Source organism: Lysinibacillus sp. FSL H8-0500 (assembly GCF_038051955.1).
GTDB classification, from domain to species: domain Bacteria; phylum Bacillota; class Bacilli; order Bacillales_A; family Planococcaceae; genus Lysinibacillus; species Lysinibacillus macroides.
The window spans coordinates 288,358-346,028 of record NZ_CP150292.1 but is presented as its reverse complement, the minus strand read 5'-3'; the positions used below and the strand labels follow the sequence as shown (position 1 = coordinate 346,028).

At 37.8% G+C, this 57,671-nt stretch carries 36 protein-coding genes, 1 pseudogene and 1 riboswitch (1 of these 38 running past the window's edge); of the genes and pseudogenes, 13 read left to right on the top strand and 24 right to left on the bottom strand.

Annotated features, from left to right (window positions below; genetic code table 11):
* The first annotated feature begins 199 nt into the window (after positions 1-199).
* Entirely contained in the window at positions 200-2,167 is a 1,968-nt protein-coding gene (locus MHB44_RS01525) for a methyl-accepting chemotaxis protein (RefSeq protein WP_341301306.1), read from the top strand.
* A gap of 269 nt (positions 2,168-2,436) precedes the next feature.
* On the opposite strand, the gene MHB44_RS01520 is transcribed toward MHB44_RS01525, so the two are convergent.
* The 13 genes from MHB44_RS01520 to hutH all read right to left on the bottom strand — a co-directional run bounded on the left by MHB44_RS01520 (position 2,437) and on the right by hutH (position 17,017).
* Positions 2,437-3,891 (bottom strand): nicotinate phosphoribosyltransferase, encoded by a 1,455-nt coding sequence (locus MHB44_RS01520; RefSeq protein ID WP_341301305.1) that lies wholly within the window; start codon positions 3,889-3,891, stop codon positions 2,437-2,439.
* Positions 3,892-3,912: 21 nt separating this feature from the next.
* Positions 3,913-4,464, bottom strand: coding sequence for an isochorismatase family cysteine hydrolase (locus MHB44_RS01515; RefSeq protein WP_341301304.1), 552 nt, complete (start codon positions 4,462-4,464; stop codon positions 3,913-3,915).
* Between the two features lie 84 nt (positions 4,465-4,548).
* Positions 4,549-5,349 (bottom strand): NUDIX hydrolase, encoded by an 801-nt coding sequence (locus tag MHB44_RS01510; RefSeq protein WP_341301303.1) that lies wholly within the window; start codon positions 5,347-5,349, stop codon positions 4,549-4,551.
* Positions 5,350-5,516: 167 nt separating this feature from the next.
* Positions 5,517-7,064 (bottom strand): L-glutamate gamma-semialdehyde dehydrogenase, encoded by a 1,548-nt coding sequence (pruA, locus tag MHB44_RS01505; protein ID WP_341301302.1) that lies wholly within the window; start codon positions 7,062-7,064, stop codon positions 5,517-5,519.
* 107 nt (positions 7,065-7,171) lie between these two features.
* A complete protein-coding gene (dapA, locus tag MHB44_RS01500) occupies positions 7,172-8,059 on the bottom strand; it encodes a 4-hydroxy-tetrahydrodipicolinate synthase (RefSeq protein ID WP_341301301.1) in 888 nt (295 codons plus the stop codon).
* Positions 8,060-8,075: 16 nt separating this feature from the next.
* Positions 8,076-9,077, bottom strand: a complete 1,002-nt coding sequence (locus MHB44_RS01495; protein WP_341301300.1) for a hydroxyacid dehydrogenase — start codon at positions 9,075-9,077, stop codon at positions 8,076-8,078.
* Positions 9,078-9,192: 115 nt separating this feature from the next.
* Entirely contained in the window at positions 9,193-9,915 is a 723-nt protein-coding gene (locus MHB44_RS01490) for an amino acid ABC transporter ATP-binding protein (protein WP_053993443.1), read from the bottom strand.
* Complete coding sequence (locus MHB44_RS01485; RefSeq protein ID WP_340803968.1) at positions 9,912-10,568, bottom strand: amino acid ABC transporter permease; 657 nt, start codon at positions 10,566-10,568, stop codon at positions 9,912-9,914. Before MHB44_RS01485 ends, MHB44_RS01490 begins: the two co-directional genes overlap by 4 nt.
* Before the next feature lie 36 nt (positions 10,569-10,604).
* Positions 10,605-11,378: a transporter substrate-binding domain-containing protein gene (locus MHB44_RS01480; RefSeq protein WP_341301299.1), complete on the bottom strand. Its 774-nt coding sequence runs from the start codon at positions 11,376-11,378 to the stop codon at positions 10,605-10,607.
* Positions 11,379-11,540: 162 nt separating this feature from the next.
* Positions 11,541-12,257: a GntR family transcriptional regulator gene (locus MHB44_RS01475; RefSeq protein WP_341301298.1), complete on the bottom strand. Its 717-nt coding sequence runs from the start codon at positions 12,255-12,257 to the stop codon at positions 11,541-11,543.
* A gap of 278 nt (positions 12,258-12,535) precedes the next feature.
* Positions 12,536-13,816, bottom strand: a complete 1,281-nt coding sequence (hutI, locus tag MHB44_RS01470; RefSeq protein WP_341301297.1) for an imidazolonepropionase — start codon at positions 13,814-13,816, stop codon at positions 12,536-12,538.
* Entirely contained in the window at positions 13,813-15,483 is a 1,671-nt protein-coding gene (gene hutU / locus MHB44_RS01465) for a urocanate hydratase (RefSeq protein ID WP_341301296.1), read from the bottom strand. The genes hutI and hutU overlap by 4 nt, the downstream gene beginning before the upstream one ends.
* 19 nt (positions 15,484-15,502) lie before the next feature.
* On the bottom strand, positions 15,503-17,017 hold the full coding sequence (gene hutH, locus MHB44_RS01460; protein WP_341301295.1) for a histidine ammonia-lyase: 1,515 nt from the start codon (positions 17,015-17,017) through the stop codon (positions 15,503-15,505).
* A gap of 228 nt (positions 17,018-17,245) precedes the next feature.
* Between hutH and MHB44_RS01455 the strand changes: the two genes are divergently transcribed.
* Together MHB44_RS01455 and MHB44_RS01450 are read left to right on the top strand one after the other, a co-directional pair.
* Entirely contained in the window at positions 17,246-18,706 is a 1,461-nt protein-coding gene (locus tag MHB44_RS01455; RefSeq protein WP_341301294.1) for a helix-turn-helix domain-containing protein, read from the top strand.
* Positions 18,707-19,008: 302 nt separating this feature from the next.
* Positions 19,009-20,514: a catalase gene (locus MHB44_RS01450; protein ID WP_341301293.1), complete on the top strand. Its 1,506-nt coding sequence runs from the start codon at positions 19,009-19,011 to the stop codon at positions 20,512-20,514.
* Positions 20,515-20,635: 121 nt separating this feature from the next.
* Here the strand turns inward: MHB44_RS01450 and thiC are convergent, their stop codons facing one another.
* The 3 genes from thiC to MHB44_RS01435 all read right to left on the bottom strand — a co-directional run bounded on the left by thiC (position 20,636) and on the right by MHB44_RS01435 (position 26,021).
* Complete coding sequence (thiC, locus tag MHB44_RS01445) at positions 20,636-22,414, bottom strand: phosphomethylpyrimidine synthase ThiC (protein ID WP_341301292.1); 1,779 nt, start codon at positions 22,412-22,414, stop codon at positions 20,636-20,638.
* Positions 22,415-22,558: 144 nt separating this feature from the next.
* Positions 22,559-22,673, bottom strand: a riboswitch (TPP riboswitch).
* A gap of 62 nt (positions 22,674-22,735) precedes the next feature.
* On the bottom strand, positions 22,736-23,665 hold the full coding sequence (locus MHB44_RS01440; protein WP_341301291.1) for an AEC family transporter: 930 nt from the start codon (positions 23,663-23,665) through the stop codon (positions 22,736-22,738).
* Between the two features lie 253 nt (positions 23,666-23,918).
* Complete coding sequence (locus tag MHB44_RS01435; protein ID WP_341301290.1) at positions 23,919-26,021, bottom strand: methyl-accepting chemotaxis protein; 2,103 nt, start codon at positions 26,019-26,021, stop codon at positions 23,919-23,921.
* Positions 26,022-26,278: 257 nt separating this feature from the next.
* Between MHB44_RS01435 and MHB44_RS01430 the strand changes: the two genes are divergently transcribed.
* Entirely contained in the window at positions 26,279-27,925 is a 1,647-nt protein-coding gene (locus tag MHB44_RS01430) for an S-layer protein (RefSeq protein ID WP_341301289.1), read from the top strand.
* 378 nt (positions 27,926-28,303) lie between these two features.
* On the opposite strand, the pseudogene MHB44_RS01425 reads toward MHB44_RS01430, so the two are convergent.
* Positions 28,304-29,058: pseudogene (locus tag MHB44_RS01425) on the bottom strand (reverse transcriptase domain-containing protein).
* A gap of 524 nt (positions 29,059-29,582) precedes the next feature.
* Entirely contained in the window at positions 29,583-30,743 is a 1,161-nt protein-coding gene (locus MHB44_RS01420; RefSeq protein WP_341301288.1) for a response regulator, read from the bottom strand.
* 209 nt (positions 30,744-30,952) lie between these two features.
* Here MHB44_RS01420 and MHB44_RS01415 point away from each other — a divergent pair, with 209 nt between their 5' ends.
* The gene (locus MHB44_RS01415) at positions 30,953-33,928 is read left to right on the top strand and encodes an ATP-binding protein (protein ID WP_341301287.1); all 2,976 of its coding nucleotides are present in this window, start codon (positions 30,953-30,955) and stop codon (positions 33,926-33,928) included.
* Between the two features lie 135 nt (positions 33,929-34,063).
* Here the strand turns inward: MHB44_RS01415 and MHB44_RS01410 are convergent, their stop codons facing one another.
* Both MHB44_RS01410 and MHB44_RS01405 read right to left on the bottom strand, forming a co-directional pair.
* Positions 34,064-34,810 carry an N-acetylmuramoyl-L-alanine amidase gene (locus MHB44_RS01410; RefSeq protein ID WP_341301286.1) on the bottom strand — a complete coding sequence of 249 codons (747 nt, stop codon included), beginning with the start codon at positions 34,808-34,810 and terminating at the stop codon, positions 34,064-34,066.
* Between the two features lie 537 nt (positions 34,811-35,347).
* Positions 35,348-40,612, bottom strand: a complete 5,265-nt coding sequence (locus tag MHB44_RS01405; RefSeq protein WP_341301285.1) for an S-layer homology domain-containing protein — start codon at positions 40,610-40,612, stop codon at positions 35,348-35,350.
* Positions 40,613-40,964: 352 nt separating this feature from the next.
* On the opposite strand from MHB44_RS01405, the gene MHB44_RS01400 reads away from it, so the two are divergent.
* Positions 40,965-42,251, top strand: a complete 1,287-nt coding sequence (locus MHB44_RS01400; RefSeq protein ID WP_341301284.1) for a hypothetical protein — start codon at positions 40,965-40,967, stop codon at positions 42,249-42,251.
* Positions 42,252-42,466: 215 nt separating this feature from the next.
* On the opposite strand, the gene MHB44_RS01395 is transcribed toward MHB44_RS01400, so the two are convergent.
* From MHB44_RS01395 to MHB44_RS01380, 4 genes are all read right to left on the bottom strand, one after another.
* Positions 42,467-44,389 (bottom strand): AraC family transcriptional regulator, encoded by a 1,923-nt coding sequence (locus MHB44_RS01395; RefSeq protein ID WP_341301283.1) that lies wholly within the window; start codon positions 44,387-44,389, stop codon positions 42,467-42,469.
* A gap of 136 nt (positions 44,390-44,525) precedes the next feature.
* Entirely contained in the window at positions 44,526-46,436 is a 1,911-nt protein-coding gene (locus tag MHB44_RS01390) for an AraC family transcriptional regulator (protein WP_341301282.1), read from the bottom strand.
* 145 nt (positions 46,437-46,581) lie between these two features.
* On the bottom strand, positions 46,582-47,526 hold the full coding sequence (locus MHB44_RS01385) for an ABC transporter substrate-binding protein (protein ID WP_341301281.1): 945 nt from the start codon (positions 47,524-47,526) through the stop codon (positions 46,582-46,584).
* A 102-nt stretch (positions 47,527-47,628) separates the two neighbouring features.
* Positions 47,629-49,191: an AraC family transcriptional regulator gene (locus MHB44_RS01380; RefSeq protein WP_341301280.1), complete on the bottom strand. Its 1,563-nt coding sequence runs from the start codon at positions 49,189-49,191 to the stop codon at positions 47,629-47,631.
* Positions 49,192-49,279: 88 nt separating this feature from the next.
* Here MHB44_RS01380 and MHB44_RS01375 point away from each other — a divergent pair, with 88 nt between their 5' ends.
* The 7 genes from MHB44_RS01375 to MHB44_RS01345 all read left to right on the top strand — a co-directional run.
* The gene (locus tag MHB44_RS01375) at positions 49,280-50,236 is read left to right on the top strand and encodes an ABC transporter substrate-binding protein (protein WP_341302902.1); all 957 of its coding nucleotides are present in this window, start codon (positions 49,280-49,282) and stop codon (positions 50,234-50,236) included.
* A gap of 916 nt (positions 50,237-51,152) precedes the next feature.
* A complete protein-coding gene (locus MHB44_RS01370) occupies positions 51,153-52,211 on the top strand; it encodes an AAA family ATPase (RefSeq protein ID WP_341301279.1) in 1,059 nt (352 codons plus the stop codon).
* Complete coding sequence (locus MHB44_RS01365) at positions 52,204-52,749, top strand: DUF6661 family protein (RefSeq protein WP_341301278.1); 546 nt, start codon at positions 52,204-52,206, stop codon at positions 52,747-52,749. The genes MHB44_RS01370 and MHB44_RS01365 overlap by 8 nt, the downstream gene beginning before the upstream one ends.
* Positions 52,750-53,303: 554 nt before the next feature.
* A complete protein-coding gene (locus MHB44_RS01360; RefSeq protein WP_341301277.1) occupies positions 53,304-54,260 on the top strand; it encodes an ABC transporter substrate-binding protein in 957 nt (318 codons plus the stop codon).
* Positions 54,261-54,357: 97 nt separating this feature from the next.
* Entirely contained in the window at positions 54,358-55,980 is a 1,623-nt protein-coding gene (locus tag MHB44_RS01355) for a helix-turn-helix domain-containing protein (protein WP_341301276.1), read from the top strand.
* 34 nt (positions 55,981-56,014) lie between these two features.
* A complete protein-coding gene (locus MHB44_RS01350) occupies positions 56,015-57,199 on the top strand; it encodes a helix-turn-helix domain-containing protein (RefSeq protein WP_053993470.1) in 1,185 nt (394 codons plus the stop codon).
* A gap of 45 nt (positions 57,200-57,244) precedes the next feature.
* Positions 57,245-57,671 carry the beginning of an ABC transporter substrate-binding protein gene (locus MHB44_RS01345; protein ID WP_053993471.1) on the top strand. Its footprint extends 572 nt past the window's final position, so the window shows 427 of its 999 coding nt (coding positions 1-427); its start codon is at positions 57,245-57,247; the stop codon falls past the right edge of the window.

The window sequence follows — 57,671 nt, the reverse complement described above, 5'->3', positions numbered from 1 at the left end:
CCCCAAGATATAAGCAGTATTCACACTAAACCATTTATATATTTTCTATACAATAATAAAATGAAAATCCTCTCACGTTGAGAAGTTAATTGTGAGATTAGATTGTTTCACCCTATTCACTATTAGTTACTTGCCCACCCTTTAATTACCTATACATTTTTACGCTTTATCAATTGATTTAAGAAAGGACGTACTATTTATGAAAATAACGGCAAAAGTATCAATCGTATCAGCTATTATCCTGATTCTAATCATTACAATTCTGACATTCAATTCAACCATAAATATACAAAAGGTTATTAGTCAGCTAGAATCCTCTGAAACAAAAAATATCTCTATTGGTTTAAACAATGAAATTAAAAACCAATTCGATTTGCTAAGCATTGGAAATACGCCTATCATAAACAACCAAGAAATCTTAAAAGCTTTTGCTAATCGTGATCGAGAAACATTAGCGAACTTAACTTTACCTCTAATGAAACAATTAGAAGAGCAAGGAGTTAAACAATTTCAGTTTCATTTACCCAATGCCACCTCATTTTTTCGGGTTCATAGCCCTGAGGAATTTGGGGATGATTTATCCTCCTTCCGTCATACGGTTGTCAAAGCCAACAATGAACAAACAATCGTTGAAGGGCTTGAAGGTGGCGTGGCGGGGGTAGGATTTCGCTATGTTGTTCCTCTCTCCTACAATGGTTCATCTATAGGTACAGTGGAGCTTGGCATGGGCATTACAGAAGGCTTGCTAGAAAAATTTCAAGAAAATTATAGTGGGAATTGGACCTTATATGCTATAGAAAATGAAAGCTCCCAATTTATGCTTAGCACCGGTAAAGAAAAAGAATCCTCTATTCCTAAAGAAAATATTAATAAATTATTGAATGGGGAAGAAATAGAGTATTTGGACAACACAACAAAAATATTAGCATTTCCGCTAACTGATTTTTCAGGTAAAGTGAAATGGTATTTAGAAAGTGAAATCGATTATACAGCTATGATTACACAGAAAAATTCATATTTATACACAATCTTACTGGCAGGCATTATTATTAGTATCATTGGTCTTGCTATTGTATTTTTATTCCTTCGTCAAATTTTAAAACCACTCTCTATTATCTCAAGTGATGTGGAGCAAATTGCTGATGGGAATCTTACAATCGAACCAAAAACATATACCACCAAAGATGAAATTGGTATTCTATCTTCCAGCTTTCATAAAATGACATCTAATTTAAAAGCACTTATTTTAGGCATTCAACAAAAAGCACAGGAGTTATCTCAAAACGCTACCTCCATAAGTCACAATGCTTTAGAATCTAAGGAGGAAACGAATGAAATCGTACGCTCAATAACATCGATTAATGATAATACACAACAAGTAAAAGTAGCCTGTGAAGAAACGGCTAAGGCAGTAACTGAAATCTCGCGGGGAATCGTTCGTGTAGCTGATAATACAGCCAATATTGCAGAGGCAACGAATACGATGAATGACGTTACTACACAAGGAAGTAGCTCTGTTCAATCCGCCATTGGACAAATGGAGGCCATTCAGCAACATTCTATACAATTTGCCAATATTATTGGCGAATTAAAGGTAGATTCCGATGAAATTGGACAGATTATGCAATTAATTACAGGTATTGCAGAGCAAACAAATTTACTGGCCTTAAATGCGGCTATTGAAGCGGCTCGGGCGGGAGAAGCCGGCAAAGGCTTTGCTGTAGTTGCTGATGAAATTCGTAAATTAGCCGATCAAACTTCAAACTCTGCCTCTAAGGTACGTACGCTAATCGATGAAATTCAAACAAAAACTGAAGTTGCTGTTCAATCAATGGAATCTAGTAGTACTGAAATACAGGAAGGAACTCAGCTTATCTATAAAGTTGGCACATTGTTCACGACTATTCAGCATGCTGTACAAAACCTCTCAACAGATATTGATGATTTATCAGCGTTATCTGAGCAGATGTCTGCTGGCAGTGAGGAGGTTACAGCTTCTATACAGGAAATTGCCTCTATGTCTGTGCATTCTGCGGACTCATCTAGTCATGTAACAGTAGCTTCAGATGCCCAGCTAGCAACAATTGCCGAAATAGCCTTGGCTACTAAAGCATTAACCAATATGTCTCAGGAGCTTGAGAATAATGTGAATATTTTCAAGGTGTAATAAAGTGAATATTTATTCAGAAGTTTTTCCGGTCTTTGCTGAATGTTATCTTCACTAAACAAATTTTCATTTATCAATTGAAATAGAAATCCCACTATTAAACAGTCCCCCTTCAAAATAACATGTAAGGGGGATTGTTGCACTCCTGTAGGGTCCATAGACTGCTCATACACTTGCTCTATCGTATCATTGGTACGTTCTGCAAATTCTTATGATTCCTATGGCTTCATCGCTACATATGATTACTGGTCTCTGCCTGCCCTTGTCTTTTATCTGCTCAAAACGTTTTCCTTTATCGCCTGAATGCTTGCCATTTTATTGTCCCAGCAAGCCTGACTTAAATCGACAGGATATTCTTCTGGATTGAGCGTTCGTTTATACTCACACCATAGCAATTGCAAATTTTCCTTTACATATGCCTGTGTTTCTTGCAACGTCGGCTCCTGATAAACAATCTTGCCGTTTTCTATAATGCTTTCATGCAATTCAATTGCTGTAAAGTTTGTGACAAACTTACTAATATACGTATGAATAGGATGGAACATTTTCAAGCGTTGTATTTGCTGAATATTTTCCTCATCCAATGCAATATAGTCCCCTTCAGCATGACCATTCTCATTATTAATAATACGATATACACGCTTACGCCCAGGAGTTGTGACCTTTTCAGGATTACCCGAAATTTTCATCGTATCAACCATTTCGCCATCCTCGTTTTCAATAGACACTAATTTATAGACGCCACCAAGAGCCGCTTGATCATATGCTGTAATCAGCTTTGTACCAATTCCCCAAGCATTAATTTGAGCTCCCTGTGACTTTAAATGCATAATTGTATATTCATCTAAATCATTTGAAGCCATGATTTTTGCTTGTGTAAAGCCTGCATCATCCAGCATTTTTCTTGCCATCTTCGAAAGATACGCTAAATCCCCACTATCTAAGCGAATACCAATAAAATTAATAGTATCGCCTAATTCCTTCGCTACACGTATAGCATTTGGCACACCTGAACGCAATGTATCATAGGTATCTACTAAAAACACACAATCCTTATGTGCCGCTGCATATTTTTTAAATGCTATATACTCATCGCGATAAGCCTGTATCATCGCATGTGCATGTGTTCCTGATACAGGAATGCCAAATAATTTTCCAGCCCGCACATTGCTTGTAGCAGAAAAGCCACCAATATAAGCAGCACGAGTTCCCCAAATAGCCGCATCAAATTCATGGGCACGTCGAGTACCAAACTCCATCACTATTTCCTCGCCTATTACTTGTTTAATACGTGAAGCCTTTGTGGCAATAAGCGTTTGGTAATTCACAATATTTAATAACGGCGTTTCAATTAATTGTGCCTGTGCCAATGGTGCTTCGATTCGTAAAATTGGCTCATTTGCAAAGACTAGCTCTCCTTCCTTCATTCCTACAATTGTGCCTGTAAACTTCATATCCTGTAAATATTGTAGAAATTCCTCTGGATAGCCCCCTTGTTCACGTAAATATTGAATATCACTAACGGAGAAGCCAAAGTTTTTCATAAACTCGATCACTTTTTTCAAGCCTGCAAAGATGGCATACCCATTGTCAAACGGAAGTTTTCTAAAATACAGCTCAAAAATAGCCTTGCGTTGATGAATGCCGTCCTGCCAATAGGCTTGAGCCATATTTATTTGATATAAATCTGTGTGTAGCATAAAGCTATCATCTGTGTATGTCATGCCTATCCCTCCATTTGTCAATCAAATAACTGTCGCACCTAATGTATGCTCAAAATGACCTAATGCCCATTCATGTCCTAGAGGGTTAAAGGATGCAACAGCATTTTTATGAATAACAATATTAAATCCTTTATTATAAGCATCTACTGCTGTATGAAGAACACAAATATCTGTACAAACACCAATTAAGTGCAGCTCAGTAATGCCTCTTTCACGCAATTTTAGCTCTAAGTCTGTTCCTGCAAAAGCAGAATATCTTGTTTTATCTATATAGTAAACATGATCCTGCTCTTGATTTTCTTCATATAGTGACTGTAGAGCCCCATACAGCTTTCTACCTTTTGTCTCCCGAATATTATGCGGTGGAAATAGCTTTGTTTCTGGATGGTAAATATCTCCTTGTTCGTGAACATCTATCGCAAATACCGTAAAGTCCCCATTCATAATAAATTCCTTTGTTAATGCTACATTTGCTTGCTCTAATTGCTGTCCTGGCTCTCCACAAGTTAAAGCTCCATCCGTTGCAACAAAATCCACTGTATAATCAATATTAATCAATGCACGCTTTGTCATTGCTTCATCACTCCAATTCATTAATTAGTAATATATAAATTTCAAATTACTTATTTTAAAATAATGAGGAAAGACAGCTCTTTCCTAGTGATAAATGGATTCCACAATTTCGCAGTCATTAAATGTATATAATTGTGAAGGTCTAAATGAATTTCGCTTTGTTTTCTTTGGCTTCCCTTCCTTATCCAATACCTTATCAATAAAAGGTAATTTAGGAGCCTTTACAAAAAATACAGAGTCATTTGCAATTCGTGGATCTTTCCCAACGGTTAGCAGCACCCGTTGTAATTCAGATAACGTAAACTCTGATGGTAAAAAGTTTTTCGCAACAGTTGTTTGAATCATATCTCTTTTAATAAATGCCAATGCATCGGCAATAATTTGACGATGATCAAAGGCAAGCTGGAGTGTAAATACCTCCTCGATACCAAATAGCTCCACCTCAGCGGCATCATCATTCGCCTGCCGTTGCTCAATAAACCTTTCCGGCACAATTGCATAAAAGGCATTCGATATCATCCATCCACGAGGATCGCGTTCAATTTTATCGTAAACGCCAAAATGCTGTATATGCAGGCCTTCTACATTTGTTTCTTCTTTTAGCTCTCTTTTCGCAGCAATATAGCCTGTTTCCTTTTGGCTCGCATCTACAAAGCCTCCAGGCAATGCCCATTTGCCGCCTTCAATATTTGGATTGCCTTCAGCATCCTTTGCTGCACGCTTGATTAGCATAATTTTTAGCGTCATATTGGGTGGTGCTTTTTCTTCTTTTTTCTCTGACACAATTGTAAAAATTGCAATATCTGCTGTATAGCCATCAGGTGTTTGATATTTAGAAGAATCATAGTTCGCAAGCACTTCTTCTTCATTACGGAATTTTGCCATTATCTTACTCCTTTATTAAAACGGCATGAAGTAATTTGTAATTATATAATTACTATTTAATACAATAATAATCCTTGATCCTCATTATTGCAAGCTTTTAATAACTGTATTCAAAATAAACCAACCAACTGTTAATAAAAATGCTGACAATTGGTTGGTTTTTATGATTAAAGCATCTCTGAAGATGTTTTTGCTTGCATATGCAGCAGTAAATAGTCTGGGCCACCAGCTTTAGAATCTGTACCTGACATATTGAATCCCCCAAATGGTTGATACCCAACGATAGCTCCTGTACAGCCACGGTTAAAGTAAAGATTTCCAACATGGAAGTCTTCACGAGCCTTTTCGATATGCTCACGGTTATTCGTAATAACTGCACCTGTTAAGCCATATTCTGTGTCGTTAGCAATTTCAATGGCATGATCAAAATCCTTTGCCTTTGTGAAGCCAACAACTGGGCCAAAAATTTCTTCCTTCATAATTCTTGAGTCTGGAGAAAGGTCAGCAAATACAGTAGGTTGAATAAAGTACCCGATTGAATCGTTCCCTTCTCCACCTGTTAATAGCTTGCCCTCCTGCTTACCAATCTCGATATAGCCCATAATTTTATTATATGCACTTTGGTCAATCACTGTTGCCATATAGTTTGCATAGTCAGTTGGATCGCCTTGTGTTAATTCATTTGTTAATGCTACCACACGTTCCAACACTTGGTCATAGACATCTTCTACAACAACTGCACGTGAACAGGCAGAACATTTTTGCCCTGAGAAACCAAATGCAGAAGTGACAATCGACTTCGCTGCTAGCTCAAGGTCTGCCTCTTTATCAACAACAATTGTATCTTTTCCACCCATTTCGGCAATAACACGTTTGATCCAAATTTGTCCGTTATTAACTTTTGAAGCACGCTCAAAAATACGAAGACCAACATCACGTGAACCTGTAAAGCTAATAAATCTTGTATCTTTATGGTCAACAAGGTAATCCCCTACCTCCGCACCGCTTCCTGGTACAAAGTTAAGAACACCTTTAGGAAGACCTGCTTCTTCCATGACCTCAACAAATTTAGCAGCAATAATTGGCGTCGTTGAAGCTGGCTTTAATAATACTGTGTTACCTGTCACAATCGCAGCTACAGTTGTGCCAGCCATAATCGCAAACGGGAAGTTCCAGGGTGAAATAATAATGCCAACACCTAGTGGAATATAATCATAACGGTTAAATTCATTTGGACGACTTTGGACAGGTGCGCCATCTTTTATAAGAAGCATCTGCCGTGCGTAATACTCTAAGAAATCAATCGCTTCTGCTGTATCCGCATCCGCCTCTCTCCACGGTTTACCTGCTTCTTTTGTTAGCAATGCTGAAAATTCATGCTTACGTCGACGAATAATAGCAGCAGCCTTGAGTAAAACATCCGCACGAAATTCAGGCTTTACCTTTTTCCATGTTTTAAATGCCTTGACAGCTGCTTGCATTGCTTTTTCAGCTAGCTCTTGGTCTGCCTTTGACACACGCCCGATTACTTCTTTTTTATTAGCAGGATTATGGGAAACAATTTTATCCTTTGTTGTAATTCGTTCCCCACCAATGACTACATCATAATCTTGCCCTAAATATCCCTCAACTGTTTGTAAAGCCTTTGTATATGCTAAATGATTCTCTTCCACACTAAAATCAGTAAAAGGCTCATGCTTATATGCTATTACCATAATGACCTCCAGTATTTTTATCCCGATTAATCAGGTAGTTTGATTTGCTCCACTAGCAATCAGGGGAGAAGAGAATCCTCCACTGATTGAATGTGTACTTTCTTCACTTATCTTACCGATACTTCTAATTCTGTTAACAGCTGTTTCAATTCCTCTTGAAGGTCAGTCGAAGCATCCACTAATGGCACTGAAACTGAGCCAACTGGTACATTAATCATGTCTAATGCTGCTTTTACAGGTCCTGGATTGCCTTCTTTATATAATGACTTCATTAGTGGGAAGAACTTTTGATGTAATGCTACTGCTTCATCATATTTTTTCTCTTGAACAAAGTCATAAATTTGTACCCATACATCTGGAAGAAGGTTTGAGCTAGCTGTTATAGCGCCAGGTGCTCCTGCGATAAATGAAGATACCGCTCTGAAGTCTTCTCCACAAAGAACTGCGATTTTATCCCCAACTGTTTGAAGTAACTCAAGAACATCCCCAATATTATCTGAGCAAACTTTCATTCCTACTACATTTGGTACTTTTTCAACTACTTCTTTTACGACATCGTTTGCTAAATGAATACCTGTTTTGTAAGGAATGTTGTAAAGGATAATTGGCATATCTACACGTCTATCAAGTTCTTGATAATATTCGATAAAGCCTTGTCGTGTTGGGTTTACATAGTATGGTGTCACGATCATCACAGCGTCAGCACCAGCTTGTTTAGCATAGTTTCCTAATTCTACATTGTCACCTATTCCTGGAGAAAGTAAGCCTACTACCACTGGCACACGACCAGCTGATGCTTTGATTGCTACATCAATTGCAACTTTTCGCTGCTCCATAGTAAGCGCAGCATACTCACCTGTTCCTCCTAATACAAGTAAAGTATGAATATTATTATTCAGTTGATCCTCAATTAATTTGGCAAAGTTTTTTTGATCTACTGTACCATCCTGATGTAAGGGTGTTACTAATGCTGTCATAATTCCATTGTATTTCATAATTAAAACGCTCCTTTTAAATGTTATTTAGTATTTTATAGGCCTTTGCAGAGCCTAATACTTGCGGGTTTACTACATTTCTTGAAATTTTTCCATGTAACACAACGCCAACCTCTTGTGTAATCGATTCAGAGCATCTATCCTTCGCCTCTAATGTATCGCCACCGAAATGTGGTGTAAGAATAACATTGTCCAAGGCAAAGAGCGGGTTATCACTAGCTGGAGGCTCTTGCTCTAAAACATCCAATGCTGCACCAGCGATTTGCTTATTCACCAATGCGTGATAGAGTGCTTCTTCATCAATCAATGGCCCTCTCCCCAAATTAATGACATATGCTGAATTCTTCATTAACTCAAATTGCTTTGTAGAAAATGAATGATATGTACCCTTCGTCAGTGGTGCATGTAAGGAGATAAAATCACATATTGGAAGGTTCATATTTAAATCATTGATTTTCACAACACCATGTAGCTGCATTTCGGATTCTGTGACGAATGGATCGAATCCTAAAACATTGATATTAAATGCCTTTGCTTTTTTAGCTAAATCCTGTCCAACTCTGCCCATTCCTACGATTAAAAGCGTCTTTCCATTCACTTCCATCGGGAAATACGTTTCTCGATAATGCCATTCATTATTTCGAACTTTTGCATCACTAATTTTTAAATTTCTACTTAAAGCTAGAACGGACATCATTGCATGCTCCGCAACAGATGTATAATTGCTGGAAGGTGCATTTAGTACAACTACATCATTTTCTGTAGCACTTTGAACATCTATATGGTCTAGCCCAACACCATGCATCCCAACAACTTCTAGGGAAGGACAGCTTTCTAAAATCTTTTTTGTTATTTTCTCTGTTCTGACGATCACCGCATGTGCCTGATGTTCATTGATATATTGAATAATGGTTTCCTCTGAACCATGCGGTGCTAACACTACATTAAAGAGATTCGTTAAATACTTAACACCATTCGCTCGAATAGTAGGTTCAATTAATAGAACTGTTTTTGTCATGTAATTTCTCCTCTAAACACTCTGTTATAATACTTAGTATACTAAGTTGGCATAAAAAATATATCCTTTTAGGAATGGAAGTCTTCGTTTCTCAATACAAAGACTCCATTGCCTTTTATAATACTTTTGATAAAAATGCTCTTGTTCTTTCATGAGATGGGTTTGTAAATATATCTTTTGGATTTCCATCTTCCACAATATTACCCCCGTCAATATAGATCACACGATCAGCTACCTCACGCGCAAAGCCCATTTCATGTGTGACAATTACCATTGTCATTCCTTCTTGCGCTAGTTGCTTCATAACTCGTAAAACTTCACCAACCATTTCAGGGTCCAAGGCAGATGTCGGTTCATCAAATAGCATTACATGTGGCTCCATTGCTAACGCCCTTGCAATGGCAACACGTTGTTGCTGTCCACCTGATAAGTTCGTTGGATAAGCATCTGCTTTTGCTGCTAATCCTACTTTCTCTAGCAGTTCCATTGCCTGCTTTTCAGCTTCTGTCTTGCTTTTCTTTTTCAGCTTCATTGGTGCTAATGTAATATTTTCTAAAACAGTTTTTTGTGGAAATAGATTAAATTGTTGGAACACCATACCCATTTTTTGACGGAGCTTATTAATATCAACGCTTTTATCCAAAATATTTTCGCCTTCTATAATAATTTCCCCACCACTTGGCTCTTCCAATAGGTTCAAGCATCGTAAAAATGTACTTTTACCTGAACCAGAGGAGCCGATAATACACACAACCTCTTTTGCTGCAATCTCTGTGCTAATATTTTTTAAAACCTGTAACTCGCCAAAGGATTTTGCTAGATTATTTACTTTTATCATGAGATAACGAACCTCCGTTCCATCTTAGTTGAGATAAAGGAAACCGTGTAAATTGTGATAAAGTAGAATAATCCGACCATCGTTAATATTTCAAAGGATCTGAAATTCATCGCATAAATGGATTGTCCAACCATTGTTAATTCTGCAATACCGATAACTGACAGCATCGATGTATCCTTAATTGCATGCGTTAATTGGTTTACAAAGGATGGAATCATGCGTCGTACAGCTTGCGGTAAAATAATTAAAGCCATTGTTTGTGCATAAGAGAAACCTAATGATCTACCCGCTTCCATTTGACCTTTGCCGATTGACTCAATTCCTCCACGGAAAATCTCTGTGTTATAAGCCCCGATATTTAAACTAATGGCAATCAACCCTGCTGTAAAAGCAGAAAGATGAATATCTAAAGCTGTTGGTGCACCAAAGTAAATAAATAGTATTTGAATAAGTATTGGCGTACCACGAATAAGATTGACATAGATGGCTGCTGGATATCGTAAAACCGCGTACTTTGACATTCGCATAAAACAGGCAATAAGCCCAATTACAAGCGAGAAAACAATTGATAAAACAGATATTAATATTGTCATGTATAAGCCTTTTAATAGATAAGGCAGTGCGTCTACAATAACGTTAAAAGTTGTTTCCATACAAACACCTCACTTTAAATGAATCATTAACGAATCTTATTTACCAAACCATTTTTCATGGATTTTGTCATACTCACCATTCTCCTGAACCTTTTTTAAACCATCATTGATTTTATCAGCTAGCTCTTTATTTCCTTTTTTCACCGCAAATGCATGCTCATCCACTGTCATATGCTCGCCAACAATTCGGAATTTTACATTGTCCCCATCTACAGCTAATCGATAATCTACTGTTGGAGAATTTAATACAAGTGCATCTGCATTTCCGTTCTCTACATCTAAATACAATGCATCAGTTTCTTTCAATGGCTTCGCTTGTCCACCATATTGCTCTGCTAATTTCTTCGCTTCTTCATATGTCGTAGAACCCTGTGTCGCAACAATTGTTTTACCTTTTAAATCCTCGAAAGATTGAATGGAACTATCGTTTGCTACAGCAAGCACTAGACCTGATTCTAAAAAGATATCCGTAAAATCTACTACTTCTTTTCGTTCTTCGCGTATTAAAATGGAAGAGGCAATATCTACCTGATTAGATTGTAAGCCTGGGATAAAACCATCAAACTTCATTTCTTTAAATTCAAGTTCTAAATTTTCTTCCTTTGCAACCGCTTGCAATAAATCGTATTCAAAACCAGTTAATTTACCATCCTGTTTAAAAATAAGTGGTGGATAATTATTTAAAGCAGCTACGCTTACTTTTTCTACACCATCCGCGCTCTTATCATCGCTATTACTACACCCCACAAGACTCATGGATAACAATCCAACCGTCGCTAATAAAAAAAGCAATTTTCTCATTTTAAACATTTCCTCATCCCCTTTGTTCACTTTTTTCTAATTCTGATAATACGGAATAATTAGATATTAAAATATAATACTAAGAATGTCAACATCTTATAATACTAAGTATTATATTAAGTTCCATGCTCATTTTGCCAACTTTCATCGTTCCATTGGCTAATTAGTCTATTAGAACTTAAAATAAGAGTAATATTTCCAATTATCTGTATTTATATAGAATATATTCAAGTCCATAGGCTCCTTATTTTTTGCATAAGATATTCTTGTTCCTTTTAATACAGCTGCCGTATCGGAAATTTGTAGAGCACCTGCAATATATGGTGTCGCAATAACAGCCTCGATTTCATCCTCTACCTCCACAATATCCACATCCATTTTCTCTTTCAGCAACTGTTGTACGGAGGAAATCGTTGTATTATCTTGATAGATGTCCGCAGAAAGTACAGGGCGAATATAGTGCTCTAAGAAAAACATGGGCTGATTATTTAAATAGCGAATTCTTTTTAAATAGATGATCTCTGTCTCTTCCTCTAGTTTTAATAGCTTAGCAAAATGGGGATTGACCACCTTTTTCACTTCAATTGTTTTAACAGATATCTTTTCCCAATCATTTGAATAATGATTTCTAAAGCCCGACATGCTCGTCCATGTTTGTTTTGGCTGTTGGTTGCTCACAAAAGAGCCTTTCCCTTGCACCCTATGAATAAGCTTATCATTTTCAAGCTGCTTCAATGCATTCCTTACAGGTGTACGGCTGACGTTGAACATTTTCTCCAGTTCAGCCTCAGAAGGTAAAATATCGCCCACTACATATGTGCCTTCCACGATTTTTTCCTTAATTGAGTCATAAATTTTTTGATAGGCTGGTTTCGTTTGAATAATCATCTACCCCACTTCTTTTTAGAATATAATACCCTATAATTCATTATTTTTACAAATACTTATAATACTAAGTATACATTTAACTATAACCCTATCTTCAAATATGTGAAGACTTTTCCTCTAAATAGTCTTAATTTATTTAAAGTGTATAACCTCATTATAATTATTTTTTGATTTCAATCACCAAAAAATATATAGCCCCCCCATTCGACAATAATGGGGGGGAAATTGTTAATTTATTTGTCAACAATTTTATACTGATTGAGCAATCTCTCTCTTTTTCAATGCTCTTGTTCTACTAGAATGCCATTTTGCACAACGATGCGACCATTTTTAATGACCGTATTTGTATGATTCATTCCGTAGAAATATTGTAATTGCTTATAGTTGGCAACGTCTAATAGAATAACGTCCGCCTGTTTATCTGCCTCAAGGGAGCCTATTTGTGCGCCCCGATTAATTGCATAGGCTGCATTAATCGTTGTTGCAGTTAATACCTCCTCTAAGGTCATGCCCATATGCATACAAGCTAAATTCATAATAAACGGCAAGCTCATTGTTGGTGACGAGCCTGGGTTAAAGTCCGTTGAAATAGCTACAGGTACACCTTCATCAATCATCAGACGTCCTCTTGCAAACGGTGCACGCAGGAAGAATGCAGTTCCCGGCAATAACACAGCAATTGTACCCGCTTCAGCCATTTGTTGAATGCCTTCATCAGAGGCTACTAATAGATGCTCTGCTGAAATAGCACCTACCTCTGCGGCTAGCTCCGCTCCTTTATAGGGCTCGATTTCATCCGCATGAATTTTTGGTGTTAAGCCAAGTGTTTTCCCAGCCTCTAAAATACGCCGTGATTGCTCGGGTGTAAATACACCCTTTTCACAAAATACATCATTAAACTCAGCCAATTCTAGCTCTACCACTTTCGGTAGCATTTCTTGAATCACAAGCTCAACAAAGTCATCCTCACGCCCCTTATAGTCACGTGGTACAGCATGGGCACCCATAAAGGTGCTGACAACCTCAACGCTATGTTTTTCCTGCAATTTTTTGGCGACCTCTAGCTGCTTCTTTTCGGTTTCCCAATCTAAGCCGTAGCCCGATTTTGCCTCAACGGTTGTCACACCGTGCTTTAAAAATACATCTAAATGCTGCATTGTTTTTTCATATAATTGTTCAAAGCTTGTTTCTCTTGTACACTTTGTTGTGGCATGTATACCGCCGCCTGCATTCATAATTTCCATATAGGTTGAGCCGTTGAGTCGCATATTAAACTCCTGCTCACGTGTTCCCCCATGCACTAAATGCGTATGACAATCCACCAAGCCAGGCATCACAACCTTACCAGCAGCATCCACAAGCTCTGCATTTTTTATGAGATCAGGGAAATCTGCGACAAGCTGCTCAAAGGCACCAACAGCTACAATGCGGTTATCCTCTATTAACACACTGCCATTTTCTACAATGGCAATATCTCGCATCTGCTCCTTTGTTCGAGGCCCTTGTACATGGCTTTTTAATGTAATTACTTCATTGGCATTTTTTATTAGAATGGTCACTTCACATCATCCTTTAGCATTGGTATATGGACCCCTTTGTTTTTCGCAGTATGAATAGCAATATCATAGCCTGCATCAGCATGGCGGGCAACACCTATTCCAGGGTCAGAAACTAATACACGAGCAATTTTTTCAGCAGCAAGCTTTGAGCCATCTGCTACCAACACTTGACCTGCATGCTGAGAATATCCCATACCTACACCACCGCCATGATGTACACTTACCCAGCTTGCACCACTCGCTGTATTAACTAATGCATTTAAAATTGGCCAATCCGATACCGCATCTGAACCATCCAGCATACCCTCTGTTTCACGGTTTGGTGATGCTACTGAGCCTGAATCTAAGTGGTCACGACCAAAGACAATCGGTGCTGATAAGTCACCATTCGCAACCATTTCATTTACTTTTAAAGCAAAACGATGACGATCACCATAGCCTAGCCAGCAAATACGTGCAGGTAGCCCTTGCCATTTCACCATTTTTTGCGCCATATCAATCCAGTTGACAAGACCCTCGTCTTCTGCAAACATCTCCTTTGCCAGTGCATCTGTTTTATAAATATCCTCTGGATCTCCTGAAAGTGCTGCCCAACGGAATGGTCCTTTTCCTTCACAGAATAACGGACGAATATACGCTGGTACAAAGCCTGGGAAATCAAAGGCATTTGTCACACCCATTTCCTTGGCATAGGCACGAATATTATTGCCATAGTCAAATACCTCTGCGCCCGCCTCTTGGAACGCTAGCATTGTACGCACATGCTCTGCCATTGTTTCCTTTGCCCTACGCTCATATGTTTTTACATCTGTTTTGCGCAGTTCTAATGCTTCTTCAAAGGTCATACCATTTGGAACATAGCCATTAATCGGGTCATGTGCAGATGTTTGATCCGTCACAAAATCTGGAATAATACCACGGTTCAGTAGCTCACGATTAACATCTGCACAGTTACCAACAAGACCAATCGAAGCTGGCTCTTTTTGATTACGTAATTTATCAACTAATGCAATCGCTTCGTCCACAGTTTCCACGAGGTAATCACAGTAGCCTTCTTTAATTTTACGTTCAATGCGGGTACGATCTACCTCAACTACTAGAATCACAGCGCCTGCCATTTTTCCCGCTAAAGGCTGTGCACCGCTCATGCCACCCATACCACCTGTAAGAATAAATTTCCCACGTAAATCCGCAGTGCCAAATACCTTTTTACCCGCTTCTACAAAGGATAAATAAGTTCCCTGTAAAATGCCTTGAGCACCGATATAAATCCAGCTACCCGCAGTCATTTGACCATACATCATTAAATCTCTGTCCTCTAATTCATAGAAGTGATCCCAAGTTGCCCATGCTGGGACAAGGTTTGAGTTGGCAATCAATACACGAGGAGAATGCTCATGTGTACGGAATACCGCTACAGGCTTCCCAGATTGGATCAGCAATGTTTCATCATTCTCTAACTTTTTTAACGAAGCAATAATTTGTTCATAGCTTTCCCAATTACGGGCGGCCCTGCCAATTCCCCCATAAACAATTAGCTCATCTGGATTTTCTGCTACTTCAGGATCTAAATTGTTCATCAGCATACGCATTGCCGCTTCCTGTGTCCAGCCCTTGCATGTTAATGTATTTCCCCGTGGTGCACGAATATTTGTTGTTATTTTCATACGCCTATCCCCTTTAATATTATTTAGATAATTCCACTAAATCATTACTATCTAGTAAATACTGTGCTAGTGCTTCAATTTCCTCGCCAATTGGTTGATCTGCTAGTAATGGTGGGCAGTATTCACGTATCTTCTCTAAATACTTGCGTGTTGTTGGAGATAATTCGTCTTCAGCCTTATCTAAATAGATAGCCTGCGATGCACAGATCATTTCAATGGCTATGACACGAGCAGCATTGTGAACAATCTGACGTACTTGACGAGCAGAAGTTGTTCCCATGCTCACATGATCCTCTTGGTTACCAGATGTAGGAATTGAATCTACACTAGAAGGATGTGCCAGCACCTTATTTTCTGACACGATGGATGCTGCTGTATATTGAGCAATCATCAGCCCACATTCAAGCCCAGGATTTGTTGCTAAAAATGGCGGTAACCCCTCATTTAACTGAGGATTTACCATTCGCTCTGTACGACGCTCTGAAATATTTGCCCACTCACTGACCCCAACCTTTAAAAAGTCCATTGCTAAGGCAATCGGTTGACCATGGAAATGTCCACCTGACAGCACCTCACCATTTTCTAAAACAATTGGATTATCCGTTGTCGCATTCATTTCTGTTTGTACACGATTTTCTGCATAGAAAAATGATTGCCAAGAAGCTCCATGTACTTGTGGGATACAGCGCAGTGAATACGCATCCTGCATACGAATTTCTCCTTGCTGTGTGACGCGTTTACTATTCTCAAGCCACTTACGAATCCGTCCCCCGACAAGCTCTAATTCTGAATGTGGTCTTACTGCTAAAAGCGCTGGATCAAATGCCGATATAATACCTTTTAATGCTTCAAGCGTTAAACTAGCCGCCATATCGGCAGCAAGTCCAATACGTTCAGCTTCATTGACTGTTAATACACCAATACCTGTCATTGCCTGTGTACCATTGACGAGTGCCAGCCCTTCTTTAGCTTGAAGTCGCACAGGGGAAAGTCCTGCCTGCTGCAATGCCTCACTACCAGTCATTACTTGCCCGTTAAATTCCGCCTTGCCTTCACCCACTAGTACTAAGGCCAAATGTGATAATGGCGCTAAATCACCACTCGCTCCAACAGAACCCTGTGACGGTACAATAGGATGAACCCCTTTATTAATAAACTCTACTAATAGCTGCACCGTTTCCTCACGAATACCTGAAAATCCTCTAGCTAAAGCATTCACACGCAATACCATCATGGCCCGCACAACATCAGTTGGGAATGGCTTGCCAACCCCTGTTGCATCTGAACGTAATAAATTCAACTGTAGAAGTTCAATGTCCCCTTCTTCAATTTTGATATTGCTCAGTTTACCAAACCCTGTATTGACACCATAAATCGTTTGCCCTTCTGCTAAACGCTTCTCAATGCGTTCCCTGCTTAAACGAATACGTGCCACACTTTCTGTAGACAAGGCAACCATTACATGCCCCTTTACAATTTGTTCGATTTGCTGTCTTGTTAATGTATTGCCATCAAGCTCGATGATTGACTTCACATGACATCCCCCTGTTTCTTATATGGCTATATAAAAATTTTTATTAAGCGCTTTCGCATACATTTAAAAATAATTCATTACTCTATTTACATTGTACTAACTCCTTTTTTCGGAATATAGAGAATTTTAAAAGGGGAAATATAATTTTTTTCAGATTTCTATGTTATTTTTAATAATATAATCGTACTTTTATCCAAAACTAGAATATTTTAAGGAAAGGTGAGGTAGATGAGGCTACTATTAATTGATCGAGATTCTACGGAACTCTCAGGAATAAAGTGGTTTTTACATACATATTTCCCTGGCGATATTGTTATTGAAATATGTACAACTATTTCAGAAATATCCCAAAGCATTCAACAATGTAAGCCAGATGCCATTCTTGTAAATATCGACTTATTTTCTAAGCAACGTCTGACTGCTCTTTATCGCGATGTACAACAGCTTGCTATTGCGATTTTAGCCATGACAACAGAGCCTTTATTTAAAAATGCACTAAAGGCAATTGAATTACAAGTAGCGCATCTTTTTGTAAAGCCGATTGATTTAGAGGTATTAAAGCAACAGCTGACAGCTATTTCACTTCGCACACCACAGTTTATGGAATATGCGCAGGAAGCTACAAATGAAACCTTTTACTATCAATTATTTTTAGATCATAAATCCAGCTCTATTGAAACAGAGATTATCTTCACAATGATTGAGCCTGAGCATATTGAAGCCTTTCATAAGCTCTATAGCTGGCTTCAACAAACACCTATTCATTTTCATATGAGAAGCTATCCGTTATCAGATAAAATAGTATGCCTTTTCCAAACAGCTGATCTTAAAATGGTAGAGAAGGATGTACGAACATTGATGAAGGAATGGCATGTCATTAGTAATAGCTCTTTAAATATAGGTATTTATGATGGTGCACCAGCAACAATCAAAAATATGTATACATTAACAAAGCGTGCACTTCATCAAAGCTTTTATGAAGGCTTTGGGCAAATTTTTTATGCTAGCAAACAATTTGAAGCACAGCCTTTCGATCCCTTATTAACACCTGAGGAGCAGCAATTATTAATAAGTAGCTTAGAGGATGGTAATTTGGAGGCTGTAAAGGCATTTTTGTATCGTCTGGCGAATGAGGGCATTTATTATGAGCAAGATGATTTACGCATTCATCTCACAAGTGTTTTAGCACAAATTCGACGTTTTATGTTGAAATATAAATTACATGAAAAAGCAGCGGTAGAGCAAAGTTATCGTCAACTATTTCACTTAATCATTGAACATCCTATACTATATACCATTCTCAATGGCATCATTTCCTTTACACAAAGATTAATTGAATTAGCTGGTGAGGCCCGCATGGAAAAAAGAGCTGATTATGTGGAACTTGCTGTAGAAATCATTGATCAGCAATTTAAGGATAGTGCTCTTTCTCTACCATATGTTGCACAGAAGCTTGGCATTAGCCCTAATTATTTAAGTACCATTTTTTCAAGGAAGCAAGGTCTACCATTTAAACGTTATTTACAGCAGACAAGAATCCATCATGCTACAAAAATGCTTGTAGAAACAGATTTTGCAATTAGTGAAGTCGCTCAATTAAATGGCTTTGATGACCCTAATTATTTTATTAAAATATTTAAACAGCAAGTTGGTATAACGCCTAATCGCTATCGAAAAGCAATCTACTAGCGCTATTAGTAATTTTCAATTAGTTTGTTTTATTTTCAATAGCGTTTTTTATAATACTAGTTATTATTTATAAGCTTCTTTCATTCTTTCTATAAAAATTTTTATAATGTCATTCAAAATTACTGATAATAAGGTAGAAACTATGTATAAAGTTTCTCCTTTCAACATATTATTATAGTTTACCTTTAAATATATAAATTCTTTAACGATAATTATTATAATGTACTAGCAATTCTAGTTTATATTTGTTATAGTTATAGACGAAGCGTTTGATTCACATTTTTTTCAGGAGGTAAACTAATATGACAAATGCAAATGATCGTAGCCGTCGTTTTACAACAGCAGGTGGTGCTCCAGTAGTAAGTAACCATGACTCTATGTCAGCAGGTCCACGTGGCCCTCTTTTACTTCAAGATGTATGGTTGGTTGAAAAGCTCGCAAACTTCAACCGTGAAGTAATTCCTGAGCGTCGCATGCACGCAAAAGGTTCTGGTGCTTTTGGTACATTTACTGTAACGCATGATATTACAAAGTATACGAAGGCAAAAATATTCTCAGAGATTGGTAAGAAAACAGAAATGTTCGCTCGCTTCTCTACAGTTGCTGGTGAACGTGGTGCTGCAGATGCTGAGCGTGATATTCGTGGCTTTGCTCTTAAGTTCTATACAGAGGAAGGTAACTGGGATTTAGTAGGAAATAATACACCTGTCTTCTTCTTCCGTGATCCATTACACTTTACAGATTTAAACCACGTGGTAAAGCGTGACCCGCGTACAAATATGAAAAACGCTAATTCCAACTGGGATTTCTGGACTTCATTACCAGAAGCTCTTCACCAAGTCACAATCGTTATGTCTGATCGTGGTATTCCAACTGGCTACCGCAATATGCATGGATTTGGCTCTCATACGTATAGCTTTATCAATGCTGATAACGAACGTGTATGGGTAAAATTCCACTTCCGTACAGAGCAAGGCATTAAAAACCTAACAGGTGCTGAGGCTAATGAAGTTATTGGCCAAGATCGTGAATCTTCACAACGTGATCTCTATGATGCTATCGAAAAAGGCGATTTCCCAAAATGGAAAGCGTACATTCAGGTAATGACAGAGGAACAGGCTCGTGAATTACCTTATAATCCATTTGATTTAACAAAGGTTTGGTATAAAAAAGACTTCCCATTAATTCCTGTAGGAGAATTCGAGTTAAATAAAAACCCGGACAACTACTTTGCAGAGGTTGAGCAAGCTGCATTTGCACCATCTAATATTGTTCCTGGTATTAGCTTCTCACCAGATAAAATGCTACAAGGCCGTATCTTTGCATACGCTGATGCACAACGCTACCGCCTTGGTGTAAATCACTATATGCTACCTGTTAACGCACCAAAATGCCCATTCCGTACATTCCATCGTGATGGTGCTATGCGCTTTGACGGCAACCTTGGTTCAACTTTAGGTTATGAGCCAAATAGCTATGGTGAATGGGAGCATAATTTAGACTATAAAGAGCCTGAATTACGCATTGATGGTCATGCAGGTATTCATGACTTCCGTGAAGACGATAACAATTACTTTGAGCAACCAGGTAAGCTATTCCGTCTAATGACTGCGGAAGAGCAACAACGCCTGTTTGAAAATACAGCAAATGATATGGCTTCTGTTGAAGAATTCATCAAACGCCGCCACATCCTTCACTGCTATCTAGCTGACCCAGCATATGGTGAAGGTGTCGCAAAAGCGATGGGTCTTTCATTAGAAGGTATGGATCTTACAAACCCATATGTAAAACAACCGACAAACGTTTAAGATTCCACTTATTATTGATATCCAAATCCAACTTTTACTCCATGTGAATACTATATTCACATGGAGCTTTTTTGTATGAAAAGGACTTGTGTCAAACGAAATCAACACAAGTACTCTTCCCTTATTGATAAATCTGACTACCTGCTTTTTTAAATTCCTCGGCCTTTTCCTTCATACCTTGATGGATCGCCTCAGTAGTATTCAAATCCTTATCCTTAGCATAATTACGAATATCCTGCGAAATTCGCATACTACAGAATTTAGGGCCACACATCGAACAAAAATGTGCTGTCTTTGCCCCCTCTGCTGGCAAGGTTTCATCGTGATATTCCACTGCACGCTCAGGGTCTAATGATAGATTAAATTGATCGCGCCAACGGAATTCAAAACGTGCTTTAGACAGTGCATCGTCTCGTTGTTGCGCACCAGGATGTCCTTTTGCTAAATCAGCCGCATGTGCAGCAATTTTATAAGTGATAACGCCCACGCGAACATCCTCTCGATTCGGTAAGCCAAGATGCTCTTTCGGTGTCACATAACAAAGCATCGCTGTACCAAACCACCCAATCATCGCTGCGCCAATGGCTGAGGTAATATGGTCATAACCCGGAGCTATATCTGTTGTTAGGGGGCCTAATGTATAGAAGGGCGCTTCCTTGCAGACCTCTAATTGCTTGTCCATATTTTCTTTAATCAGATGCATCGGTACATGACCCGGCCCTTCAACCATCACCTGAACATCATGTTTCCAAGCAATTTTTGTTAGTTCGCCTAGCGTTTCAAGCTCTGCAAATTGTGCCTCATCATTGGCATCTGCAATTGAGCCTGGGCGTAAACCATCACCTAAGGAAAAAGCAACATCATAAGCTTTCATAATTTCACAGATTTCCTCAAAGTGCGTATAAAGGAAATTCTCTTGATGATGATATAAACACCACTGAGCCATTATAGAGCCTCCACGAGATACAATGCCCGTTACACGATTTGCTGTAAGCGGTACATAGCGTAAAAGAACACCTGCATGAATGGTGAAATAATCCACACCCTGCTCGGCTTGTTCAATGAGAGTATCACGATAAACCTCCCACGTTAAATCCTCAGCTACGCCATTTACTTTTTCTAAAGCCTGATAAATTGGCACTGTTCCCACCGGCACCGCAGCATTTCGAATAATCCATTCTCTTGTTGTATGAATATGTTTACCAGTCGATAGATCCATAATGTTATCTGCACCCCAGCGCGTTGCCCAAGTCATTTTCTCCACTTCTTCTGCAATGGACGAAGATACCGCAGAATTCCCAATGTTTGCATTGATTTTTACATGGAAATTACGACCGATAATCATTGGCTCCGCCTCAGGATGATTAATATTAGAAGGCATTATAGCTCGCCCTGCTGCAATTTCAGACCGAACAAATTCAGGTTCCATATTTTCTCGGATAGCTACAAACTCCATTTCAGGTGTAATAATGCCATTTTTTGCATAATGAAGCTGTGTTACATTTTTACCTTTTTTAGCACGTAAAGGCTTTCTCGCCAATTCGGGAAAAACATTTTCTTGAATACGCGGGTCATCAGCACGACGAAAGCCATTATCCTCCGGTTTAATCGTACGTCCCTCATATTCTTCAACATCCTCCCGTTCTTCTATCCATGTACGTCGTAAGGCAGGCAACCCTTTTGTAATATCTACCTGATAAGCTGGGTCTGTATAGGGCCCACTTGTATCATATACTCGCACAGGAGCATTTTCCTCATCCCCAAAGCTACCAGTTGTTGGGCTTAATGCAATTTCACGCATAGGTACTAAAATATCTGGACGTGATCCTTCCACATATACCTTTTTGCTCCCTTCAAAGCTGGACATAATCATCATGTTCTTTTCACTAATTGCTGACATAAGCTACTTCTCTCCCTCAAATATATTTGGATACAAGGACCGAATCTAGCTCACCCCAACAAAATAAATAAAAGCCGAATCCAAAATAATCATTTGGATCCGGCCGTCAATGTAAAGGTCTATTGATTGCATACATTATACGATGCAATAGCTTCTTAACTTTCCCACGCTGGTATGAGCCAGATCAGGTCCAAAGGGTCAAGAAACTTCGTAGTGTTTCCCTCTCAGCCTGACTCATCAGACTCCCCTAGTTAATACTATTTAGTTTGATGCTAGTGTAGCAGATATTACTAAGAGATGGAAGCTTATTTTTTCCTTCTACTACGCAAATAATATTTCTGCTAGATAAATAATAACTGTTACCGTTATACAACTAACAATCGTTGAAAATAATACAGTTTGTGCAGCGATTGCTGATTCCACATCGTATTCTAATGCTAGACTAGAGCTATTGCGGGATGTTGGAAAAGCACTGGCGATCAGCAATGATTGTGCAACAACTCCGTCCAAGCCCAATAGAAAAATAACCGCCAATGCTATAGTCGGCCCAATAATTAAACGCGTAAAACAACTAATAAAAACCGTTTTATTAAACATTGATTTTATTTCAAGCTGTGATAGCTGTGCACCCAAAGTAATTAATGCCACCGCAATAAAACCATCTGCTACATGGTCTATCGGAATTCTAATAAACTGTGGAATACCAATATTCCAATAGTTCATAGCGACTCCAATAATAAGTGCGTGAATAATCGGCATTTTAAAAAAGTCTTTGATAATTGAGAGACCTGATTTTGTAGAGGAAATTAAATTATATAAACCATATGTATAAGTTGTCATATTTTGAAATATAACAAGAATGACTTGAATGGCTACACCAATGGGCTGCATGGCAAAAATCATCTGAGCAACAGGAATACCATAATTCCCTGAATTAATGAGTACAACGCTATTTTTAAAGACAGCTGCCTCCGTTTTAGCTAATCCAAGCCCTTTCGCTAAAAGGTGACTAAGCAGCATTTGACTCCCCATGAACAGCACAATAAATAGCGCAACCTCTCCAAGCACAGATAATTCTACACTTGTTTCATATAAATTAATAAAAACAGCTGCTGGCATAAAACAATAGGTAATAAGCTGCGATAATGCTTTTAAGTTAAAACGAAATTTCTTTTGCAAGATCGCCCCTAGTACAAGTAACACTAAGATAGGCGCTACAATTTGAAAGAAAATCATGCCGAGATAAGCCACATAAATGCCCTCCTTTCCATCCCTAATAGTAGTGCTGATTATTCATGAGGTCAATCAAAGCGTAATAATAGCTCGGTTATCCTTTCGTTATAGTGTGCTATCCATTCCTTTACATAGCTATCCTTTTGCGAAGGCTCTTTCTGTTATACTTGTTCCTTTTCCCTTAGCTATCCGCCTCTTTTCGTCTTCTATCCGTCATCACAGATCAGATAAAAGAAAGGCTACCTTCCGATTAGGCAGCCTTCCCCATTTTTTATGCAAGTTTAAATCGATTCACGACCTCTTGTAGCTCCTTAGAAATATGATTCATATTGTCAATAGACGTTGCTACCTTTTGGAGCTCTGCTTGTTGATCCATTGCAGAGGCACTTACTTGTTCAGCAGAAGCAGCAGTTTCCTCTGAAATCGCTGAAATGCTTTGGATAGCCATAATTGCTTGATTTTTATATTCCAATATATGAGCAAGCTTATTCATTAACTCCGTAATTGAAGTAGCGATGGAATGAGATAATTCACTGCTGTCTTTAAAGGCTCGCTGTGTGCTTTGTACGGATTCACTTTGAGATTGCATTAAATCTGCATTTGAAGTGATAACAGCGATTGTTTGAAAAGAACTATTTAGGATGTTCTCTACAGTATTTTGAATCATTTCTGTTTCTTTTCTCGATTGCTCCGCTAGCTTTTTTACTTCCTCCGCTACCACTGCAAACCCTTTGCCGTGTTCGCCAGCACGTGCAGCCTCAATACTGGCATTTAAAGCTAATAGATTTGTTTGCTCTGTAATATTTTGAATAGAGGAAATAATCTGATTAATATTGATAATACTAGATCCCAATGCCTCCATTTGTTGTTGAATACGTCCATTCATCTCATTTGTTTCACTATTACGCTCGTGTAAATTTTTAACCTCTTCCATCCCTTTTTCTGTTGTTGCATTGGTTTGATGAGAAAGCTTCACCATTTCATTAGAAAGTGCAGTAATAGCATCAATTTGATCTGCTAAATCCATCATTTGGCAATTTGTTTCTTCGGTATCCTCTGACTGCTTGGATGCTCCTTGTGCAATTTCATTAATAGCTACTGAAACCTCCTGACTCGAAGCAATGATTTCACTAAAGACCTCATGGATCTGATTGGAAGATTGGTTCAATAATCCCGTAGCGTTTAAGACTGTTTGCATCGCATCGGTGTTTTTATCAAGCATATTGTTATAAGCAGATGCCACCTCTCCAATTTCATCAGCCTTAATATATTTTTCATCTACTTTTTGCGTTAAATCTCCCTCTGCTGCTCGTTCAATTGATGCACGCAAGAATTTTAACGGTTTTAGCTGTCGATAAATAAACAGCACACTTGCAACAGCCATGAGTACCACCATAATAATGCCTGCCACCACTGCAAACATTGATACATAATGATAAGTCTCTAAGATTTTTGATTCCGGCAGCACGATTTGAACAATCCAGGCTTCATCCGTATTCTCTAAAAGCATCGGGGCAAACACATTAAAGGCCTTCTCCTTTAACTGCTCAGAATCTATATACATTGTTGTGATTTGGCCGCTCTCCATTGCTTTGTCTATATTAGTCCATGCCGCATCCTCTTGCATATTACGCCCATCTAGCCCTTCACCAAAGCTATTAGCTGTTAACATACCTTGATTGGTAATAATGGTAGCATAACCGCCTTCTGGTGCTACAGATTTTGTTAATTCATTTAAGTAATCAATGGAGATATCTGCTGTCAACACCCCAAAGAATGCACCTGAAGCATCGACTAATGGCACTGAGATAGTTGTCATTAATACAGTCTGTCCATTCACATTATAATCATAAGGCTCCGTTAAAACCGAGCGCCCTTCTTCTTTTGGCACCCAATACCATTCGGAGACAGCTCTATCATCAGTTCCTTCCACAACAGCAGACGTAATGTCATTATTATTTTTACTTAGATAAGGGCTAAAACGCTGTTTTGGATCAAGTAAAGTTGAAAATTCATTTGGTTCAAGCGGAATGGTATCCGGATCAAAAATAGCTCCTACGCCTACTAAATCCTCATTATTAACTAAATTCCTTTCCATTATGTCTAAGATTGCTTTTGGGGATAATGTATTATTCTGTTCCATGCTTTCAACTATTCGTTTTGTTGTCAGCAATGTCGTATTTGCTCTTTTAAAACGCTCACTCATAATAGCTGCTGAGGACTCAGCCGTTTGCAATGCTCCATATTCTGCATCTTCTATACTTTGTTTTTTGATCATAACTCCTGTTATAACTGTATAGGTTATAAATAATACTAAAAATAGCCCTATTACAAGAGAAGATAGTTTTAAAGCAATACTTTTGTATTTTTTCATCCCTAACACCTCACTTTGCTATTAATCATAAAGGATGCCCGTTTATAGCACAATAAAATATTTAGCGAATACAGTAGAAAATTACATTATTATAGATACATTTACGGATATTATTCTAAGGATTCAGAGGGAATGACCAAGGACTTATGACTTATTTAATTTTATGTTTATAGTAAAACAGGCGGCAACAATTTTATATTATAGAAGGATATGATATATTATCTATTAATTCGAAAAAAAGATTGGAGTGACCACTAATGAGAAATAAAACGCTATCCATATTAATGTCTACAGCCATTACAGCCTCCTTAGTATTACCAGTATCTACTGCTAATGCTACTTCCTCTCTCAATCAGTCAAATTTATATGAGGCCCAGATAGTAGCAAAAACAACTGTGAAAGGTGAATCTGTCACAATAAGAAGCATTACAAAAGACACGGTTCTAACAACCAATGGGACATTTAAGGTTAAAGACTCGTTGAAGCCTCTTTTTGATACTTCAAATAAAGCAGCCTTAACAAATGCTCAAGCTACACTTGTCGTAAAAAATGGTCAAATTACAGACGTTACAGCACTAACATTAAATAAAGCAGGTACAAATAAAAAATCGGTATACTTTGACGCTGGAGATGCACAAATCTCAGGTAACCTTACCGTCAATGCGGACTACATGAAAATTCAAGAAGTCACTGTTGATGGTCAGCTTATTATTACAAATAAAGTGAAAAAGGCAATTACATTGGATGAGGTATCCGTTGGCGAAACAATTACACTAAAGCCTCTTTTAACAAAAAAAGCAAATTGGCTCTATGTTACTTTAATAGATACAAAAGCTGCGCATGTCGATTTGACACGTACTAAAGTCAGTGTATCTTCTAATCAAACGATTGCAAAGGTGGATATAACAGGTGACGTGCCATCCTTTGAAGTGATGGGAGATGTAGAAAAGCTCACAATAAATGTGGACAGCAATTTCAGCCTCTACGGTGAAGGGAAAATTGAACAAGTTATTGTGGAGGGCGGTAAAAAAGTAGCATTAGATTCAGACCACTATGTAAACAAAGTACAGGTAGACAATCAAAATGTCTCTGTGACACTACCAGTTGTTGATAAAAAAGAGCTCAATACACTACTCGCCTCCCCTCCATATGTGCATGTATCTATTAACGGATATGATGTTTTAACAACAGAAAAGTGGACAACACAGGCAGATCGTACTGTATTTGAAACAGCAGTAGCAAGCGCAAGAGCTGTCGCTAACAATAGCAGTGCCTCACAAGAACAAGTGAAAAATGCTATTTCACACTACAAAAATGCACTAGCCGTCTATCAAGCTGTGCAAAAAAATGGCACAAAATATGGCTATGGCGATAAAGCTTCACTACAATCATTAATTCATTCGGTTCAATATGTATCGGTTTCTTGGTACAACGGCTCAGATATTTATAATAATGCTCCTTGGACAACACAAGCTGAAAAAAATGCATTGGAATCCGCAGTTTCATCTGCACAAGCAGTTGTCAATAATTATAATGCAACGCAAAATGAAATCGTCAATGCTACTACGCAGTTAAACAATGCCATTTGGATCTATAAAAATGCTTATAAATATGGAACAAATGGCTATTATGTTGATAAAACTAATTTACAAACATTAATTAATTCAGCTAATGCTGCATCCTACGGTGTAATTATTTCTGCTTACGGAGACGGTAGTGATGTTTCTATTTACAACTACTGGACTACTCAATATGATTTGAATACGCTTAATTCTTATATTAACCAAGCCAATACAGTGTTTAACAATCCTTATTCCACTCAAAATGAAATTTCTACTGCCTATAATAATTTAAATAGCGCACTTAGTAACTTTAATCTAGCAAAAAGGTATAAATCCTACTAATCGAGTAGGGGGAAATAAATAAATTATTTCGTCCCTTTCACACCACCGTACGTGCGGTTCCGTATATGGCGGTTCAATTTATATGACAGTGTGTACTTTTTGATAATGTTTTAAAGCAGAGGGAAACCCCCTCTGCTTTAGTCTTTTGTTTGAGATGGCTCTTTGGACAACTTTGGATAATCCTATAAATCGGTAACTTTTTCGACAGTAGGTTAATCCTTTTGCTTCTTTCTCCGGAATTCCTAGCTGAATAAGCGACTTAATTTGTTTCTTCGCTACCTTCCATTGCTTCCAGATAATCACTCTAATTCTGGAGCGAAGTTTCTTATCTATCTCAATCATTGCTTTTTTCATATTTGAGATTCTAAAGTCATTAACCTACCCTAGTATGACTTGTTTTAGTTTTAGAATTCGGTAGTCCAACGGAACACTCCAATTTCGCTTTGTTAATTTTCGAAGCTTTCTTTGAAATTTTTGTATGGATGTGAAATGGGGTTTTGCTTGGTATTTCTCATGTTTAAAATCGTAATAGTAGGCAAACCCCAAGAATTTCAAATCTTTTGGACGAGAGATTTTACTCTTTTCTACATTGATGATTAACCCCAACTTATTTTCAATAAATCTCACGATGGATTCCATTACTCGATTCGCCGCTTTCTCACTCTTCACAAAGAGGAGGGCGTCATCCGCGTATCTCACAAATTGAAGTCCTCTACTTTCCAGCTCCTTATCCAGTTCGTTTAACATAATATTACTCAATAGTGGACTAAGATTTCCCCCTTGCGGAGTCCCGACAGATGTTTCTTCATATTTCCCTTCACCATGACCCCACTGACTAAGTATTTTCTGATTAACGAGATGACATCACCATCCTCTACTGTATTGGCAATAACTCGCATCAGTTTATCATGCTGAACTGTGTCGAAGAATCTTTCGAGGTCAATATCTACGACCCAATCGTTTCCGTCATTCAGAAATTCCAAGCTTTTTATCATAGCCATCTCACAGCTTCTTTTTGGTCTAAAGCCGTAACTGAATTCACTGAACTGCTTTTCAAATATCAGACTGAGTACTTGATGAATGGCTTGTGGAACGACTCTATCCACTACTGTTGGTATACCCAATTTACGCATCTTGCCATTTTCTTTTGAAATTTCCACTCGTAAGGTAGCTTGTGGTTGGTATTTTCTTGTTCTGATGGGCTGACGTAGTTCATCACTTACGCATTCATGGCGTTGAAACACTATAAATTGTTCAGCCCTTCATGAATAGCTTCATTACTATGGCTTCTGCTGACTTCTTGCGGCTACCCTTTTTCGACTGTACTTCTGTACATCCGCAAGACCTCCCAGGGTAAGACACCTATCTTTCCTCTTTTACTCGCCTGATTTACCCTACAAAGTTACGCACATCTTTTGGACTTTGGCTTGTATGGGAGCCTTATCCCTTTGTAGAGCCTTGGTATCAGATTTCTGTTCGTCGAGCCAAGATTTTATTTCACGCTTCCTCCAGCCCTTACCTCACGATAAGTACCTTGCGCTTCCTTAGTGGTTGGTCGATGTGTACCTCCACAGTGGACTTTCACCACCTAGATAGTTGCATGCCTGGCACACCATGAAAAAGGACTCTGTGGGTTGCAGAGTCCTTTCCATCTATACTAACTAAAAGCATCCATTCGTGATAGCTCATTAATCTGCTTCCAGCTCCGATACCAGCTTTCTACTTCCTCACATGGCTCTACTGCGAAATGCTCCCGAAGCATTTTCTTTAATAACAAATATTGCTCCTCCACAGCAGCCGCATTATTCAGCAAATCATATAGCTTCATCAAGGTGAAATAGTTTTCCTCCTCATCAGCGCAAAGTGCTTGAACCCTTTCCCGTACCTTCACAGCAGCAATGTAGTTTTGATTTATACTATAAAATTCACTTAATTGAGAGGCATGATGTAACCATAGTCGCCTCAAGCGCTCTCGCTCACCTTCAGCCCATAGATAATCGCAATCTCCTAAAAAATCACCCGTATACATTTGAAATACCTGTTCATGTTCTTCTAAGGTCGTTGCTTGGACAGGCGATAATAATTTTAAGCGAGATAGCCACTGTTCTACATCAACGACTGCATTTTCAACTAATAATTTATAGCCTGAATTTAACAAAGGACTTGAAATTTGAATGCTATCCAATCCATAGTGCTTTAATGTTTGACGTATTGTATAAATAGCTGTGTAAAGTTGCTTAGATGCTTTATCGATATCAGACTCTGGCCAAAATAACTCTAAAATGGTATCACGATAGATGACTTCATTACGATGGTTCAGCATATAGGCAAATAACTCCTTTGCCTTAGATGTTCGCCATTTCATAAGCTGTGTATGACCGTCTGGTGACACAACGTATAGCCCTCCAAAAAGCTTAAGCATTGTATGTTGTGCTGTAGCCTTTTTGTTTTTATTTGAGATTTTCCCAAGCCGTTCCAAGGTTTTTTCTAAACGTGGAATTTGTATAGGCTTCAATAAATAATCAATAGCGTGTAGATTAAATGCATCAATTGCATATTGATCGAATCCGGTAGTAAATACAATCTCTACGTTAGGTAATAATTCTTGAATTTTTTCACCTAATGCTAAGCCATCCATACCAGGCATCACTATATCTAAAAATACAACGTTTGGTTGTAGTTTTTCAATATGATTTAACACCGTTAGAGAATCGGTATATTCGCCAACAATTTCAATTCCAGGAACCTTACTTTTCTCGAGTAATGTTCTTAGTCTCGTTAATGGTAAATGCTCATCATCTATTAGCACGATTCTCATGTGTACCCCTCCTTTTGGCTTATTCCTTATTATTATCGTTTTCTTTTTATAAAGTTTGATAGAGAACTTACTACTTTAGAAGGTGAATTAAAGCTACCTGTCGAAAAATTATAGTTATGATGAAAAAGAAAATATTATCCAAAAATTTTAAAATACTGTTGATTTCTGGGCTGTTTTTTTGCTTTCTTGCTCTTCTTCGATTTACATGGATGGATTTTACAAATATTTCAGAAGGAGTCGCCGCACAACAAGGAACTATTGATTTAACAAACATAGATACTAGTCATGATTTTAAAGTTAGGCTACAGAAGGAATGGGAGCTTTATCCTAACACCCTTCTTTTTTCAGAAAACACCAAATCGTTGGAATCGGAAAAAGTTTATACAAATCAACCTGAGGCTTGGGATCAGTATTTTCCACATAATGATGAAGTTCGTTATGGCTCTTATCGCTTAAAAATTTTAAAGGAACATACTTCCCCTCAGATGTATGGCATCACAATACCCGAGGGCTTAGCTCCTTATGAGCTTTATGTAAATGGTCAATTAATTGGAGGGCTTGGTAGCCTAACTTTAGAGAATGAAGATAACGCTCCCATTGGCAGACCTATTACGCATTATTTTACGCTAAATACAAGCGAAAGCGAAATTATTATACAAGGTGTGCAAATAAACCATTATATACAGGGTGGTTTTAGCCGAGAGATAATTTTTGGTGATTTGCACTCAATGGAAAAGGCTACATTCTTTTCTATTACCACTCAAATGGCAGTATGCTTAATTTTTTCCTTTTATTTACTCTTTACAATTTTACTATGGATTATAGGTATCCGAGATAGATCACTTTTTTATTTTGCAATGATTCTTATTTCTACATGTGTGACAGTACTCGTTTCCAGCAATAAAGTTTTATATAACTATATACCAGTTAATTGGATTTGGGCAAATAGGCTATTTTATTTTTCATACATCAATAATATGTTGTTCTTTGTACTATTTCTACGTGAATTAATGAGGGAATATGCTAAGCCCAAAATATTGACGATCGTCCCGTTGATCTGTGCTACCTATCTATTATTTATTTTAACAGCGCCTATTGAAATTATTCTTAAAACAAAAATTATATTCACCATACTTTTTATTACCTCTCCTATTATTATAACTATTTTCATGTTGAATATAGTTATTAAAGGGCAAAAAGGTGTAATCTTTTTATTATTAACTGGAACAGCTGTAGCAACTAATTCTTTATTTTTCTCTTTAAAGCAAAATAGAATATTGCCGTATAGTCATTATCCCTTTGATTTGCTAATCGGGATTACTGCTTTATCAGCATTTTGGTTTACACGTTACTTCAAAACAACCATGCAAACGGAAGAGCTCTCTGTAAAATTGCAAAAAGAAATTCATACAAAGGACGACTTTTTAGCAAATACCTCTCATGAACTACGCAACCCACTGCATGGTATGATGAGTATTGCTCAAACACTGTTAGCTAAGCAGGATCAATCCTCCGCTAAACAAGATCAAGATGACTTACGGCTACTCGTAAGAATTGGTAACCATATGACCTCTATGCTGGATGATTTATTAGATTTAGTGAAATTAAAAGAAAAAACATTACGCCTACAGCCTAAACCATTAAATACGTATAATCTCGCCAGTGGGGTATGCAATATGTTTCGTTTTATGCTAAAGGGCAAGCCTATTGAGCTTATTGTACGTATACCAAAAGATGCTCCCCTTGTCTTAGCAGATGAAACACGCCTTATTCAAATTTTTGCAAACCTAATCCACAATGCTATTAAATTTACGGAACAAGGTTCTATTACAATTGACGCTGAAGTAGTTGGTAAAAAGCTGTATATATCCGTTACAGACACAGGAGCTGGTATTGAAAAAGAGATGCAAGAAAGAATTTTTGAGCCTTATGAGCAGGCTGATTCAACCATAACATCTGTTGGTGGTGGATTGGGATTAGGTTTAAGTATTTGTCAGGAGCTTATGTCCTTGCATGGTGGAACACTATCGCTGTCATCCACTATCGGCAAAGGCTCAACCTTTACGTTCTCATTGCCAATTGCTAAAACGCGCAATGTTGAAAACGATGAATTAAATATTAATCAGGACACAACCCTATTCAAATATGCCCCATTATTAGATGGTTTGTCAGTGGAGCCTAACATTACAGCTACTACAGATAAGAATTCATTGGTAACAAGCCATTCACGGGTGCTTATCGTTGATGACGATGCTGTAAACCTACAAATACTTGTAAATGCTTTTTCGACGGAGCCCTTTGAAATTGAAACGGCTTTAAGTGGAGCTGAGGCTCTCGAAAAACTGCAAGCAAGTAGCTTCGATTTAGTGATTTCCGATATTATGATGCCACATATGTCTGGCTATGAACTGGCTGAGCATATTCGTGAAAAGTTCTCTATTTCAGAGCTACCAATACTATTTTTAACAGCTCGACAGCAAAGTGAGGATATTCGACTTGCCTTTTTAAGTGGAGCCAATGACTATGTAAAGAAGCCAATGGAATACATGGAGCTAAAATCACGTGTGCAGGCACTTATTCAAATGAGGCAGTCCAGTGAGGAACGTCTACGTATCGAGGCTGCATGGCTTCAAGCACAAATACAGCCTCACTTTTTCTTCAACACGCTAAACTCTATTATTTCGTTACATGGTGTGGATGATGAAAAAATGGAGGAATTATTACTTGCTTTTAGTGATTATTTACAAATGAGTTTCGATTTTAAAAATGCTGATTTAATCGTACCAATCGATTACGAATTAAAGCTTGTTCGTGCCTATATTGCTATCGAGCAAATTCGCTTTGGCGATAAAATACAGGTAATGTGGGATATTCCTCAGCATATGGAGTTATTTGTACCGCCTCTAACTATACAAACACTTGTTGAAAATGCTATTCAACATGGTATTTTACAACAGCAAGAAGGTGGCATTGTCACAATTTCTATTAAAGAGGACGAGAAGTATTTTACAATAGCTATCTCTGATAATGGAGTTGGCTTTGAGCATAAGGGTTCTAAAAAGAAATCAAGTGTTGGCCTTGTCAATACAGAGCAACGTCTAAAGCAGTTATTTGGTGTCACACTAACAATAGACAGTGTGATCGGTCAAGGCACAAGGATTTCCTTCTCCATTCCTAAAGGCTAATAGAAAATAAAGTCAAAAAAGACCAGGCTTACAATAAGAAGCCTGGTCTTTTTTGGTTTGTTTAAGGTTTGAGACATTGACAAGATTACATAGAATAGTATACCATATGCTCCTAAACAAATTCTGAACAAAGTATTATTCAGCAATCACATCTGTAACTTCTGAAAGCTGAGCAGCCTTTATTTTCTTCTCCGCTGCCTTTGCTTCAGCCTTACTTGTAAATAATGCTGTCTTCAATCTCCATTTATCACTTATCTGTTCCATATGTACACCCCAGCCAAAGCGATACTTGAATACATCATGTACATTTTCAGCGGCTTGTCGCGTTTCATATGTACCTGTTACAACATGATACCTCTCTATATCAGTCGGTATTTTTCTCTTTCGTACAGTTCCTATTGGTGCATTTTTTATATAGGCGAGAAATTGTAACCAATTGGCTTGTCCTTCTCGCATTTTACGAGGACAATTTTTACCACTAAAATAATAATGCTGAACGACATTTTCAATTGGAATGCTTTCATCTCTCATGATTCTAGCAACTACCTCAGCCGCATTATGAACAGCTTGTGAATAATCTCCATCTGAATTTACACATATCGTGATTTGAATACCTTGTAAATTTCCTTTAGCTGACCCTGCCCCTCCACAGGCATAGTTAAATTCAAACGACTGAACAGCCTCCTTATCGTCCACCGTTAAATGCCAACTCGCCTCTCGATGCATACCATTAAACTGTAATCGTGCATAGGCATCTGCATCCGCCCCTGATTTTTCATTATCTGTTTCATGAATAACAATATATTTCTTTGTATTTTGTTTTCCATACGTTACTTTAGCTGCCTGTGCTTCGGGAACTAAATATTGACGCCATACCACCATTCTATCCCATCCCTCAAATCATCATTGACATTTTTTTACATTTAATACATTCGCAATTCTTTACTATTTCTAAGCTAAATAATACTACTTCTAGCTTACGCCAATGGACTCAACAAGTTCTGAACAATGCTCCATAAACAGAAAAAGACTAGGCATTAAACGCCCAGTCCATTTTGATATTTGTACGTTGTGATGTTCGTAATTATCTCAGCTTTAACTTACCATATTCGTCTCAACAAGTTCTGAACAATGATAAAAATTAAAGTTACCCTGTGTATTGTGGTATGGAAAAACTGATGTTACCTGTATTTCTGTCTTCGTTTAATTCTTTACGCCCACACGCTGCATTACCTTCATCAACAATGAACTTTAAGCGGGAACTAGCTCCTCGGTATTTGGACTTAGCTCTTCTATACATTAAATGATGTAAGCTTCTATCCTTTAATTCTTCGGAAAACAATGCAATGCTTTTGGCTTCTGTACACCCTAGAAAAAACAGGCATAGAGCTAATGCCCATGCCTGTTTCGCCTACTTGCTTATTCAGCTAGCTGTTCATTGCCATCCTCGTCTATATAATAAGCATGTGTGCCTGCTGCTTCTTCAATTTCTGTAAATGCCCAGTGTGTCGCTTTCACATCTGGGAAGCTTGGTGTAGTAACACCATGTAATGGACCGCGCTCAAACATACGGTTAATCATGACTACTGCCTGTGCACGTGTTAAGGCAGCGTTTGGTGCGAAGCGATCATTTTCTAACCCGTTGATAATGCCTGCTGACCGGTTTGCTTCAATGATCCACTGTGCCCAGTGTCCTTTTGTATCCTTAAATGTTAAAGATACATTTTCTTCCACAGCCAGCTCTTTAAAGTTCGATACGACCGTTGCCATTTCCGCACGTGTAATGTTTGCCCCTGCATGGAAGTTGCCTGCATTATCACCATTCATAATACCCTGTTCCTTGACAAATGCAATCGCGCCTGCTGCTGGGTGATTTGTTTGCACATCTATAAAGGGTGCTTGATTTACTTGTTCCTCTGTATAGCCTAAAATACGTGCTAGCATGAATGCTACTTGTGCACGTGTTACGTTTTTATCCGGACCAAATGTGCCATCTGGGAAGCCCTGGATATACGCGGTATGTGTACCCTCTGCTTCCTTGGCTACCTGAATAATCGTAAAGGTACTGAATTTCTCTACTGTAAAGCGCAGACCTAGCTTACCATCCTGCATCGTCACCACTTCTGGACGAACGACTTTCTTTTCACCATCTGTATGTTCAATAAATATTGCTAAGCTAGCTAAAAAGGCTTGACGCTCCGCTGTATTTGTTGGCAGATCAACACCTTTTAATGGAAGTGTCACCACAACAGGGCGTGATGGTAGATTTGTTTCAATTGTCATTGGACGTGCGACCACATGCACATCATTGCTTTGTAGTGTTTCACGCACCACACGCTCTGCACGGGCACGCTCTTCAATTGCCTGACGTTCGCTTTCTTTTTTCACAGGGACTAAACGGAAATAGAAGTTATCAGCTACCCCATTCATCGAGCTATTTGGAATCGCAATATGCGCATTATCTGTGGCAATTTCTAAATCTAAGCCATTGTCACGTAAAATTTGTAGGGATTCTTTTGGTACTTCCACTGTCACTTGATCCACGGCATCCTGTACATCGGGAATGACAATACGTGCAATGGTGTTGCCAATCTCTTTTGCCTTCTCTACTGCCTCTAAAGCTTGGGCAGGTGTTAAGTTGACAAAGTCTGTCACATGACCATCTGGATGCGTTGTGCGCTCAATTTCCACTGTTGTTTTTTCTAGTGGGTGTTCGCCATCCACCTCTAAATCTACATGGATGATGGTTTTTGTCTCTTTGGGTGTTTCTGGTGTCGGGGTTGGTGCTGGCGTTGTTGTACCGCCTCCACCCGTATTGCCACCGCTACCCGAGCTTGCTTCACGGTAGACTTTAATTGTATACTGTTTCACATTGCCGTTTGCATCCGTTACTGTCATAACAATCGTATTCCAGCCTACCTGAAGCGGAATTTGATTGAGTGTGCCTGGCTGCCCATTTACAGTTGTTGTCACGGTTGCACCATTTTCGACTGGAATTGCTGTAAAGTCAATCGCTGATGTTGGATAACCGACATTCATTGTGTAATCCGTTGTATCCGTTTGGAAGCTTGGGCTTAACGAGCCACCTGTTGACGGTGTTAAAGCACTTAACCCTTGTCCCACTTTTACTAGGGCATTTTGTGCCGCTGTTAATTGGGCGAATGCCTGATTTACCTCTTCCTGTGTAGCTGTTGGATTATTAATGACCGCTTTCGCCGTCGCTAGCTTCGCCTGATATTCCTGCCAAGTTGCTGACGTGTAGGGTCCCGCTGCCTCTACCTGTGGTTCCTCACCCACCTTGGCAATCAGTGGTGCTTTATCCACTGTGGCTACTGTAAACGTATGTTGCTTGGTAACCGTTTGCTGACCATTTGTTGCTGTCGCTGTGACGGTGTATGTGCCATTTGGTAAATCTACTGGCGGTGTATAGCTCCATTCACCCGTTACAGGGTCTACATCAACGTTTACATCTACTTCCACTACTTCACCATCTGGCTCTTTTGTGAGTGTAATCGTCACTGTCGATGGTGTCGTTGTCACATCTACTGTCCCACTGATTTCTGGTCGTGGGCTCATTGTGATTGTGCCTGGCTGTGTAATTTGAAATGCTGCACTATATGGATTTTCTACTTCTTTATTAAAGCTAGCTACCTTCGCTCCATTTGTGCCTTCCAATGAGCCTGTACCATCGTATTCTACCGTTACTGTTTTTCCAGTTACATCTGGTGTGTTCGGGAATGTTAACACAAGTTTACCGTCTACTACTTCAAAATTTGTTGGTGTTACTTTCACACCATCTACATCAATTGCAAAGCCCATTAGATTCGTTAATGTAATGTCTTTATTGAAGTCCACTGTGATTTTATTGCCACCTGCTGCTTGCTCAAGCAAGGCTGTTGTTGGTTGTGGTACTACCTTTGCTAAATTCCCACGTGCTTGCTCTAATTTTCCTCGTGCTTCATCTACTTCTTGTTGAGTTGCTGTTGGATTTGTTAACACAAGCGTTGCTTCTCCTAACGCCTCTTCTAGCTCTTGCCAACTTTCTGGTGTATATTCTTCCTCAACTAACACATCAACCTCATCTACTTCTTTTTGAAGGTCTGTTTTATCCACAAATATCACTTTTTTAGATGCGCTTAATATAAATGTTTCATCTCCTAGCATACCGCCATACTCGATAACATAGCCTCTAACAGTATTATTTGTTGGAGAATAGTCATTCCATTTTCCAGCTTTAGCTCCTGGTCCAAAGATATGTGCCACATACTCGCCATTTGCAGCATTATTTGGTTCAACAGTTCCATCCCAGTTTGTGTAAGCGTTATCTACAGGTCCTGGATTTAGATCTGCGGGAGTTCCTGCACGATAGCCATCATAGAAAGCTAAGCCTTTTCCATCATCAGCTAAACCTTCTGGACCTGTTACCCAACGCCAATCACCACGCATTGTTTTTCCAGGGCTCGCCTCTGTACGGTTAATATCTTTTGCACCAATCCACCCAAGACCTCGTGTTTTATCCTTTACAAACGTATTTTCCTCCTCAGTTGTAATTGTTACTAAATAACCTTTACGTCCAAAGTAACTTTTTTCTTCTGCTTGTGTTTTTGCCGCAAACCAGGAAATCGTTGCCTGAGTATCTATATAATCATAGAAATGCCCATTTGCACTGTAGGCTAAAGCGTTCCCTAATGTAAAGATAATATTACGCTCACTACGGTCAGTTGAGATGGTCATAAATTGAACATTACGCAGAGCTGCTTGATATTCTGCAATAGATGCTGTACCGCTTAATTTTAAAATCCCTGTTGTAGCATCATAATTACTTGTGATATTAGGTGTATTCGTAAATTCAAGACTATCTCCTGATTTAAAATTCTCAATTGCTACGTTTGCACCATTTAAATCATTCTCATAGCCTGTTAAAACAGTTGAATCAATTGTTACACCTGTGTCTACTACTACAGGTACATTCTCAAGTACATTATTGATAACGACCGCTACTGTATCTCCAGGGGATGTTGCAATAGCAGCTCCAGTTACCAGCCGTTTCAGATTGTCCCTTGCTGTATTTAAATTAGCTAATGCTGTTGCTACCTCACCAATTGTTTTATTAACATCTTGTAATACAGCCTCTGCCTCTGCTAACGCTTGTTCAAAGGCTGTCCATGTTAACGCTGTATAATCTGTCTCTTGCAAGTTTTCAGCAGTAATCTCATTAACGCGAGTTTCTAAAGCTTTTTTATCCACATGTTTTACAAACGTAAAGAAGCTACCATTTCCAAACTCACTATTTGGTAATGTGACTGTGCCTGTTGTTTGGTTAAGTGAATATGCTTTTGTTGTTTCTTTAGGGAAGTTACTATTAGATTCGTGTACATAAAGATATAACTGATAGTCGGCTGATTTTGCTTCTTCTACTTGTAATGTAATTTCTTCGTTAGTCCATATTCCATTTTTCTCTACTTTAAACACACGTGGCATAATCTTTGTTGTATTTGTGGTAGATTCAGTATGAGCAATTGTAGAAGGTAAATCCGTATTAGGAATTTCTATCGAGTAAAGACCTGATTGGTCATTATCACTAAATGTAAAGAACGTTAAGTTATTGTCGATTTCATTGCTATTATCTTTATTCGATACTTCAACTGTATCACCAAGTGCAATCGTCACTAACTCACCCTCTGCTTGTGATTTAGATTGCTTTTGATACAATGCACCATTATTATCTCGACCAATACCTGTGATACGGTGACCATAACCTGTGTTCTCACTTGCTGTCCACATGTTTGTGCTACCATTACTCGCTACATAATCAGTCGCATTACCATTTTCATCTTTAATTGTTAAACCATATTTTAAGCCGAGATAGCTGTTGACTTTTTGACGTTCTAAAGGAGTAAGCTCTCTGTTATATAATAATACTTCGCCTAGTATACCGTCGTAGCGTTTGGAATGAGAAGAGCCTAGGTAATAAGCTCCTTCAGTAGCTGATGATGCATAGTTAATCGTATTAGTTGAATTTTCTTCTAAATTTATACCATTAACAGTGAGCTTCATTTTATCTCCACTACTAATTACATTCAGAACATCGAGTTTTCCTAATTCAGGATTTTCATAACTAATACTTCCCGTACTACTAAAATACGTTCTAATATTTGATGACGTATACTCCGTATTATTGGCTACATATGCACCACCGAATTCCCATGGTATCCCTTTGTCGCTATTGCCTGCGTTAGCGCCTACGGGTGTTTGCACAGAGAATATCTCTCTTGCGTTACTACTATCAAAGGTAGTCCACGGTGCAGAATATTGACCATCAAGTGCATTGCCATCTGCCCTAAAGCTTCTTAACCCGTAATTGAAATTAATGAGTGATTGAGGATCATTCTTTTTAATTTTTCTCCCACTATAATTATCCCATACTCTATCTATAGCTAAATCTTGTAGTTTTTCAACAGGAACTCCATCACCTAACTCTGAATCTACACTTTTCTCTACGTCCACCCATGAAATTAGTCCATCACTCACTCCTACTCCCCCAGGATAAACGCCTGCTGTGTATTCAGTATCAGCCTTGGCTTGTGGAGCTCCTACAAAAGACAAACTGCTGGCGACTAATGTTGTTGCAATAAAGGTGTTTAGTGAACGCCTCCACCATTTTTGTTGCTTTGTTTTGTTCATACTATGCCCTCCTATCTATTCTTTATTTAGTTATAAAAAAGTTCATTAAGTATGTAATCTCCCCCTCTACATTAGATTTTTCTAAAAGAAATTAGAACCCTTCATCCTTCACTATATAAAACCGACATATACTAAAAATATACAAGGGTTCTACCGGGTATAAAACGCTCATAAGCGATTGCTTCTAACCCATACAGAAAAAAACAGATAATGTCCTTCCATCATCTGTTTCACATGCGAATAAAAGTTCATCCAAAATTTCTAGGCTATGCTAAAATTAAGATAACACCATATATTGGGCAAATTGCCGTTTCATCGACTACTCATCATAAAATAGGGGGCATTTTATCATATGAAAAATAAAAAAAGATGGGCTTTGTTGTCTATCGTGGCCGTTCCTTCACTTCTTTACCATGCACCAGTATCTGCAGCAGAAGTAACAGGACACATACAAACATACATCGCGAACAATTCTTACAATGCCAATGTAACGAATGCTGTACAGCTTATTAACAATATTAATAATACAACCGCTACCTTCCAAACCAATTTAGAGGCTGCGCTGAAAGCCTATAATGCTTTAACGGAAGTGGAGAAGCAGTATGTCACGAACCATGCTACGTTGTCAGCACATCAGCAAACAAGGCTGACCTATCGTAAGCTTGCGGCTCAAATTGAAGAAAAGCTAGCTTCTGTAGACGCTACCTCTGCTAATTATTATACGAATGTGGTGGAGACAAGGGATTGGTATAATACATTAAATGCTGCGCAAAAATCCTTTGTTAGTGAGGCTGCACGAAAAATATTAACATCCACTGTTACACCCAATACATCGCTCAATAAGGTTGTCACTAAAATTCAGTTGCTCAATGCCTCTCGCTCATCCTTCCATAAGGATGTAGCAGATGCTCGAGCAGAGCTGAATGCCTTGCGTAGGTTTTCAAATGTCTCTTTACCTTCTGGCATTGAACAGCTATTGCTGGATGCTGAGCAGCTTGTTGCTAATGACAAGACTGCTGCCAAGAAAGTAGAGGATGCTATTGCTGCTTTATCACCTACAACATCTACAGCTCATGATGTTCAAACCGTTAAAACAGCATTTGAAGCTTTAACGCCTGTACAGCAGCAACTCGTGCCAAATGTTTGGACATTAGTAGATTTTGTACAGGGCGAATATATACTGCCGACACAAGAAAATATACCTAAAAGGCCTGATTTATCAGCTAATGCAGCCATTCCTGGTGAAATCACAGCTATGACAAAAAGTAAAAAGACGTATAAAGCCAAAATTAACGTCGCCGCCTCCGAGGTTAACACAGAACGCTTTATTTTAACGACAAAGGATAAAATAACGATTATTATTCCGCCACTTTATACACTAGTCAATGAAGATGAAGGAGTAATGGAGATTCAAGTAACCAAAAGAGGCAATCGTATTACACTTGCAGTCACACTCAATAAAGAGCCTGTGGTATTTGATGCCAATATGGAAATCATAATTGAGGGTTTAACAGCAAATTCATCTATTATCCACTCTAATGAGCTAGGCGATCGAGTACCTGCCGATTTCATTATCAGTGGAAATCGACATATTGTCCAAACAACTATATCGGATACGTTCCAAATCGTATACAACTAAATTAAAAGTACTAAAGAAATATTAACGAGACCTATGTGGGTTTCCCCCCAATTAAAAATAGGTTTAAAAGAGAAGAACGTAAGCTTTCTATATATTAATAAAAAAGTAATAGACAAAGTCGATTTTTTACTTTGTCTATTACTAACTAAAAATATACGCTCCAGAATGTTAGGCATCAATAAAGGTTTATCAGGCGAATCATCAATTTTTTAAAATTATTTTGTCGTAGCTACTAGTTGCTCCACAATGAAATCTAGCTGTTTCGATAATGAATAGATGTCGTTGTAGTAACAAAAACCAAAATCCATTTCAATAAGCCTTCCTTCTTGAATGGCAGGAATATTAGACCAAACTGGATGATCCGTTAAATCCACCATGCCTTCATAGGATGAACGGATCACGTAATCACCTGCATAATCCGTTAATACTTCTAAAGAAACATCAATTGCCTCATCGGTGTTGTTTTTATTATCAATTTTCTGTTGAATAATGTCTGGTGCTTTCATTCCTAAGTACTCATAAATAGCTTGGGAACCGCGTCCAAAGGTATAACTTGTCACAACTGACATTTTCCCTTTGCCGCCTTCCATAATACTAACCGTTTTATCTGAAATACCTGCCTCTTTTAATTTCTCTTGACTATCCTCTACCTTTGTATAGAAATTAACTAAAAGCTCTTTTGCTTCTTTCTCTTTCCCTAGCACTTCACCAATCTTTGTTAAGCGTTCATCTAGTGATGTTGAGAAATCGATCATAACAGTAGGTGCAATTCTTTGCATTTGATCATAAAGCTCATCCTTACTTGGAATAATGATGACATCAGGTTTTAATTGGATCACTGCCTCAACATTTGGTTCAAACCATTCACCTAAACTTTCAACTGTTTTTAATTCTTCCTCAAATGCTGCTCCCTCTTGTATTTTAGAGGAGCCCACTGGTGTCACATCAAATGCTAGTACATCACCTGTATAATACATCACCACTACTCGCTCAGGGTTAACAGGTATTTCTACGTCTCCTTTCATAGTAGAGACCATTTTTGTTTGAGATTCGCTGGCTGCTTGAGTGGTAGAGGCTTGTTTTTCCCCGCCTCCTGCATTGGTTGATGCTCCACTACTGCAAGCACTTAATAAAAGCGTCAGGCATAGAAAGAGTGTTGCAATAACTGATAATCCTCTTTTATTCATCGGTTCATACTTCCTTTCATTATATTGATAACCATTCTCAATATAATCTTGGAAGCTCCAATCGACAATGGAGTATCTTTCAGACATTGAAGGACTATCCTTTACCAAATCACTTACTTGTTTCTTTTGACGGAATTTTGTAGGTGAAACGCCTACTCTCTTTTTGAAAAGTCTACTAAAATAATAGACATCGCTATAGCCGACACCCATAGCGATATCGAGTAAGCTAGCATTCGTCTTCTCAAGCAAAATAGAAGCTTTTTCAATACGTAACTGAATGAGATACTCAATCGGACTACATCCTATTTGTTGCTTGAATTGAATGGATAAATGAGACGGACTATAGCGTAGCGCCCTCGCAATTGATTCTAAAGTCAATGGCTGTGCATAGTTTTCTTCTAAATAGGCTTTAATTTGACTAGAGACATTCAGCTTTTGAATGTTGCCACTGTCCTGACCTAATTGCATAAAAATTTCATTTAATAATTGATAGAATAACGATTTAATGGTAAATTTGCTAAGATTATTAGCATTTTCCCACTTCTTATACATATAATATATTTTTTCAAACATTGTAATAGGTGAGTTAGGAACAAGACTGTATTGATATTTGAAAGGATTATTTCTTTGCATAGCACTTGCTATCATCTTATTTGAGGTTAAAGGAATGGAAGCTCGATAAAATATTAAAAAATATTCAAAGCCTTTGTCTGTAGCCACTATTTGTAGAGTAGAGCCCTTTCCACCATGAATAAGATGAAAGCCTTCTAATGTGTAGTTTGTTAAATCGATCTGGACTTCCGCACCACCACCTGTGGCATAAAGAAACATATTAGCAGGTATTTTAAATGTTTTTCCTATTTCCTCAGGTTTTAATAGCTCATATCTTATATCGAGCACTTTGATCGTTGCATGATTCCAAAGAAATAGAAACTCCTCTTTTGGTAACATCCTACATCATTCCTTCCAATTCTTCACTACCTCCAAGTTTATTATAATTGATAATCATTCTCAATATAAATTCTGTATAAAACATAGAAAAACCACTCAAACAATTCAATGCTTGAGTGATCCTATGGAATTTCATTTATTTTTCTTTTGCATGCTGTACTAACATTTCTGTCACTTCTTCGATCTGACCAAGAATTGAAATAGGATCTGAAAACCAGAAACTCCAACCATCTATTTCAAAGAGTTGATCATTTTGTACAGCATCTAGCGTTTGCCAAACTGCTTCGTTTTTATATTCATATGTTTCTGTCGCTTTATCAACAGCTACAAAAATATAATCACCCGCATAATCTGGCAGTAATTCAGGTGATAAGTCCAGCCATGGCTTTTCAGGATCAATATCCTCTACTACTTTTGCGGGTGGAGTTAGTCCAAGCCCATCATAAAATGATCGCCCTGTATAACCATTACCATATAATGTTATATCATTTTTTGCTCCACCAGCAAGGACCGTCACGGTTTGATCCTTATCAATAATATCTTGAACTGTTTGTTTAGCTTTTGCTACTCGTTGATTATAGTCATCTAACCAAGCCTTCACTTCTTCCTCTTTATCTAAAATTTTACTAAACTCCTCCAATGTTGCATCCATTTCTAAATTAAAAGGTATTAAGACTGTAGGTGCTATTTTGGCATATGCTTCGTATTTCTTATCGTCTCCTGTAATGATAAGATCTGGCTTCAAATCAACTACCGCTTCAAGCGAGTCCTCAAAATAAGTAATTCCTTCATTATGCTCCTTTAAGTAAGGGCTCTTCATATAAAGCTCCTGTGTTCCTACTGGTTTAATGCCTATAGTTAATAAAAAACCTGGATAGTAATCAGTTACGATACGCTTGGGATCAACAGGAATCTCTACATCCCCCTTCACAGTGGAGACAATTTTAGTTGTCGACTGCACTTCTGTTGACTCATTAGCTGGTGTTTTTGTTTCTCCATTAGTAGAAGTGGTGATAGCAGTACCAGAACATGCACTAAGCAATAAAGTGAAGCATAGCAATAAAGTCGCCAGCATAGAGGACTTCGTTTTTTTAGTCATCGATAAATCTCCTTTTGGCTTATATTGATAATAATTATCATTATCAATATAAGATCGTAGCCACTTTTTATCATTAGACAAAGCGAGCCGATACATAGGACGATACGATTTTTGCTTAGCTGGCTGTTGTTTAAATTGCATTGGCGTTTGCCCGCTGTATTTTTTGAAAATACGAATAAAATAAGAAACATCCTCATAACCAATATTTGATGCTATCTCTTGCAAACTTGAGGATGTATGTAATAATAACTGCTGTGCTTTTTTTATCCTTATTTGGATAAGGTAATCAATGATACTTCTACCCGTTTTCTGCTTAAATTGCTTCGCTATATAGGGAACACTATAATTCAACATTTGGGCAAGTGATTCTCGTGTGATCGGCTGATAATAGTATTCTTCTATATAATTTTGAATCTGCTCCACAAGGTCTGGTTGCCGAACAATCACCTGCTGTTGATGTAACTGCTGCAAAAGCTCATAAATGAATTGATAAAAAAGAGCTTTGACATGAAAATGTGCTAGCTTGCCCTGTTTGAGCCATTCCTGATACATACTTTCGGCTTTTTGCTGTAACGTAAGTGCATTGGAAACTTGAAAAACATATTGAAGCTGAAAAGGCTTTTCACGTTCCCACAACGCTAGCAAACCTTTTTTATGGGGAAGAGGTAGCGTTGCTTTATAGAGAATTAAATAATACTCCAAACTATCTTCTACAGCACTGATATGTAGGCAACTCCCTTTACCAATATGAGCTATATAAAAGTTCTCTATCTTATAGGGTTTACTATCCAACAATATATTAGCTTTTCCTTTTATCATGTACAAAAAGCCGCTAGCTGGTAAACGATAGGAGCTAAGTTGTTCATCTCTTTGCATCTTTGTATAACGAATATCGAACACTTGAATGGAAGCAGCTTTCCACAGAAGGATATGATCATCTATATTCACGGTTTGTTTTCACACCTTTCTAGTCAAATCATAGAATGGTTCCTCTTATAAATATTATAAATGACAAACATTCTCAATAACATCTTAAATTGAAACAACAAAAAAGAAGCATCTTTATCACTAAAGATACTTCTAATTATTTAGCTTATTTTTTATTCGTTAGCCAGTTTGTTAATTCCTCTACCTGAGCTAACACGGCTGTTGGGTCATAATACCATGAGCGCTCCTCAGGCCAAACATAAAGATGATCGTTTTTTACGGCTGGCAGGCTACTCCATATTGGATCCTTCTTAAAATCTTCAGCTGTGCGATCATCTGAAGTCAAAATAATATAGTCTCCTGCATAATCTGCCAGCACCTCTTCGGAAATTTCAGCCCACTGCTTTTCCATAATTTCATCCGCTACTTTAGAAGGTGGTTTGCGACCAAGAGCCTGATAGACGGGTTGTCCACCACGTCCAAAATTATCACCATATGCATAATACGTTTTGCCTGCATCCTCTATAATAGAGAAGCTTGCATCCTTTGGAATAATCGCATCTACCTGTACTTTGGCATCGGCAATCTTTTGATCATATTGCGCCAGCCAATCCTTAGCTTCTTGCTCTTTGCCAAGCAACTCACCGAAATAAGTAAGTTCTTCGTGTGCATCCTTCAATTCACCATAAGGTATGACAACTGTAGGAGCAATTTTACTTAAAGCCTCATAATTTTCCCCATTGCCAGTAATAATCAAGTCCGGTTTGAGCGCTATAATCTTCTCAATGGACGGTTTCCCATAATCACCTATTTCTTTTACATCCTTTAATGCATCCTTTAAATAATAGTTTTCAAGAGCCAATCCAGGCGCTCCCACAGGTTTCACATCTAATACAAGTAAACTAGCGATATACTCCTCTGCTACAATACGCTGTGGATTAGTCGGAATAACAATTTCACCATTTGTTGTCTGAACCGTTTTTGTTTCTGCTTCTTTTATATCTTGTTCTGCAGTTGGACTAGCGACCTTTTCCTTTTCTCCACAAGCCGTTAACAATAGCAGTAATAATAGAAATAGTGGTGCTAAGAATTTTCTATTTTGCTTCAGCAATCTTTTTCCCTCCATACATATCAATTGATAATTATTCTCATTCATTGTAGAAGAGGGTGAGAAATTTGTCTATGCACAAGAATGATTTACCATCTTGCACTTTTATGATGTCAGTGCCTTCATTAATTCCTTCAATTGAGCTGCTGTAGATAACGGATCATAGCCATAAAATAACTCGTACTGATTGATAAAATACACTCGCTGCTTTTGTACAGCCTCCATTGTCCGCCATTCTTCTGAATGTAACAGCTTGATAAGGCGTTTTTTAGCTAGATCGTTAGTAGGAAGAGCTGTGATAAAAATATAATCAGCCGGATAATGAGCGATCTCTTCAAGCTCTACTGTAAAAAACCCCGTATGCTCAATTTTTTCAGCAATAATTGCATCTGGACGCCGAAATCCTAAATCCTCATATAATATATGACTTCCCCTACCATAACTGCTGTCTATACAATAAGCTGCGGCATTATTGCCTAATTCCCAAACAATTGCTGTACCTCTTGAACCGATCTGTTGATCTAACAGAGAGTTACAGGCAAGGATCTGCTCCTCATATTGCTGTAGCCAGCTACCAAATCGCTCTTGCCTATTGACAATATTAGAAATAAGACGAAATTGATCTCGCCAGCTTAATTGCTGACAGGGTAGTTCGACTACTGGTGCTAATGCTAGTAAGGATTGTTTGTCATGCCCCTTGCTATAGTTAATAATGACATCTGGGCAGGCTGCTGTGATTTCTTGATAATTGGAGACCACATTGTGCTCATAACCTATCAATTTATGCCGAGATGGTACTGTTTTTATATTTTCTATAAATGGAGAAAATACGCCTAATTCTGGAATAATACCGAGAGCCAGTAAGCATGCTGTATGGTTTGTGTTAAGAGTAATAACACGTTTTGGCTTCTGATAATAGACCTTAGGCGATATACCAACCAGCTCTTTAAACTTTCGACTTAAATACGTCCCCTCCCTATAGCCTACATTCTGCGCAAGATCATCTAGTTTGGGCATATCATAAAGTAGTTTTTTCTGTGACGCTCGTATTCTCAGCATTGTTAAATATTTACTGAATGTATAGCCTGTATGTTTACGGAATACACGTGAAAAATGTTCTGGGCTTACTTGTGCTTTTGTAGCCATTTGCTCCCTTGTTAAATCCTCGTGGAAATGTATGGAAATATAGTCTACTACCTTTTGAACCCACAATCCCTCTTGTTGCTGCTTACTAGCCCATAGTTCGCTATAAACAGTTTCTAATAGTTCAGCGAATAATTTTTGTAAACGAAAAGGATGATTGTGCTCAAAAACCCTCGCTTCTTTTTCTAATGCCATTGCTATATCCATAAGTTTAGATGAACCTTTTTCAATCAAAGCTATATCATGAGCTATTTTTGCACCGTATGGACGATATTGAAGGGCAAGTCCTGCAATTCGATTCGTTTCTAATAGCTGAAAATCATCAGCATGATGCCATAGTAAAACTGAGCGTGCATGAAGTTCTCTATACCTACCCTGAACACAATATTTTACATGTCCATCATAAACAATGATGATCCAAGGCCATAAAGTGGATTCTTCATTGTGATGAATCATTTCTTCTAATCGCATAATGTGAATAGGCTGATAAAAAGTATGGGGTAATAAACGATCATCTATAGTCATTTTTATTTTATCTCCCATTTATTGATATTGATTATCATTTTCATTATAATGAATTAAATAAAGAGAAAGCAATATATTTAGGAGGCGCATCACTTTGACCAAGAAGCATCTTATTTTGACTGGCATATTCATTCTATCTATTGTTTTAGCTGCCTGTGGAAATCAAGCTACTACATCAGATAAAGCTAGCAAAGACAACGAAGTAGAGCAAGATCGCGTATTAACAGACTCATTAGGACATGAGGTCACAATTCCTGAAAAGCCCCAACGTGTAATTGCACCTTATTTAGAAGATCATCTTATAGCATTAGGCATTACGCCTGTTGCCCAATGGTCTGTCAAGGGTGGCTCCGTTCAAGGCTATCTTCAGGATTCTTTAAAGGAGATTCCAACGATTGAATTTGATCTTCCTTTTGAGGCTGTGACAAGCTTTAAACCAGATTTAATTGTTATTGGCTCACCTGACATTGCGGAGGGTGAAAAATATGAGCAATATAGCAAAATTGCACCAACCTATGTAATGGGAACAGAGGATAGTAATTGGCGTAATAAGCTATTAAAAGTAGGCGAAATTTTTGGACAAACAGAAAAAGCTAACGAAGTCCTAGCTGAATATGAGCAAGCTGCTAAAGAAGCCAAAGAAAAAATTGAAAGTAAGATTGATAGTCCATCAGCAGCGGTCATCTGGAATATTAAAAATACAATTTATATGGTGAGTGACACAGCTTCTAGTGGTGTTGTACTATACAATGACCTTGGCTTGCAAATACCGACCCTTGTAAAGGAAGTATCAGCCTCTGCAACAAGTGATTGGTCACAGGTATCTTTAGAAAAATTTGTACAAATCGATGCCGATTATTTGTTTGTTATCAATAGTGATAGTGCGGGAAGCGCTGATTTGTTAAGCGATCCCCTTTTAGCAAATATTCCAGCCATTAAAAACGGTCATGTCTATGAATTCGATCAAAGTTCAAGCTGGCTATATTCAGGAGCTATTGCCAACCGTCAAATTATTCAAAATGTTATAGATAGCATAGCAAAGTAAAAAAATCCCTTCAGCATCTTAAAGCTGAAGGGTTTTCATTGTGTTGAAAAACAAAATTGTCCATGAAATTTTTATGAATCCTCGCGAGAGACTTCTGATTTCAGGCGATTTGTTTGATACGATGTTTCGCCAATAGAAGAAGCATGTAAGGTTAGGTTGTACGTTGCTTTTACGCGGAAATTTACTTTGTGCGCAAGTGAAGTGACCATGATGGGAGTAGCCCTTCATTCCAATTTTTTAAGGGACTCTATGTGGCAATGGTCAAGTTAGTGTTAATGGAAGAAGCGCACAATTGTCTATTCATCCTCATAGAAGTGACCGCGAAAGTTGCTAGTCGTGAAATGATCGTGCTACTTCATATGCGGAGGAGGAACACTTTTAAAGAATGGTTGATTGGAGTGGAGACCGCGTGACTCCTTGGGGATTAGCGTCGCAGATGAGACCCCGCAGCGCAGCGAGGAGGCTCATCGGACGCCTCCAGGAAAGCATGCGGTCGTAACGGAAATCAACCCTTCGCTTTGCTAAAAGTCAGCTTTTTGCCATGAACACAATCTTTTTTCAACAACGTGAAATCCCTTCAGCATCTTAAAGCTGAAGGGTTTTATTATGCTCTATATCTTACAAATTTTCATGAATTTATCCTTAAAAACTGTTATTTCGGAATAAAGTTTAATCAAAAACATCCCGCAACCTCAGATTTTACGATAAACTAAATATACAATTTTTATAAAAATATTTGATCATTTCCGCATATTACTGTTTAACAATTGTACTCGATTGTTAAATAAATTTTGGCAGATTCTAAAGAATATTTCACTTAATTAGTTTAAAATGATAAAATTTGAACAAGATTAATAAGAGTAGTTTTTTCCATTTTTTAAATTTCTACTTCTGATAATTAATGGAGGTCTTAACTATGACTAACGGTGTCATTGAAAAAATCGAATTAGAAAACTTCACAATTTTTAATTCTACCAAAGTAAACTTTTCAAAAAACATTAATGTTTTATGTGGAATGAATGGTGTAGGAAAAACTCATTTAATGAAAACTTTATATAGTGTATGTGCTACTAATAACGAATTAAATAATACAAAAAAGCATGAAGAATACTTAGCCCAAAAGTTAATTGGTGTATTTAGACCAGATCAACTCGGCAGATTAGTGAAAAGAAAGCCTGGAAGGCATAGAGCTAATGTAAAAATTAAATTAACTAATAATAGCACACTTGAATTTTCTTTTTCTACTAGTAGCTCCAAATCTGTCAGCACTAAACATGATGAAAATTTCAAAAATATAAATAATGCTATATTTATTCCAGTTAAAGAAATTATTTCAGCAACTGAAAATTTCTCTGCGCTCTATGAAGAATATCATATAGCATTTGAAGAAACCTACTATGATTTAAACAAACAATTATTACGTCCATTGAAAAAAGGACCAAGTAATTCTACACAAAAAAAACTATTAAAAACTCTAGAAGATGTAATAGACGGAAAAATAGTACAAGAGAATGGTCGTTTTTATTTTGTAAAGCCCAAACAGGGAAAATTAGAAATGGGGCTTTTAGCAGAAGGATATAGAAAAATTGCAACCATTTTTTATTTAATTGCCAATGGCACACTTGAAAAAGACTCTATTTTATTTTGGGATGAGCCAGAGTCAAATATGAACCCCAAAATGATTCCTATCATTACAGAACTTTTTATTGAATTAGCAAAAATGGGTGTTCAATTATTTATTTCCACTCATAGTTACTTTTTATTAAAAAGATTAGGCATGTATGCCGAATATCAAAATGATAAAAGTAAATTAGATATTCGCTTTATTTCTATGTATAAAAATCCGGATGTTAAGGAAACAGACGATATTCTTATAGAAAGTTGTTCACAAGTATCAGATTTAAATTATAACCCAATAGAAGATGAGTTTTTGAAGCTTTATAATGAGCAGCAGGAGTTGTTTTTCCGTGATTAATTTAATCGAAAGTAATATGAACTTTGAGTTTCCTGAAGACATCAAAGTTATTAAACTAGATGATACAACCTTTTATAGAGAACATTTTATGAAGCTTCCTTCTTCTAAAAGTATTGATTTTTTAATAGAGGATAATAATAACTTTTTACTAATAGAAGTGAAAAATTTCAAACTAGCTCTTAAAAATAAAGACACTAAAAATAGGTTTCAAACAGGTAACAAGGATAGCCTTTCACTGGAAGTTGCAATGAAAGTCCGGGATTCTATCTCGTGTATATTAGGAGCTACTCGTACATCTCAAGAAAACGAAATAAGTTCTTATAAAAATATCTTAAAACATAATATCAATTTAAAAGTTATTTTATTATTAATTCCACCCCCATTTTATACGGAGCGTGAAAACATCGCAATCAAAATGGCTCTACAAGTTGATTTAAAAAAGAAATTAAAATGGTTAAATGCTAAGATTCATATTTTAGATGATAATGATTTTATGAAAATGAAACCAGCTATAAAAATTACTAATACAGCTATTTAGCATTAAAGACATACTAAATTAGTAGTACAAACTAAGACCATGGTTTGTACTACTATTTTTATAGTAGAAAGGTAACTATAAGTGGTTTCTAATAGGATCTATATATCCTCGCTTCATAGCAATATGGGTTAATTACTATAGCTATTAATGTGGTATAAACAAGTAACACTTCCAGCCCTGCAAAAAATAGAGCGATAGTATCCCACCAAAAGTTAGTGAAGAATACTAGGCCCATTAAACCTAAAATGACACAGTTTCCTTTGACGAATAAAACATTTTTTGTATCAACGCGCATTGTGATACACCTGAAAGCCCACTCCCTACTGAATAATCAGTAAAATAATTCCATAAGCCCTACGGCCAAAACCCGTAGTTGTAACAATTAATAGCATACCTGTTATGACAGATACCCAAAAGTTTCTCATTTTTAAAAAAGCAACTAGATTTTTGGACAAATCTCAATGTTTCCTCTTCAATTTGTCCATTGTCCTAGTCCGTGGACTCATTTATGCTAGCCTATATCGATAATGATTATCATTTATGGAGGAAAAGACATGAAAAAATTAAATCGACATATGCTTATTTGCAGCCTATTTCTATTAATAGGAATGCTACTGGCTGCTTGTAGCTCTAGCAATGATGAAAAGAATGAGGAAGAGACAACAAAGACAGAAGCAACAACTCGTGTGTATAAAGATTATTTAGATCATGAGGTTGAAATTCCAGTAAATCCGGAAAGAGTGGTTTATCATGGTGAAGGCTATGGTGATGTATTAGCCCTAGATGCCAAAACAGTTGGCGCTGGTTTTTCTTGGATTACAAATTATGCGTGGGAAAACCGTGTGAAGGATGTGGAGGACGTAGGCTTCCCTATCAATATTGAGAAAACACTGGAGCTAAAGCCAGACCTTATTATTATTGCCACTTCAGATGAAAAAACCTATGAACAGCTTTCAAAGATTGCACCAACTATTGTGTTGGATACCTTTGCCCCTATCGAACAGCGCTTGGCTGAACTTGGGGAGATATTCAATAAAAAACAAGAGGCAGCGGATTGGCTAAGTAATTATAAGGAAAAAGCAGATACAATGTGGAAGTCCTTAGTGGATGAAGGCGTTATAAAAGAAAATGAAACGGCTACTGTTTTAACCTATTATCCTGGCGATCGTCTGTTTGTAATGGCACGTACAGGGCTTTCACAGGTTCTTTATGACTCGAATATCTTGAAGCCTGGGGACAAAATACAACAAATCCTAGATGAGGAAACAGGATTTGCGGAAATTTCTACAGAGCTTCTTCCTGACTATGCAGGGGATCATATTTTTGTCCTCACACCAGTGGTTGATGAAGCAAAACAATCGACTGAGGAAATGATGGAAAGCAGTATTTGGAAGAACCTACCTGCTGTAAAAAATGGGCATGTATATACGATCGATATTCAAAAAAGTGATAGCGATGCCTCAACGAGAGAATGGCTGTTAACACAAATACCTACTATGCTACAAAAATAGATAGCAAGAGACATTTCATCTTTGTTGAAATGTCTCTTTACTTTTTATACAATACAGTTAATTGATAATCATTTTCATTTAGTAAGGAAGTGAACAAATGGAAGTCAACAAATCAGCTTCTATTAACAATGATTTACTATTTCATTTAGAAGATATTGACTGTATTTCACAGAGCTATCCGTTTATCTCAACTTCTCATCATATGATGATATTTTTTATAGATGGCTGTGGGACATTAACGATTAATGATAGTCCCTATTTGGTGACTAAAGGTAAAATTTTCCTTATAAAGCCTCAGTCTATGATTGATTTATCGGATCTCACAAAAGAATTCCGTTTCTATAAAATAGCATTTACAGCTTTCCAGTTAAAACAGGGGGCTCTTTCACTCTATCTAGGTCCCATTTTTTCTGAGGAAGTAGAGTATACCCTTTACCCAAATACACGCTTTATTCGTCTCACAGAAGATCTGCCAAACTTAGATTATCTTAAGCAACAGGGGGCCTTGTATGAACTATTAAATTTATTATTTGAACATCAGCTTCATATGAACTACCAATTAACGATGACAAAGGCTGTTGGGGAGACCATCAACTATATATATAGCTATTATCAACAGCCCTTAACAGTGAAAAAGCTAGCGGAACTTGCTCATATCGCTCAATGGCAATACAGTACGATCTTCCAAACTTTAACAGGAAAGAAACCGCTAGATTATATTACAGATTTACGTCTTACAAAGGCCAAGGAATTATTGCTACAAACAAATGAGCCGTTAAAGGATATTGCACAGCGGGTTGGATTTGAGGATGAATATTACTTTAATCGTCGCTTCCGACAGGTGGTTGGGATTCCGCCCAAACAGTTTGCACGACAATCTAAACAAAAAACAGTTGTGAAAGATTGGACTGGACACGAGGTAGCCATTCCAGCCTCACCACATCGTATTATTTATCATGGGGAAACGTTTGGAGATATGTTGATTTTTGATGTGCAGCCAATAGGTGGTGACAAAAACTCTATTAGTAAATCCTTTTATAAAAATCATGTTCCTTACATTCAAGATGTTGCCTTTCCAATCAATCTTGAAAAATCGTCAAAGCTAAACCCAGATTTAATTATCTTTACAAATAATGACGAACAGCAATATCAAGCTCTATCATCTATTGCACCAACGATTACGCTAAATTCTTGGGATTCATTAGAGGAACGGGTTCTTTTATTAGGACGGTGGCTTAGCCAACAACAGCGTGCAGAAGATTGGCTAGAACACTTTAAAACCCAAGAAAAAACGATGTGGCAGCAGCTTCAAACAGTTGTAGAGCCTGGTGAATCGGCATCTGTTTTGACTTTTGATCATGGCAAACGCCTTTTTATTATGGGCTGTACAGGTCTATCCACTGCCCTTTTCCATCCAGATGGATTTCAGCCTCACCCACAAGTCAAAAAACTACTTCAAGCAGGCGAGGGGTATAGAGAAATACCAATAGATCACTTACCTCAGTATGCTGGTGACCGCATCTTTATGTTGTTATCTGATAAACCCGAATCGCAAATGGCTACGATTGAATTGATTAATAGCGATATTTGGAAAGGACTCCCTGCTGTACAAACTAACCATGCTTATTTAGTGGATGCAACAAAGTGGAATTACGGAGATGCCTTTACAAGAGAGAAGTTACTCGGTGCATTGCCAAAGCTATTGGTTACTGCCAGGTAATTCTCATACTTATAATAAGGGGTGACATTCATATATGAAAACGGAAAGTAGAACAGATACGACAACTCAAATATCACTAAAGGATATTCGAGATTATATTGCTAAAAACCATCATCAACCTCTCACAATTGAGCATCTAGCACTCATTTCTGGTCTGAGTTCCAGCTACTTTGGAGAGGCCTTTAAAAAGGCATTCGGTCAAAGTGCCACAGATTATTTAACGGCGCTACGCATTGGACATGCCAAGCAATTACTGCGTGAAACCGATTTATTACTTCGTGAGATTGCTAGAAAAGTTGGTTACAGTGACGAATTTTATTTTAGTCGAAAATTTAAAAAGGAAGTTGGGATTTCACCTTCTGCTTATAGTAAAATGGCTCGCCAGCGAATTTCTACTTTTTCGGTATCCGCTACTGGAAACTTATTAGCGCTTGGTATCATACCAGTAGCAGCTCCGCTGAATGCTAAATGGAGTCCTTATTATTACAATCATTACCAAGAGAAAATTCCAGTGCATGTTAATATATTTGATGCAGAATCAGAGGACAACTTCAAAAAATTAGCCTCTGCTAAGCCAGACATTCATATTTTTCAAGAGGAACCCTCCCTCTCCATGCTTGATTGGCTTCAAACAATCGGCATCAAAAATGTCTATATACAAGCAAAGGATTGGCGAACACAACTGAGAGAAATAGCTGTAGCTGTCAAAAAGCAAAGCGTGGGTGAGCATTTCATTCAAACATATGAACAAAAGGTATTACAGGCAAGGTTAGAAATTAATCAAGTTACTGGAAACGATACGTTTGCCGTTCTTCGTTTATGCGGTGATCAATTATTTTTATATTGTAATAAAGGGATTCAGGATGTACTGTTTACAGATTTGCAGCTGCGTCCTGTCAATGCGCAACAACAAACATATAACGAGCTTATTACACTTGATCGGCTAGTCAATTTAAACCCTGACCGTTTGCTATTTATCATTTGTCCAGATTCGCCAACTCGAAATTATTGGCTTACTTTACAATACCTTGATCGATGGAAAGAGCTCCATGCCGTAAAAAATGGACATGTCTATGTTTTACCTTCGAATCCTTGGTTTGAATACTCAGCTATTGCTATAAACCGAATGCTAGATGAAATGTTGCTTATGCTAACCGGAAAAAATCCAAATCCTTTTCCTGTCCCCGTCCATGGTAACGTATCTGACGGTGATTTATAATTCTATTTGAGAATGATTATCACTGGAAGGAGACTTTGATGAACAATGAAACAAAATTGTCGTAATCAATGTCATACAATTATAAAATCTGCCTATTTATTAGCGATGTTTTTGCTAACTATTGGCATATTAACGGCCTGCAATACCCAATCAAGCAATAAAGAGGAACAGGTAGAAACGCAGGCAACCTCCGAAAGTACAAAGGAGCAAAATGTTTATCCGTTAACACTAAAAGATGAGGTCGGTAATGAGGTAACACTATCAGCTAAGCCTACTAAAATTTTTGCACCTGTCATGGAGGATTCGTTATTAGCTCTTGGTATCAAGCCTACTATGCAATGGTCCAACGGTGTTAAACCACAGCTCTATTTACAAGATCAGCTACAGGGTGTACCTGAAATTAGCTTTGCAAGTGGTCCCCCATCAGCCGAAGCAATTATGGCAGATAAACCAGACTTAATTATTTTGCACA

What these genes read in the sequence shown, in the direction of transcription:
- MHB44_RS01525 (WP_341301306.1), top strand. Translation starts at nt 200, where the DNA reads ATGAAAATAACGGCAAAAGTATCAATCGTATCAGCTATTATCCTGATT.
- MHB44_RS01520 (WP_341301305.1), bottom strand. Translation starts at nt 3,891, where the DNA reads ATGACATACACAGATGATAGCTTTATGCTACACACAGATTTATATCAA.
- MHB44_RS01515 (WP_341301304.1), bottom strand. Translation starts at nt 4,464, where the DNA reads ATGACAAAGCGTGCATTGATTAATATTGATTATACAGTGGATTTTGTT.
- MHB44_RS01510 (WP_341301303.1), bottom strand. Translation starts at nt 5,349, where the DNA reads ATGGCAAAATTCCGTAATGAAGAAGAAGTGCTTGCGAACTATGATTCT.
- pruA (WP_341301302.1), bottom strand. Translation starts at nt 7,064, where the DNA reads ATGGTAATAGCATATAAGCATGAGCCTTTTACTGATTTTAGTGTGGAA.
- dapA (WP_341301301.1), bottom strand. Translation starts at nt 8,059, where the DNA reads ATGAAATACAATGGAATTATGACAGCATTAGTAACACCCTTACATCAG.
- MHB44_RS01495 (WP_341301300.1), bottom strand. Translation starts at nt 9,077, where the DNA reads ATGACAAAAACAGTTCTATTAATTGAACCTACTATTCGAGCGAATGGT.
- MHB44_RS01490 (WP_053993443.1), bottom strand. Translation starts at nt 9,915, where the DNA reads ATGATAAAAGTAAATAATCTAGCAAAATCCTTTGGCGAGTTACAGGTT.
- MHB44_RS01485 (WP_340803968.1), bottom strand. Translation starts at nt 10,568, where the DNA reads ATGGAAACAACTTTTAACGTTATTGTAGACGCACTGCCTTATCTATTA.
- MHB44_RS01480 (WP_341301299.1), bottom strand. Translation starts at nt 11,378, where the DNA reads ATGTTTAAAATGAGAAAATTGCTTTTTTTATTAGCGACGGTTGGATTG.
- MHB44_RS01475 (WP_341301298.1), bottom strand. Translation starts at nt 12,257, where the DNA reads ATGATTATTCAAACGAAACCAGCCTATCAAAAAATTTATGACTCAATT.
- hutU (WP_341301296.1), bottom strand. Translation starts at nt 15,483, where the DNA reads ATGAAAATAACAACAAATATTCGTGCACCACGGGGAAATACATTAACA.
- MHB44_RS01455 (WP_341301294.1), top strand. Translation starts at nt 17,246, where the DNA reads ATGAGGCTACTATTAATTGATCGAGATTCTACGGAACTCTCAGGAATA.
- MHB44_RS01450 (WP_341301293.1), top strand. Translation starts at nt 19,009, where the DNA reads ATGACAAATGCAAATGATCGTAGCCGTCGTTTTACAACAGCAGGTGGT.
- thiC (WP_341301292.1), bottom strand. Translation starts at nt 22,414, where the DNA reads ATGTCAGCAATTAGTGAAAAGAACATGATGATTATGTCCAGCTTTGAA.
- MHB44_RS01435 (WP_341301290.1), bottom strand. Translation starts at nt 26,021, where the DNA reads ATGAAAAAATACAAAAGTATTGCTTTAAAACTATCTTCTCTTGTAATA.
- MHB44_RS01430 (WP_341301289.1), top strand. Translation starts at nt 26,279, where the DNA reads ATGAGAAATAAAACGCTATCCATATTAATGTCTACAGCCATTACAGCC.
- MHB44_RS01420 (WP_341301288.1), bottom strand. Translation starts at nt 30,743, where the DNA reads ATGAGAATCGTGCTAATAGATGATGAGCATTTACCATTAACGAGACTA.
- MHB44_RS01415 (WP_341301287.1), top strand. Translation starts at nt 30,953, where the DNA reads ATGGATTTTACAAATATTTCAGAAGGAGTCGCCGCACAACAAGGAACT.
- MHB44_RS01410 (WP_341301286.1), bottom strand. Translation starts at nt 34,810, where the DNA reads ATGGTGGTATGGCGTCAATATTTAGTTCCCGAAGCACAGGCAGCTAAA.
- MHB44_RS01405 (WP_341301285.1), bottom strand. Translation starts at nt 40,612, where the DNA reads ATGAACAAAACAAAGCAACAAAAATGGTGGAGGCGTTCACTAAACACC.
- MHB44_RS01400 (WP_341301284.1), top strand. Translation starts at nt 40,965, where the DNA reads ATGAAAAATAAAAAAAGATGGGCTTTGTTGTCTATCGTGGCCGTTCCT.
- MHB44_RS01395 (WP_341301283.1), bottom strand. Translation starts at nt 44,389, where the DNA reads ATGTTACCAAAAGAGGAGTTTCTATTTCTTTGGAATCATGCAACGATC.
- MHB44_RS01380 (WP_341301280.1), bottom strand. Translation starts at nt 49,191, where the DNA reads ATGACTATAGATGATCGTTTATTACCCCATACTTTTTATCAGCCTATT.
- MHB44_RS01370 (WP_341301279.1), top strand. Translation starts at nt 51,153, where the DNA reads ATGACTAACGGTGTCATTGAAAAAATCGAATTAGAAAACTTCACAATT.
- MHB44_RS01360 (WP_341301277.1), top strand. Translation starts at nt 53,304, where the DNA reads ATGAAAAAATTAAATCGACATATGCTTATTTGCAGCCTATTTCTATTA.
- MHB44_RS01355 (WP_341301276.1), top strand. Translation starts at nt 54,358, where the DNA reads ATGGAAGTCAACAAATCAGCTTCTATTAACAATGATTTACTATTTCAT.
- MHB44_RS01350 (WP_053993470.1), top strand. Translation starts at nt 56,015, where the DNA reads ATGAAAACGGAAAGTAGAACAGATACGACAACTCAAATATCACTAAAG.